Source organism: Yersinia artesiana (genome assembly GCF_902726545.1).
In the GTDB taxonomy this organism is placed as follows: Bacteria; Pseudomonadota; Gammaproteobacteria; order Enterobacterales; family Enterobacteriaceae; genus Yersinia; species Yersinia artesiana.
In genome coordinates this window covers 1-43926 of the sequence record NZ_CACVAD010000039.1, presented here as the reverse complement: position 1 = coordinate 43926, position 43926 = coordinate 1, and the positions used below count along the sequence as shown (strand labels likewise).

Genomic DNA, 43926 nt, shown 5'->3' with positions numbered 1-43926 from the left:
AGTTAACATTATTGCCATTAAAGCATCTAAATTCTTACAGGAAGAAATAGATAAAGGGGATCCGCACTACATAATAGCGGGTTCAATACTAGATCAACATATTGTAAAAGAGTTAAACGGTGTCAATGTATCTGATATCAATCGCTGGGTTTAATGCAGATAAGATCACATCTGAAGATAGAAATAGTTTTAATCGTGAGTTGCATAAAATTGGCGATAAACCAAGCAGTGAGCGCCGTAATGCTATTTATATTCAAAATCACGTACAGTCTATATTTTTGTGACTTAAGTCACAAAAATAATGTAATGAATAAAATTAAACAATTATTTCTGTGACCAGGATTCATAAAAATTTCTTGAATTCAGGTAAACTGCGCAACTTTCATGCAATACATTTTCTCTTTTAGCGTTTTGTGCAGGTAAATACTGATGAACATTATTCTGATGATTGCCATTACCACCGGCATTCTCTCAGGTATCTGGGGTTGGGTTGCGGTCAGCCTGGGGCTTATTAGTTGGGCGGGGTTTTTGGGCTGCACCGCTTACTTTGCCTGCCCGCAAGGTGGTTTGAAAGGGCTGCTTATTACCCTGCTAACCTGCGTGAGCGGGGTGTTTTGGGCGATGATGATTATTCAGGGCAGCGCCTTGCAACCGGAATGGACCATCCTTGGCTATGTTCTGACGGGTCTTGTAGCGTTTCTGATGTGTATTCAGGCCTGTCAGCAGTGGTTATCCTTCGTCCCCGGCACCTTTATCGGTGCCTGTGCTACTTTTGCCGCAGATGGTAATTGGAAGCTGGTAATTGTTTCGCTGTTAGTCGGGGTGGTGTTTGGTTACGCCATGAAAAATAGCGGATTATGGTTAGCGGCGCGGCGTGATCGGCAAGAGAGTAGCCCCTTGGGAGCTTCTGTTGATAGTTGATGTTGATTGGATGAGCCGGTTCGGTTGGTATTCGCTCAGGTTATCGGTTCGGTTGACATGAGCTCGGTGTTCACTTGACCTCCAGCTCGGTTGAGGCCGCTGAGGTAAGGTGATAACTGAACGTCTATCAACCGAAATCAGATCCCGTACTCTATCAACCGAAACCTTTTCACCAAATCAAATCAAACCTGAACTACCCTAAATCACAACAGATGATTCGCCACTTTAACCACTATCTTGCGCAGTGGCGCAACATCGCCTAATGTTCCCATTGGGCGGTGCAACTCACCTGGGAATAGCAGGGCGATATCACCCGGAGCCAGAGTTAATAAAGTTTCGGTGGTAATACCTTCAAATAATCCGTAATCCCGTTCGCTATCAAAATCCATAGTTGGGCGCTGGCCCTGAGCTGATGGTGAAGCACCAATCACCTCACTGCCTTCCAGCAGAATATGAATATCAATGTAATAACGATGCAATTCAGGTGCTTGCTCATACAATGGTTTAGATGAGGCAATAATGTGATTAAGATAAATCTCACGGCCTTCAATATCTAATTCACCGGCGGGTAAATGGGCTAAATCCATCTTGCTGATGGCGGCCAGTGTGCGACGGATAGCGTCTGGGTAAAGTGGGTTATTCACCGCGCTTTTCAATTCATCAAGTATCATAACTATTCCTATATTTCTGCGTATGCATCATGCCGAGGATTTAAGCACAGTGACTGACGTTATTTTCCTGCTCCAGTGCGGCAATACAGTGTTTAACAACACCGGCAATGTCAGGTGATATATCAATTGGAATGATGTCCGGTTCGCGGGCATCAGGGGCTTCCAGTGTCGCGAACTGGCTCTTTAACAGACTCTCCGGCATAAAATGCCCCGCCCGTTGCTGCATTCTGCGTAATACCAAATCGTAATCGCCCGTCAGCCACAAAAAACGAATGCCCTGATTACCCTCGCGCAGACGGTCGCGATACTGTTTTTTCAGCGCCGAACAGACTAAAAAACCGACTTCATTCTTTTGTTGCAGGCTATATGCCACGTCACTTAGCCGTTCAAGCCACGGAGCGCGGTCACTATCATTAAGCGGCTGACCTGATGCCATCTTTTGGATGTTGGCGCGTGGGTGCAGATCATCGCCATCGATAAATTTGGCGTTAAGCGCCTGTGCCAGCGCTTGTCCCACACAGGATTTACCCGTGCCGGATACGCCCATCACAATAATGCATTTCCCAGACATAACTTTCCCCTGCCGTTTATCAGACTGCAACTAACATCCCGCCATCAACAAACAGCAGATGACCATTAACAAAGTCTGATGCTTTGGAAGAGAGGTACACCGCGGCACCAATTAACTCTTCCGGATCTCCCCAACGGGCGGCTGGCGTGCGTTTGCACAGCCAATCGGTGAAAGCCTTATCGTCCACTAGTGCTTTTGTCATATCCGTTTTGAAATAACCTGGGGCAATACCATTGACCTGAATATTGTAACGGGCCAGTTCAACACACATCCCACGCGTCAACATTTTCACTGCACCTTTAGAGGCAGCATATGGCGTGATAGTGTCGCGGCCTAATTCGCTTTGCATTGAGCAAATATTAATAATCTTTCCGTGCTGGCGTTTAACCATATAACGGGAAACTGCTTGTGAAACCAAGAATACAGATTTCTGATTTACCGCAATCACATCATCCCAATCTTTTTCTGGGAATTCGGTAAAGGCATGACGGCGTTGAATACCGGCATTGTTAATTAAAATATCAATGGCACCAATGTTATTTTCTATTTGTGCAATAGCATCATTCACAGCAGCATGGTCAGTGACATTAAATGCTGCGGCATAAGCAACAAAACCACTGTCGCGTAATTCTGCAGCGGCTTTTTCTGCGCGTTCTGCGGTAATATCATTAATTATTATTTCTGCGCCAAATTCGGCAAGGCCTTTTGCTAATAAAAAACCAATGCCTTGAGCGGAACCCGTAATTAATACTTTGCGGTTTTCTAACGAAAATAAATTCTTCATAGTCATTCCTGATGGATATGGCGCTTATTAATCGACATTATAAAATCAATATTATTGAATAATGGCTGTGCGAAAACATGTGCCTATCAAACCGTTTTCTGCTTTACCAAACTGTGATGCAGATCACTTTAATTCATGTTACGGGAAGCTGTTACCACTTACGTGAGCAGTATCGCCTTGGTGACGATAAAAGAGGGCTATTTGTGTGGGCTTTGTTCATTAATAGGGCGCGTGGTGGCTTAACTTATTGATAATAAAATAACTCAATAATAGAAAGCATGATTGTTATTGTATTTTAAATCAGTAACATGCTTTTCATTATCTCCGCTAACAGTGCATAATCACGTCATCCCATCTCACACTCTTGTTCCAGGTATATGCCATGAAAAACCAGCGTGTTACGTTACAGGATATCGCGTTACTAGCAGGCGTGACTAAAATGACGGTCAGCCGCTACTTACGCACGCCGGAAAAAGTGGCTCCAGAAACCGGTGAACGTATTGCCCAAGTGATGGCTGAAATCAATTACAGTGCTGATTCAGAAGGGGAAACTAGCCTCAATCAAAAAAGCCCGAGAATTGGTATCTTGGTTCCTTCCTTTAATAACCAAATTTTCTCTGATTTACTAGCCGGCATTGAGTCGGTCACTGCCGCCAGCGGTTATCAAACACTGGTAGTCAACTATAACTACAATAAAGAACGTGAAGAAGAACAAATAGTTAATCTGCTTTCTTGCCAGATTTCCGGGCTGATACTGACTGATTCTGAACATACCTTACGTGCGGATAAGTATCTGAATGCTTCCGAGCTTCCGGTTGCGCAAGTGATGGACTTAGAGCCCCAGTTCAACCGTATTACGGTCGGTTTTAATAATTATCAGGCCGCTTACGATATGACGGCTACATTGCTGGCCAGTGGGAAGCAAAATATTGTCTATTTCGGTTCCATGTCTGATGTGCGAGATCGTAAACGTTATCAAGGCTATAGCCAGGCAATGACGGACGCGGGGTTTGCACCACTGCATATTACGCCTAATAAAGTTTCATCCGTCTCTATTGGTGCCGGGATGTTGGCATTGGCACGACAAATGTATCCGCAAGTCGATGCTATTTTCTGCACCAATGATGATATGGCGGTGGGCGTGTTACAAGAATGCTTGAAGTTGGGCATGGCGGTGCCAGCAGAAATGGCGATTTCAGGTTTTCACGGGTTGGATATTGGGCAGGCAACCACTCCGGTACTGGCCAGTGTCACCACTCCGCGTTTTGAAATGGGCAAAGTAGCTGCTGAAATCTTGATTAAGAAAATCAAAAAAATCCCGACAATTGAACAGGTTGACCTGCATTATCGTATTTCACTCGGTGGAACTATCTAAGATTTCTGCGGTTGCTGAAATACCTCTAAATTGCCCATAACTGCCATTGTGTTATTGAATGGCAGTCAATGTTCCTCTTGGATCACCCGTCATAATAATATTCCTGGCATAACAAATTATGCCAATCCATAACATTTTGATTAAGGCATTACATAAATCATTAACGCTGGCTGGCTTAGCTGAAACAATTCAGCACCTGCAATGATAGGTTGATCACGTTACCGGTAACACGTTTTCTTAACATGATTTACAGTGACCTGCATCACAAAATAAAACATTGAAAACAGGTCTCATAATGACATTCGCTAAATGGCTTAATCATCTGATGACTATCTACTGCCATTTTTGGTTTTTGATTTATTGACATGATCAGGTACTCGTTATGAAAAACAGCAAACCATCTTCTTTCAAACAGGCCGTATTGATTATTGCCCCGGTAATGGACTATTTGACCGAGAAACTGGAACAGAATTTTACTGTTCATAAGCTCTTCGACGTTACGGATACTGCTGAATTTTTTGCACAACAAGGCGAGAATATTAAGGGTATTGTGACCCGTGGTGATATTGGTGTGACCAACGAGGTGCTGGGGTTATTACCCGAAGTACAGATTATCTCAATATTTGGCGTGGGAACTGACGCGGTTGATTTGGACTATACCCGTGAGCGCAATATCATCGTCACCACCACCCCTGGCGTATTGACTGATGATGTAGCTGATACCGCTCTGGGGCTGATTATCGCCACTTCACGGCGTCTCTGTCAGGCAGATAAATTCCTGCGTGCCGGTCAGTGGCCGCACAGCAGCTTGCCATTGGCCTCTAAAGTGACCGGCAAACGTCTGGGTGTTTTTGGTATGGGCCGTATTGGTCAGGCAATTGCCCGCCGCGCAGCCGGTTTTGATATGCAAATTGCCTACACTGACACAGCTAAAATTGAAAGTCTGCCATATGAACATGTCCCCGATTTGCTCAGCCTTGCCAGACAAAGCGATATTCTGGTTATAGCCATATCAGGCGGCAAAGACAGCATTGGTCTGGTTGATAAAACCATTTTTGCTGCGATGCCAAATCATGCTCTGCTGATTAATATTGCTCGTGGCAGTATGGTCAATCAGGATGATTTAATCCGTGCATTGCAACAGAAAAAAATTGGTGGGGCAGGTTTGGATGTATTTGCAGATGAGCCTAATGTGCCGCAGGCATTAATCGAAATGGACAACGTGGTATTGCTACCCCATATCGCCAGCGCCACCATCGAAACCCGAATTCAAATGAGTGATATTGTATTTTCAAATATTCAAGCTCACTTTGCGGGTGAAAAAGCACCCACTGCTATTACTTACTAATTAAGAAAAAATGAGGATTAATTAAATTGATCCTCAAATTATTATAATAAAAACAAACCATACATCGTGCATTTTAAATAACTGGCAAATTACTCTAATTTGTTGGCGGCATTCTCTACGCTATTTTCTGAATGGTGTGGGAATTATTCAGCTAGAGAAAGAGGCGTGTTTATATGGACAGTAAGATCCCTAATGCCCGTTGGTTCCGTGTTATTGTGCCAATAATGATTGCTTGTATTATTTCTTTTATGGACCGGGTAAATATTAGTTTTGCCCTACCAGGTGGTATGGAAAGCGATCTGGCTATTACCAGCCAAATGGCCGGTTTAGCAGGCGGTATTTTCTTTATTGGTTATTTATTTTTACAAGTACCGGGTGGCCGTATTGCTGTTCATGGCAGCGGCAGAAAATTCATTGCTTATTCCCTCGCCGTCTGGGCTGTCGTTTCCATTCTGACGGGCTTTGTGACTAACCATTATCAATTGTTATTCCTGCGTTTTGTGCTGGGTGTTTCTGAGGGCGGTATGTTGCCTGTGGTGTTGACCATGGTCAGCAACTGGTTCCCGGAACGCGAAATTGGCCGCGCCAATGCTTTCGTGATGATGTTTGCCCCCATCGGTGGCATGTTCACCGCGCCTTTATCTGGTTTTATTATCAATGCGTTAGATTGGCGCTGGCTGTTCTTCCTCGAAGGTTCACTGTCAGCCGTCGTGTTGATTATGTGGTGGTTTGTTATCAGTGACCGACCTGAAGAAGCCAAATGGCTGTCGAAAAAAGAGCGCGATTATCTGGTCACCGAGCTGTCACGTGAGCGGGCAGAGCGGATGCTGGATGCACCGGTCACCAATGCGCCATTAAAAGCGGTTTTCCTGAATAAAGGTTTGATGAAACTGGTGGCTCTGAACTTCTTTTATCAGACTGGGGATTATGGCTACACCTTGTGGTTGCCGACTATTTTGAAAAATCTGACCGGCGGTAATATGGCCTCGGTCGGTATTCTGGCTATTCTGCCGTTTATTGCCACCACTGCCGGTATTTATGTTATTTCGGCGCTATCAGATAAAACCGGTAAACGCCGTTTGCTGATAATGATTTCTCTGTTCTGTTTTGCCGCGGGTCTGGTGACATCGGTTATTTTCCGCCACAACGTATTGGTCTCTTATCTGGCTCTGGTGGTGTGCGGATTCTTCCTCAAAGCGGCAACCAGCCCATTTTGGTCTATTCCAGGCCGTATTGCTGTGCCAGAAGTGGCCGGTGGCGCTCGCGGTGTGATTAATGGGTTAGGTAATTTGGGCGGGTTCTGTGGCCCGTATCTGGTTGGTGTCATGATTTTCTTCTACGGCCAAAGTGCAGCCGTTTGCATGTTAGCTGGCTCATTAATTATTGCCGGGCTGATTACCTTAAGTTTGCCAAAAGAGTGTGATGTTGAAGTCGCAGCGAAGGGAAAGGGTATTGCTGACAAAGGCTTAGCCAAAGTAAAACGCGCTTAAGCCGCCAGGCGGTCTTTATTGCAACGGGCATGACCGCCGCCATTTATCACCGGAGAATCTCATGAATTTACAACAGCAACTTACCCTCAGCCAGCAGCATCAGCAACGACTGCAATTGACGAATTTTAATCATGAAATCGCCTGGCAGTTGGGTGAAAAAATAAAGCAACAGGCAGAGCGGCAAGGGCTGGCGCTGGCTATCAATATCCGGGTCAATGGGCAGACGTTATTTAGTTACGCCATGCCCGGTACCAGTGCGGAAAACGCTGACTGGCTGCGGCGCAAACGTAATGTGGTGGAGTTACTGGGCACCAGCTCCTATGCCGCAGGGTTGATGTTGCAACAGCGCCAAACCTCCCTTGAGGAGCGCTATGGTGTCAGCTTACGTGACTATGCCGCGCTAGGCGGTGGTTTCCCGTTACAGGTTAAGCAAGCAGGTATTATTGGCAGCGTAAATGTCTCCGGCGCGCCACATTTGGATGATCACAATTTGCTGTTGCAGGTGCTGGCGGATTTCATTGGCCTTCCTGCGGGCAGTATTGAACTTTTGGCTCCGCTGACTGAATAAGGAATGGCGATGAACCCGACTCTTACCCGTGTGACGCAGCGTATTATTGCGCGTTCTGCGCCGACCCGTACCGCCTATCTGCAACGCATCAGTGCGGCAAAAGAAAATACCGTTCACCGCTCACAATTGGCCTGCGGCAATCTGGCTCATGGTTTTGCCGCTTGCCAGCCAGAGGATAAAGCCGCACTGAAGAATATGGTGCGCAGCGATATCGCCATTATTACCTCCTACAATGACATGCTGTCAGCTCATCAGCCTTACGAGCATTATCCGCAACAACTTAAAGATGCGCTGCATCAAGTGGGGGCGGTCGGGCAAGTGGCGGGGGGCGTTCCTGCGATGTGTGATGGCGTGACGCAAGGGCAGGATGGCATGGAATTATCGCTGATGAGCCGCGATGTGATTGCTATGTCGGCGGCTATCGGCTTATCGCACAATATGTTTGATGGCGCATTGTATCTCGGTGTGTGTGACAAAATTGTGCCGGGGTTGCTGATGGCGGCGTTGTCATTTGGTCATTTACCGGCGGTTTTTGTGCCGGCAGGGCCAATGGCCAGCGGCCTGTCCAATAAAGAAAAAGTGCGAGTGCGCCAACTGTATGCCGAGGGCAAAGTTGACCGACATGCACTATTGGAAGCCGAGTCTGCCTCTTATCACAGCGCCGGTACCTGTACATTTTATGGCACCGCCAACTCGAATCAGATGGTGATGGAAGTGATGGGGCTGCATTTGCCCGGCTCCTCTTTTGTTCAGCCCAATACGCCACTGCGTGATGCACTGACAGCCGCGGCGGCACGGCAAGTTACGCGCTTGACGCAAACCAGTAGTAATTATTTGCCGGTTGGTCAATTGGTGGATGAAAAAGTGGTGGTGAATGGCATTGTGGCGCTTCTGGCTACCGGCGGTTCGACCAATCACACCATGCATTTGGTGGCGATGGCGCGCTCGGCGGGCATAATCATTGATTGGGATGATTTTTCTGAACTGTCGGAAGTGATCCCGCAGTTGTGTCGCATTTACCCTAACGGCCCGGCGGATATTAACTATTTCCAGGCCGCAGGCGGCGTGGCTTTGTTGATACAAGAGTTATTGCAAGGCGGTTTGTTGCACGAGGATGTTCATACGGTGGCCGGGTTCGGTCTGCAACGTTACACGCAAGAGCCTTATCTGGACGCGGGTCAGTTGCAGTGGCGCAGTGGGTCAGAACGTTCATTGGATGACAGCGTCATTGCCAGTCTGAGCAAACCTTTCTCACCTCATGGCGGCACTAAAGTATTGAGTGGTAATCTGGGTAGAGCGGTGATGAAAACCTCAGCCGTACCGCATGATCATCAAATTATTGAAGGGCCAGCCGTGGTGTTTGACAGCCAGCATGATGTCGGGCCAGCGTTTGAATCCGGTGCGCTCGACCGCGATTGTGTGGTGGTGGTGCGCTATCAGGGGCCGCGTGCCATTGGTATGCCGGAATTGCATAAATTGATGCCGCCACTGGGGGTATTACTGGATCGCGGTTTTAAAGTGGCGTTAGTCACGGATGGCCGTTTGTCCGGTGCATCCGGTAAAGTGCCATCTGCCATTCATGTGACACCAGAGGCTTATTGTGGTGGCTTACTGGCGAAAATTCGCAATGGCGATCGGGTGCGGGTTGATGGTGTCAGCGGTGAACTTTCGCTGCTGGTGGATGAAGCCGAACTGGCCACTCGCCACCCGGCATTACCCGATATCTCGGCTTTCCATGTGGGATGTGGTCGTGAATTGTTTGGCGCGTTGCGCGAACAATTGACTGGCGCAGAGCAGGGGGCGTGCTGTATTCGGTTTTAATGAGAGTTCAGCGGCAAAGGGTAAGCGCCCTTTGCCACTGTTTATCACCGCTATTTCTTGGTGTTACGGCGCTTTCTGCCTAACACAAATATCAACGCTAACAGCACAATCACCGCCGCAATCATCGCCGGAGCCATATAGGGCTGAAGCCTTGCCAGCAGTGGTACAGGCCCGCCAGCACGCAATTCTGCAACATCCGCTTCACTGACGGTGACCGCCGGGTTGCCATAACTGTGCAGAACATAATTGGCAATCAGAGCGATCTGTTTATCATTCAGCGGATTAACATAAGATTGCGGGCCAAAATGTGGCATCAATATATGCTCATCACCCACTTTACGATCCACCCCAAACAATATGGCAGAAATCAGATTGGCCGGGTTGGAAGAGCCGGTGGCGGTGTTATTGAACAGGGAAGGATAAGCCTGATTTTTACTGCCGCTACCGTCGGGCTGATGACAACTGGCGCAGTTGCCACTGAACAACGCCGCACCGCTGTCTAGCGTGTTATTCGCCGTAGACGGATGCTGACCGCGTAGGCCGATCTCCACATTCAACGCCTTGCCAAAACTGTCGGCGGGTTGAGTATCCTGCGGATCACGTACCGGTGTGGTGCTTTTTAGGTAAAGGGCGATCGCCTGTAAATCACTGTCCGGCAGATATTGCAGGCTATTTTGTACCGCTTCCGCCATTCCTCCCGCCGCCTGATTTTTACCGGCCACACGACCGGTTTTCAGGTATTCCACCAGTTGAGCATTACTCCAGCCACCAATACCACTGATGGCATCTGACGTAATATTCGGTGCATACCACGGCCCGACCATACCGCCGGCAAAGGCTTTGCCAGTATCTTCACCCATCAATAAGTTACGTGGTGTATGGCAGGTATCACAGTGACCCGGCCCATTAACCAGATAAGCACCGCGATTCCATTGATCACTCTTACTGCTATCCGGTTCAAAGCGGCCTTTATCCAGAAACATCATGTTCCAGCCCAACATGGCAAAGCGCATATTGAACGGGAAGGGAAGTGCGGTGGGAATATTCTCTTCATCAATTGCTGGCACCGCATGCATAAAGTAAACATACAGCGCATGAATGTCTTCATCACTTAGCTTGGTGTAAGAGGTATAAGGCATCGCCGGATAGAGGTGGCTGCCATCAGCACGAATGCCATCGCGAACTGCACGAGCAAACTCTGCTTCACTGTACTTGCCAATTCCGTCAACCGTGGATGGGGTGATATTGGTGGAATAAATCATCCCCATCGGCGAGCTGATGCCATAACCGCCGGAGAAGGGTTTTCCGCCCTCAGGTTTGGTATGACAGGCCTGGCAGTCAGAGGCGATAGCCACTTGTTCGCCTTTTTCGATCCACTGCTGTTCGCTGAGTGATGCATGCTCTGATGCACACACGCCAGCGGCGAATAAAGACAGTGAAAACAGGCTGGTTGCGATCAATTTTTTCATCATTTTCCCGCCAGTAAACGCGCCATATCATCGGCGGCTTTCAGCCCCAATGCAGCCATGGTCAATGTGCTGTTGACCACACTGGCTGACGGAATAGCACCGCCACCGGGCAGCCATAAGTTGGCATGGTCATAGGTGCGGCAATTGCCATCAACCACCGAATCTTGCGGGTTGCTGCCCATAATGGTGCCACCCATGATGTGGTTATTGGCATTCAGGCTGGTGGTGATTTTGAATTCATCCGCTTCAAACAACTGGCCGATATGCTCCAGTTGCTTATGTGCCGCTTCGGCACCTTTGCGCACATAATCACCGACATCGTAATGGATATCCGGGCAGGGTAAGCCATGAGCATCTTTGCGGGTTTGACTTAATGTCAGGCGGTTGTCTGGATCTGGCAGCGGTTCAAGGCTTATCGACAAATCAGCGCCATAAGCAGCCCGGCGGCGGATCTCTTCATCCAGCGCTTTGCCCACCAACCCCATTTCCAGCGCCTGTTGTGTGGCGGGTAATACGCGGTTGATGTTATTGAGGATCATTTTGTTTGCGGAGTAATCTTTGCGGAATTCGCCGTCACGCGGCCCGACCAGACAACTGCTTTGTGCTGGCCCACGCCCCAACCACAGCGGCTCTTTGGCTAAAAATGTACAGTGGAAACCGGAGTGATCCATCATATTGCGGCCAACCTGATCGGATGAATTGGCAATACCGTTCGGGTTTTTCTCATTCGCCGCCATCAGCAGCAGGCGCGGGGTTTCAATACCATTACAGGCCAGCGCGAACACTTTGCCGGTTGCTTGATGAGACTGCTTTTTGTTATCCAGCCAATGGACCGCAGTGACCTGGTTTTGGTCATCGGTATCAATTTTGTAAACCACGGCTTCGGCTAATACCACTGCACCTTTCATTTCCGCACGTTCTATATGATGGATGCCGTTATACATCGCACCGATAGGGCAAATAGGTTGGCAATTATTGTTACCACAGCAGGTTGGTCGACCCTCCCACGGGCGGGTACTGCGCCCTTGCGGAATAGGTACCGATTGGTAACCGTGTGGATTCACCACTTCGGCAAAACGGATATCACCGTGCGCCCAAGGCACCATATCCATTGGATAAGGCTTGCTGCGCTCGGACGGGGATTGCAGCTTGGGATCGTTCGGCCCGGCGACGCCAATCTCATCTTCAGCGCGGCAATAGTAGGGTTCCAACTCATCATAAGAGATGGGCCAATCGCGACCGACGCCATACAGGGTTTTCATCTGAAAATCGTTGGGAACATGCCGCCAGCAGGAGGCCGCCCAATGCCAGGTGGTGCCGCCGACGGTGCGCAGATAACCCTGTTTAAAGCTACTGGCACTGGGGCCGGTCAGCTCGACATAGTTATTTTCCGGGAAGTAAAGTGGGGCGGTGGCAAATTCAGATTGTGGATATAAACCTTGGTAATCAGAACCGGCACGATTATCGAAAGGCATATTGCGCCAGTTTTCAACCGCCTGACCGCGATCGATACGCAAACCCGCTTCTAATACCAATACCGAGTAGCCCTGAGCAACCAGTTGGTCTGCCATCATGCCGCCGACAATGCCGGAACCGACAATAATGACATCCGCCGAGGCGTTGCCGTCGGCACTAAAAATAGGTTTTTTCATCAGGAATGGCTCTCGTTGACAGGTTTTGGCTGGTTGATATCAGGTGGGGTAGCTGTCCACCACAGCGGGCCATTGCCGCAATAGGTGGGGACAACCAGGGCGTCACTGGCGGGGCGATACATCAGCGCATCTTTATAGGCAATCAAAACCGCTTGCTGCCCATGGCCGACAGTGCCGGTATACCAGGCGGCAACAATCGCACTGACGGTTTTTTGTAGCTGATGCTGTTGCGCCAGTGCCTGCAGTTGTTGCGCGCTCTGTCCGTCTTGCATGAGAGCCGTCAACTGACTGATTTGAGAGGGGAATTGTTGGTCGCTGTTATGCAGTGCGGTGAAGATACGCGCTGACATACCTTGGTCAATATCCTGATGCTCGGTCAAGGTTTGCGACAATTTAAAGAACCGGGCAAAAGCCAGTGGGTTGGCGGCGGCGGTCTGCTGCTCGGCTTGGGTTAAGAACGGGTAGCCCAATAAGGAAGTGGCAACCATCGTGGAGGCGAGGCCCACTAACAGTTCTCTGCGGGTAAAACCGGTTCCATTTTGATCATTGAAAATGGTCGTGGCGGGTGCGTTTTTTTCCATCGAGAGTTTCTCTTGGATCGGGTGATTGCGCGAAGTAGTCGCGGCTAAAAATAAATTATTCTTATATTTTGTAGTGTTTTTTAGAGGTTCGATGGCCGCGAGATGGGCAGAGTCATTAACTATTATTTAGATAAATTAACAATTCCGTAAAGATTTTTCAATGTAATTAATTAGCATGAGAAGTATTTGCTGATATTTTCAACTCAGGCACACCTAAACTGGTTCGTTATCGACCTCTGCTCCGGATTAATCCGGAAAAACCTATCCTTGCAGTGAATCACTCCTGTGCTGACTATTTTCGACTAACCTTAAGGGATGCACTTTTTTCACTCATGGAGAATTCACATGAACCGAGATAAAGAACAGCAAACTTCGCTGGATGACGATCTGACTATGCTCACCGATACTCTGGAAGAGGTACTGCGTGCTTCCGGTGATGCGGCGGATGAAAGTTATCAGGAAATCAAAGCGCGTGCGGAGAAAGCGCTAAAGGAGGTTCAGTACCGTTTGAGTGGCCGCAGTGAATGCTATATCAAACGGGCAAAAGCGCTGGCGTGTTGCACCGATGATTATGTGCGCGACAAGCCCTGGTGCAGTGTGGGAATTGGTGCCACTGTCGGGTTGGTTATTGGATTATTGCTGGCGCGGCGTTGAGAGACAACATCCACCTCAAAAGGGGCTGCTATTGCTGATAAAGTTAAATGAAGGGGAATCGTGCCGTTGGGGTCGTAACGGCATCAGCCGTCGAAGTGCCCCAAGGTGCGGTAAACCCTTCACTCACTGATCTATCAGCACCTTGTCATTACCTTGAGGGGCTATAGCCCCTTTTCACGAACAGAGTTGAACTCGTCCTGCTAAATACCCCTTGTTGAGTATATAAAAACATCAATATCAAATATTAGTGTGATAAGTAACAATAACTTTTCAATCTGACTTTTCTTATTATTCATGCCCCGTATAATCCCACTCTTTCTGTTGATTTGCCGAGGTGGTCGTGAAGCAACTTTCTGGTTTGTTGGGCGAATTACGGCAAAAGTTACATGCCGATTTCCCTGACCAGGCCGGTATTCGGCAAATTATCTTGCCCACACCGGGACAAGTAGGGAATCAATTGCTTGAGTGGCTCGCGGCTCAACGTCATTTTCCTCAATTCTACTGGCATCATCGCGAAGGCCATGAAGAGGCCGCAGTCTGTGGTCAAACCCGGCAATTCAACGATGTACTATCGGCTGACCAATTTATCCAACAGCACAGCGCTGTTGCGGGGTTGCGTGTGTGGGGGCTGAATGCTTTTGAACCGGTCAGCATGGCCGAACCTTCTCCAGATTTGCCCCAACAGACCCAGACCAGTTTCCTGTTTTTACCGCGCATTGAGATTTTACGGTGCGGCAAAAATACTCATTTGACCCTAAATCTGGTCAGTGACGACTCCCTCGCGCAAGACGCCTTACTCGCCATCGCCTTTATTGATCAACTGGTTGCTGCTAAACCCTTACCTGCATTAGACGTGGTGGTTGAAGCTGCCAGTCATATGCCGGAATACCCGCAGTGGAGCCGCCTGATTGAACAGGCTCTGGGCAACATTGAGCAGCAAAAAATGGAGAAAGTGGTTCTGGCTCGGGCGACCCGCTTAATGTTGGATAAGCCTCTCTCTTGTGCGGCCTTTATGGCAGCCAGCCGCCAGGTGAATCATCATTGTTTCCACTTTATGCTGCGCTTTGATGGCTTGCGGGCATTTCTGGGTTCCAGCCCTGAGCGCTTGTATTTGCGCCAGCTTCACCACCTGGAAACAGAAGCGCTGGCAGGAACTGCGTCAAATGATGACGATATCACCCATGCCACTAAATTAGCTGATTGGCTGATGCATGATGAAAAGAATCAACGTGAGAATTTGCTGGTGGTCGATGATATTTGCCAGCGTTTGCAAGGCGGGGTGGTCGCGGTGGATGTCATGCCGCCTGAAGTTATCCGCCTGCGTAAAGTGCAGCATTTACGCCGCTGTATCCATGCGCAACTTAATCATGCTAATGATGCTGACTGCTTGCACCGACTGCAACCAACGGCGGCGGTGGCGGGGCTACCGCGCAATGTTGCCCGGCAGTTTATTACAGAAAACGAGCCTTTTTCTCGTGGCTGGTATGCCGGTTCTGCCGGTTATCTTTCGCTAAAGCAAACTGAATTCAGTGTGACATTACGTTCGGCTTGGGTGGAGGATAAACAGGTTCATCTGTATGCCGGTGCTGGTATTGTCGCCGGTTCTGACGCAGAGCAAGAATGGCAGGAAATTAATAATAAATCAGCGGGATTACGTACTTTGCTGGCAAATTTGAAGCCAGATAATAATCATGAAGTGTGATAATTAACCGCACTCATTATGTGGGCGGATTGTCGCCCCCATGCAGCAGGTGTAAACTGTCAGCCAGAGCCAATGCAAACCGGTTTTGTTGTAGATAACGGTAAAAATTTAACCATTAATCAGTCACTCCGGGCTTTTTCAGCGGATAGTTTGGTTCCTCACGCTGATCATTGGGGTCGCAGTGCCTGTTAACTGACTTTTAGGCGAACCATGTCGACAAGCGTTTTTAACCGTCGTTGGGCGGCATTACTACTGGAGGCGTTGAGTCGCCACGGTGTGCGTCATATCTGTATTGCACCGGGTTCCCGTTCGACACCGCTCACCTTGGCGGCGGCGGCTAATCCGTCGCTGGTTTGCCATACTCATTTTGATGAGCGCGGCTTGGGGCATCTGGCATTGGGGTTGGCGAAAGCTTCAACTGAGCCGGTGGCGGTTATTGTCACTTCCGGCACTGCGGCGGCTAATCTTTATCCAGCCTTAATTGAAGCCGGGCTGACCGGTGAGCGCTTAATCTTATTGACCGCCGATCGCCCACCAGAATTAATTGATTGCGGTGCCAATCAGGCGATTCGCCAGCAAGGCATGTTCGCCAGCCATCCGACCGCCAGCCTTAATCTGCCTCGCCCCACACCGGATATTCCTGCCAGTTGGCTGGTTTCAACCATCGACAGTGCGATGGCGCAATTGCACCACGGCGGCTTGCATGTTAACTGCCCGTTTGCTGAACCGCTCTATGGCGGTGATGAACAATGCTATGCCGACTGGTCTGCCGCCTTGGGTGACTGGTGGCAAGATTGCCATCCCTGGCTGCGCCAATCCCGTGCTTTGCCGCAAACAGAGCAAGCCGACTGGTTTTTCTGGCGGCAAAAGCGTGGCGTGGTGATTGCCGGGCGCATGACTGCCGAAGAGGGCGAACAGTTGGCGCAATGGGCCGAATTACTCGGCTGGCCGCTGATTGGCGATGTGTTGTCGCAAACCGGCCAACCGCTACCTTGTGCCGACCTGTGGCTCGCGCACCCAAGTGCACAACTGGTGCTGGCTCAGGCACAGATTGTCTTACAGTTTGGTAGCAGCCTAACCGGTAAACGTCTGTTGCAGTGGCAGGCACAATGCCAGCCGCAAGAATACTGGCTGGTGGATAACATCGCGGGTCGTCTTGATCCGGCGAATCACCGTGGTCGCCGGATTATCTCTCCGGTGAATGAGTGGTTAGAACAACACCCGGCGCTACGCCGCACACCCTGGGCTTCCGAGCTGATTCTCTGGGCGGAAAACGCTCATGCTTATGTTGCCGAAGCACTGAACGAACAATTCAGTGAAGCGGCGGTTGCCCACCTGTTGGCTGAATTATTACCGGAAAATGGCCAGCTTTTTGTCGGCAACAGTTTGATTGTCCGTTTGATTGATGCGCTGGGGCAGTTGCCTGCGGGGTATCCGGTTTACAGTAATCGCGGAGCCAGCGGGATTGATGGTTTGTTATCGACCGCCGCCGGTGTCCAGCGCGCCACCGCTAAGCCAACACTGGCGATAGTTGGAGATTTATCGGCGCTTTATGACCTTAATGCTCTGGCGCTATTGCGCCAAAGTTCCGCTCCTACGGTGCTACTGGTGGTGAACAATAATGGCGGGCAGATTTTCTCTCTGCTGCCGACACCAGAAGCTGACCGTCAGCGTTTTTATTGCATGCCACAGAATGTGAATTTTGAACATGCTGCGGCGATGTTCGGTTTAGGTTACTCCCGGCCAGAAAGCTGGTTGATGCTCAAACAGCAAGTCGAGCAATGCTGGCTGCGCGGTGGCGTCACATTGATCGAAATAGAGGTACCGCCGAGTCAGGGGGCAGAAACACTGCAACAACTGGTACAACAGGTGGCCCAATTATGACGCTGGCCTGCCGTAAACTCGACCCACATCCCCAATCTCCAGCACGGCAGCATACCGGGCCGTGGCTGGTCTGGCTGCATGGTTTATTGGGTAGTGGTCAGGATTGGCTACCGGTAGCGGAACTATGTGGCGATTACCCCTCACTGCTTATCGATTTGCCGGGACACGGTAACTCGGTGGCCCTGACGACCACTGGCTTTGCAGATATCAGCCGCCAGATAACCGAAACATTGCAGGCTAATGGCATTCGCGAATATTGGCTGGCGGGCTATTCTTTAGGCGGCAGAATTGCGATGTATCACGCCTGCTATGGTCATCAGGTTGGTTTGCAAGGGCTGCTGGTCGAAGGGGGCAATCTCGGGCTAGAAAGCGAAGAGCTGCGAAAAGCGCGCTTTGAGCAAGATTGCCAATGGGCGCAGCGCTTTCGTCACGAACCATTGCCACAGGTGTTGGCTGACTGGTATCAGCAGGAGGTATTTGCTGATTTGGATTCGCAGCAGCGTGAACAATTGGTCGCGCTGCGAGCCAATAATCATGGCCCGGCGGTGGCGGATATGCTCGAAGCCACCTCACTGGGGCATCAGCCTTGGCTATTACCGGCTCTGCAACGCCTGAGAGTCCCGTACACCTATCTGTGTGGTGAGCGTGACCACAAATTCCAGCAATTGGCTCATCAATATAAGTTGCCATTACGAACACTGGCCCGTGCGGGGCACAATGCGCATCGGGCGAACCCTGGGGCTTTTGCCGCGCAGGTGCTTTCATTTTTATCACAGTCTTCATTTTTACCACCCTCCCGTTAAAGGAACGCTGACTATGCTTTATCCGAGCGAAGAACAACTGTACGCCGCCATTGAATGGCAAGATTGCTCCGCTGGGTTTGAAGATATTCGTTATCACAAATCCAGTGATGGGATCGCCAAGATAACCATCAACCGCCCTCATGTGCGTAACGCATTTCGCCCGTTAACGGTTAAAGAGATGATTCAGGCGCTGGCTGATGCCCGCTATGATGACAATATTGGTGTCATCATTTTGACCGGTGAAGGTGAAAAAGCCTTCTGCTCCGGCGGTGATCAGAAAGTCCGCGGTGACTACGGCGGTTATCAGGATGCGAGCGGTACCCATCATCTGAATGTGCTGGATTTCCAACGTCAAATTCGTACTTGCCCGAAACCAGTTGTAGCAATGGTTGCCGGTTATTCTATTGGCGGCGGTCATGTATTACATATGATGTGTGACCTCACTGTTGCTGCTGATAATGCTATTTTCGGCCAGACTGGGCCAAAAGTGGGTTCATTTGATGGTGGTTGGGGTGCGGCCTATATGGCTCGCATTGTCGGTCAGAAAAAAGCGCGCGAAATCTGGTTCTTATGCCGTCAGTATGATGCTAAACAAGCATTAGATATGGGGCTGGTGAACACGGTGGTACCGCTGGCGGATCTGGAAAAAGAGACGGTGCGCTGGTGTCGTGAAATGCTGCAAAACAGCCCAATGGCACTGCGCTGCCTGAAAGCCGCATTAAATGCCGACTGCGATGGTCAGGCGGGCCTGCAAGAGCTGGCCGGTAACGCCACCATGTTGTTCTATATGACAGATGAAGGTCAGGAAGGGCGTAACGCATTCAATGAGAAACGCCAGCCAGACTTCAGCAAATTCAAGCGTAATCCGTAATGCGCGCGGCCACACTTTACCGCTATAGCATCCCGATGGAAGCGGGGGTGATACTGCGGCATCAGCGGCTAAAAAGCCGCGATGGATTGCTGGTGAAATTGCAGCAAGGCGAGCAGACCGGCTGGGGCGAAATTGCTCCCTTGCCGGAGTTCAGCCAGGAAACGTTGCCAGAGGCACAAGCTGCTGCAATCGCCGAGTTACAGCGCTGGGTAAATGGCGCAGAGCTTGATCTCGGGCCCTTGCCCTCGGTGGCTTTTGGCCTCAGTTGCGCGCTGGCGGAGCTTGATAAATTATTGCCACTGTCGGCGGATTACCGCAAAGCCCCGCTGTGTACCGGTGACCCTGATGAGCTGTTCGCCGTGTTACAAGCATTACCGGGCGAGAAAGTTGCCAAGGTGAAAGTTGGGTTATATGAAGCGGTGCGCGATGGTATGATTGTCAATGTGCTGCTGGAGGCGTTGCCTGATTTGACACTGCGGCTGGATGCCAATCGCAGTTGGACGCGGGCTAAAGCAGACGGTTTTGCCAAATATGTTAATCCTGAATTGCGCTCGCGCATCGCGTTTCTGGAAGAACCCTGTAAAACTCGCGCCGAATCCCGTGAGTTTGCACGTGACACCGGCATTGCCATTGCCTGGGATGAGAGTGTGCGCGAGGCGGATTTTCAGGTGGAAGCCGAACCGGGTGTGGCAGCCATTGTCATCAAGCCGACGCTGGTGGGCAGTATCGCGCGTTGCCAGCAATTGGTGCAGCAAGCGCATCAAGCAGGATTGGTGGCGGTGATCAGCTCCAGTATTGAGTCGAGTTTGGGGCTGACTCAGTTGGCTCGCCTGGCGGATTGGCTAACCCCAGCAACAGTGCCGGGGTTGGATACATTGAGTCTGATGCAGGCGCAATTGGTCCGCCAATGGCCGGATAGCACGCTGCCGATGCTGACTGTCGACCAACTGGATGTGCTATGGCACAGCTAACTGATTGGCCTTGGACGGATTTATTTCCATGGCAACATTGGGCCAATTTGCAACCTCAGGCGATAGCGATACGCTCGGGGTCGCAACGGATCAGTTGGCAACAGTTAGCCACCGATATTAATAATCTGGCCGCTGGCTTTCAACAGCAAGGTGTGGCTCCCGGTTGTGGCGTGGTGTTGCGCGGTAAAAACAGTTATTCATTGCTGCTGGCGTATCTGGCGGCATTACAGTGCGCCGCGCGCATTTTACCGCTTAACCCCCAATTGCCAGCATCATTGTTGACGCAACTTTTGCCGCAGCTTGATATTGATTTTATGCTGAATCTGGCCGAACCATTGCCTGCGCAATTGCGCTTTATCCCACTGAATTTCACGCCAGCACATGCAGCGGAAAATACTCCGGCATGGGATAGCCAACGGCTGGCAACCATGACATTGACCTCCGGATCTTCAGGGTTACCCAAAGCGGCAGTACACACATTGGCGGCGCATCTGGTCAGTGCCGATGGCGTATTGCGATTGATGAATTTCACCGCTAATGACTGCTGGTTGCTATCATTACCGCTATTTCATGTCTCCGGGCAGGGTATTGTCTGGCGCTGGTTAAGTGCCGGAGCAACCCTTGCTGTGCAAGCGGGTGCGCCGTTATCTGACGCGCTGGCAGGTTGCAGCCATGCCTCGTTGGTGCCAACCCAGCTTTGGCGCTTGCTTGAAAGTTCAGAGCAGCCACTCAGCTTGAAAGAGGTGTTACTCGGGGGGGCGACCATCCCTACTGCGCTGACTGAGCAAGCTGAAGCGCGCGGAATTCGCTGCTGGTGTGGCTATGGCCTGACAGAATCAGCCTCAACGGTGTGTGCTAAACGCGCTGATGGTTTGCCTGGTGTTGGTGTCGCGCTGGAAGGGCGACAGGTGAAATTAGTCGAGGGTGAAGTTTGGGTGAAAGCCGCGTGTCTGGCAGCCGGTTATTGGCAGCAAGGGCAGTTACGACCTCTAACTGACAGTGATGGTTGGTTCCATACCCGTGATCGTGGTGAATGGCAGCAAGGCGAATTACGTATTCTTGGGCGGCTGGATAATCTATTTTTCAGCGGCGGTGAGGGTATTCAACCTGAGGATATTGAACGAGTTTTACTGCAATATCCGGGGGTACAGCAAGCTTTTGTGGTTCCTGTCGCTGATACTGAATTCGGTCACCGGCCCGTAGCTGTAATTGATGCTGATGATTCGGTGAATGACGCCGTATTAGCGGATTGGTTAGCGCCACAATTGGCGGTATTCCAGCGCCCGGTGGCTTTCTATCGTTTACCGGCAGAGCTTAAAACGGGGGGGATTAAGGTATCGCGGCGCGGGGTGGCGGATTTTGTGGTTAAGTTAAGTTGAGTTAGTGATCGGGTTCGGTTGTTAGAGCAACTGAGTTAACTTAACCTCCGATGTACCAACCGCCAAAGGGGGCAGCGGCCCCCTTGTGGAATCCCGCGCTTGCGCGAAATATTGCCCTACGGGTAAACCTCCTGCGTCTTTCGGGCTGACGAGCCAGCGCGATTATAGCCTCTTCGAGGCACCCCTTCGGGGCCGCTGCTAGCAGCGTTCAAATCTGCTCCCGGCAGATTTGTCCATGTCCGCTCACTCTACCCTCCATCCTTGTCGGCAACATTCCTGATTGCGCTCAACATCAAAAGCCAATTCAAAACCCTGTTTTTAGGTTTTGAAGTTTAAAAGCACATTTGAGCTGCCGAGTGAAGAGTGTAGCAAGGGCAACCCGCCATGGACGGCGGGTTGAGGTGTGCTTGAGCATGGATGCGAATCACACCGTCCCGTCAGCGAAATGATGAATCGAGGGTACCAGCGAAGCAGGCAAGCGATACGTGCGTAAGCGCAGGGGTTCCAAGGGGGTTACGCGCTTGTAACCCCTTTGGCGGTTGAGGCACCTGTAGTTAAGTGAACACCGATCTCATATCAACCGAACCGATCACCTAATCGACTATCAACCGAAATCAGCTCCGGTGCTCTAACAACCGAACGGATCACTTGGCAACCATCAACCGATCCAGATCACCAAGCAACCAATCCTGATCACCTAATCGATCACAACAATGCTACTTTAACCCCAGCGCCTGCTTCACCCCAGCACCATAATCTGGGTGAACCTTCTCAAACAGTGCTACCTGACAGCGCTGAATTTCTTCCGGAACTTGGGACAACTCACCGGCGATACGGGTAAACATCCGCTGATGCTCTTCTGCACTGAGCAAATTAAATAATGCCCGTGGTTGGGAGTAGTAATCATCATCTTCCCGGTGATTCCAGTGATCTGCCGCGCCTTCCAGGGTTAATGGTGGCTCACTGAAATCAGGTTGTTCCTGGAACAGACCAAAACTGTTTGGCTCATAAGTCGCACCATTACCACTGTTACCATCAACGCGCATTGCGCCGTCGCGATGATAATTATGGAATGGGCATTTAGCACTGTTCACCGGGATCTGATGATGATTCACCCCTAAACGATAACGAGCTGCGTCGCCGTAAGAGAAGAGGCGGCCTTGCAACATACGGTCTGGGGAGAAGCTGATACCGGGCACCACGTTGGCCGGGTTGAATGAAGCTTGCTCGACTTCAGCAAAGTAGTTTTCTGGGTTGCGGTTCAGTTCGAAGAAACCGACATCAAGCAGTGGATAGTCGCCGTGCGGCCATACTTTGGTCAGATCAAATGGGTTATACGGGGTTTGTGAGGCTTCATGCTCCGGCATCACCTGAATTTGTAGCTTCCAGCGCGGGAAATCACCGCGTTCAATGGCTTCATACAGATCACGTTGGGAACTTTCACGATCCTGACCAACCAGTTTTTCAGCCTCATCATCCATAAGGTTCTCAATACCTTGCTGGCAGCGGAAATGGAATTTAACCCAGAAGCGCTCATTTTTGGCATTGATAAAGCTGAAAGTATGGCTGCCGAATCCGTGCATATGGCGATATGATTTTGGCAGACCACGGTCACTGAAATCGATAGTGAGCTGGTGTAGTGATTCAGGAAGCTGGGAGAAGAAATCCCATTTATAAGTTGGATTGCGCAGGTTGGTGCGTGGGTCACGTTTAACCACGTGATTTAGATCCGGGAATTTCAGTGGATCACGTAAATAGAATACCGGCGTATCGTTACCGACCAAATCCCAGTTACCCTCCTCGGTGTAATATTTCATGGCAAAACCACGGATATCACGTTCGGCATCGGCCGCACCACGCTCGCCTGCTACCGTTGAGAAACGCACAAACATTTCGGTTTGTTTACCAACCTCAGAGAAAATTTTGGCGCGAGTATATTGAGTGATGTCATGGGTGACAGTGAAGGTACCGTAAGCACCAGAGCCTTTAGCATGCATACGGCGTTCTGGGATTACTTCACGATCAAAATGGGCCAGTTTTTCCAGGAACCAGACATCTTGCAACAACATCGGGCCACGTCGGCCAGCAGTCACCACATTATTATTATCAACGACGGGAGCACCTGCTGCGGTGGTTAATCCTTTCTTTTTGCTCATCATTTTCTCCAGTATAGCTGTTGAATTGATTGCGTATTGGGTGTTTTACAGTATGAGATTTCACCAAAAGTCAGATTGGCAAAATAATAACTTAAACAACATCAGCGGTTTATTCTTTGATCTCCACACTAGTTGTAGCCTTATTACCTGTATTCAGCAAATAGGTAAACCTTATCGTTACTATTGCTAACATAAGACATGTCAATTGCATGAGTATTTACAATCATTTGAAATACTGTGGTATTTAATCGGTTTTTACGTGTGTTTCTGCGGTTTTTTTCGGTTAAACTCGGGGCGGAAAAACCTGTCAGTGAGAATTGGCTCACAGGTGACATCATGGATAATGAGAGAATAATATGAATAAATCTTTAGCCGCGTGCGCAGCCGGTCTGCTGCTTGTGGCAGGTTCAGCCAGTGCAATAAGTCTTAATGGTGAAGTGGGTAGTGATTATACCAACCTGGGTTTTGGTATGGGCACTAACACCGGCGGGTTGGCTATCAGTGGCAACTGGGCGCGTAGTGATCACGATGGTGATGTCTATGGGTTAGGTCTCGGTTTTAACTTACCACTTGGCCCATTGATGGCAACTGTCGGCGGCAAAGGCATTTATATGTCACCGGAAGATGGTAGCAGTGGTGGTGCAGTAGCCATTGGCGGCGGGCTAACTTACCCAATCAACAAATCATTTACTCTGTACGGCGAAGGCTATTTCGCGCCTGAAGAACTGACCAGTGGGATGAAGTCCTACAGTGAAGCCAATGGCGGCCTGCGCTGGAATGTATTCCGCCCATTAACTGTTGATGTCGGCTATCGCTATATCAATATGGAAGGTAAAGACGGGCGTCGTGATAATCGCGTAGCGGATGGTGTGTATATCGGCGCTGGTCTGAACTTCTGATTATCCTGCGTCCTTGACGCTACAGCGTTGTTAGCTGCATTCACTCACCCGAATCACTGACATGAGTCAGCTCATCGGGATTTGTTCATTTGCTGCCTAGCTGTAACGCCAATGACTTTGGCTAATATATTGGTGGTGTTGATTAAAGCAGGGCGCATTCCTGACAGGAGATGCGCCTTTTTATATTTATGGACTGAATTACCCGACTGCGGGTAATGCGCCAGTCACTATCCCTACCTGAATGCCAATCACCAACACACCACAAGCAAATACGGCGGCCAAAGCCGGTTTCCCGCCCCAGACACGATAATTCCCCTGATGGATTTTACGTGCTTTCCACGCCAGCATCGCGGGTAGGATTAATGCTAATACTGATAATGCGACCGCGGCAAAACCCAGCGCCATAATAAAGCCACGTGGGTAAAACAGCGCGAATAATAGCGGTGGCACAAAGGTAATCGCGCCGGTTTGCAGGCGACCCCGTACTGAATTGCGGCGTTTAAATAAATCGGCCAGATAATCAAACAGACCCAAGGCGACCCCTAAGAATGAGGTTGCCAGCGCCAGGTCGGCAAACAGATGAACGGCCAGCTCAACATGCGGGGAGGCCACCACATCACGCACGGCTTGTAATAGACCATTCAAACCGGCTTGCTGCGCTAATATCCCGACAAAAGTATGGGAGGAAATGGCCCCTAATGTTGCTAACTGCCAGAAAATATACGCAATTAGTGGGATGGCACTGCCGATAATAAATACCCAGCGCAGTTTGCGAATATTGCCACCCATATAATTGACAATACTGGGCACGCTGCCGTGGAAGCCAAATGAGGTGAAAATCACCGGAATAGCAGAAAGCGCTAACCCTTGCTCCAGCGGCATCGTCAATAAGTTGGTTTTTTCTATATGCGGCATCATCAGTGACAGCATGACTATCAGGAAGATAATTTTGGCGCTGAATAAGATGCGGTTAAATAAATCAACAGAATGGGTGCCAATACAAACCACACCGCCGGCCACGAGTGTAAACAACAATACGCCGAGGTAGGTTGGAAATGATTGTTGAGTCCATTGGCTGATACTGGTTGCCAGTAACTCACCGGCACCGCTGATGTAGGCGGCAGTCAGCGCATACATCAAAAACATCATGCTAAAACCGGTGAGCCATTGCCCCCGATTGCCGAGATAGCGCTTAGCTAAAGTACCAAGCCCGGTATCTGCCGCTTCATGTTGATACACTTCTACCAACAATAATGCGGTGTAACACATTAATACCCAAAGAAAAACTAATAATGCGAGGGTGACGCCGAAACCGACTCCCGCTGCCGCCAGTGGCATTGCCAACATGCCAGCACCAATAGTGGTGCCAGCAACGATAAATATACTGCCCAGAGTGCGATTCTTCACGCTTTCCTCTACTACATGACAACTTATTGAAATTATTGAGTGCAGCAGGGTAGTAGATCGCTCCATTTGTGTCAAATCGACGTTACGCAAGGTGTAAACTTATAATTACGGTGTTCAGGGTGCTGAAATAGAGGCTTTTGCCATTCTTATTCATTCTGATAATGGATAACGATTGTGTTTAGGCAGGGAGCTTCATAAAGTGAATGTATAAGCACCAACGGAGAAGAAAATGATCAGAGTTGAGATGTTGAGTACCGGGGATGAAGTGCTGCATGGGCAGATTATTGATACCAACGCGGCATGGTTGGCAGATTATTTATTTAATCAGGGATTGCCAATCAGTAGTCGGGAGACTGTCGGTGATTCACTTTCCGCTCTTATTGAGGTGCTGACGGAGCGGAGCCAGGTGGCTGATGTGCTGATTGTTAATGGCGGCCTTGGGCCGACCAGTGATGACTTGAGCGCGTTGGCAGCAGCACGCGCTGCCGGGACGGAGCTGATTGAGCATCCGGAATGGATTGCGCGGATGGAGGCTTTCTTTCAAGAGCGCGGCCGCGTGATGTCATCGACTAACCGCAAACAAGCTCATATTCCGGCGAATGCGGAAATGCTGGATAACCCGGTTGGAACTGCCTGCGGTTTCGCTTTACGGCTTAATAAGTGCCTGATGTTTTTCACCCCAGGGGTGCCGTCAGAATTTAAAGTGATGGTTGAACAGCAGATTATGCCGCGCTTACGTCAACATTTTGATGTGGCAGAGCCACCATTGTGTCTGCGCATGACCACTTTTGGCCGCTCAGAAAGTGATTTGGCACTCGAATTGGACTCATTACCGCTTCCGGACGGCGCGGTGCTTGGTTATCGTTCATCTGCACCTATTATTGAGCTGAAACTCACCGGGCCAGCTTCGCAACAAGCGGCGATGGAAGATGTTTGGCAGCAGGTCAGGGCCGTGGCGGGTGATAGCACGATATTCGAAGGCACGCGCGGCTTACCGGCATTGTTGAGTGAGCAATTGAACCAACGTGGATTATTGCTGGCCGTCAGCGAACAATTTACCGCTGGCTTGCTGCACTGGCAATTGCAAAGCGCCGCGGCACCCTTGGCTGGGGGCGAGTTGCTACCGGCCCATTGTCAGGAGTCATTAGCCGAGGTAGCGGGCCGCGCTCAGTCATTATCGATGCTGTGTGGTGCGCAAACGGTGCTGGCGGTAGGGGCCATGCAACATGATTGTCTGAGTGTTGCGCTGCATACCCCTGATGGAACTTTTGCCCAGACGGTGCGTTATCAGGCCAGCCGACATGGTTTACGCATTCGTCAGGAAAGTAGTGCCATGCTGGCATTAGATATGTTGCGCCGCTGGTTAAAAGGCAGCCCGATTTGTGGTCAGCACGGTTGGCTGGAAGTGGTTGAGATTTTGTAGCTATCATTGCGTGTAGCGTGACAACGAAAAAGGCAGAAGTTGTGTTCTGCCTTTTGTCTGATGCCGTTGTTAGCGCGGTTTACTTCACCTGCGCACTTCTAACGTCTTTTCCTGCTTCCCAAATCCGGTATTTCACATCAACGCCCTGCGGTACATAAACCACAATTGGCAAGCGGCTGTTATAGCGCTGCATGGCGGCATCACCCAGATTGGCGGCGATAAATTGTGGGCGGCGGGTGTTATCCGGGCAAGCCATCATGGTTGAGGCCGGTTCGGAAATTTTATCCATCACCAAATAGTCAAAGCCCCAGCCGGATAAGGTTCTGGTTTCCAGATTGCCACCGAGCATATGGCGGTTGCAGTCAACTTCAATGGTTTTGCCGATCAGCAATTCAACTTTGAAGCGACTTTCGTCTTCTTGTGGCTCGAGGAAAATGACCTGGCGGCTCATGCCTTTTTCAGCTTGTGGATAAGGCGCAATCTTCTCTAACGGCTGTTGTTGATTAAGTGGTGGCTCGGTTGCAGCAATAGTGCTGGCAGAGGCGGCCATTAACAGGCTGGTTATGGCAATTGACAGTCTTTTCATCTTTTGTCCCTATGATTTTAATTCCAGATGTAAAAATATCATCTATTCAACAGGCTGATTATAGGTGAAATCCGATTGGCTGATTTATCTATTTGATACTCTAAATAATTCGAGTTGCAGGAAAGCAGGTCATGCACAAGCAGCTTGAAGTATGACGGGTATATTAAAGCTCGATTTCAATATCGCCCTTTGGCTGACAACAACAGGGCAGGATCTCGCCATCTTGAATAAATGCCAGCGGCTGCTGTTGATAGCAGACCTCGCCTTTCAGCAAGCGCAGGCGGCAGGAGCCGCAATAGCCAGAGCGACATTGGTATTCGATGGGTACCTGATGATATTCAAGCGTTTCTAGCAAGTTACGGCTATTATCGGGGCGGTTAAGTTGAGCACCGGTGGTGCTCAACGTCACAATGGATTTCATGGATTACAGCTCGAAATCACTCAGGTCATCGGCATTGACTTCTGAATCAATCTGACCGACCAGATAAGAACTGACTTCAACTTCCTGCGGTGCAACTTGCACGTTATCAGACACTAACCAAGAGTTAATCCACGGAATGGGGTTAGTGCGGGCATCGAATGGTACTTTGAGTCCTACTGCTTGCATGCGGATATTAGTGATGTATTCCACGTACTGGCACAAGATGTCTTTGTTCAGACCAATCATTGAGCCGTCACGGAACAGGTATTCCGCCCACTCTTTTTCTTGCTGCGCAGCAAGGAAAAACAAGTCATAGCATTGTTGCTGACATTCTTCAGCAATTTCAGCCATTTCCGGGTCATCTTTGCCTGAACTCATCAAATTAAGAATATGTTGAGTACCGGTCAGATGCAGGGCTTCATCACGAGCAATCATTTTGATGATTTTAGCGTTACCCTCCATCAGCTTGCGCTCGGCAAAGGCAAAGGAGCAGGCGAAGCTGACATAGAAACGGATCGCTTCCAGCGCATTCACACTCATCAAACACAGATAAAGCTGTTTTTTCAGCTCGCGCAGATTCACCACGACAGTCTTACCGTTCACCTGATGGGTGCCTTCCCCCAGCAGATGGTAGTAGCTGGTCATCTCAATCAGATCGTCGTAATAGGCTGAGATATCTTTTGCGCGTTTGAGGATCTCTTCGTTGGTCACGATATCATCAAACACAACCGAAGGATCGTTAACGATATTACGGATGATATGAGTGTAAGAACGTGAGTGAATGGTTTCTGAAAATGACCAGGTTTCAACCCAGGTTTCCAGCTCAGGAATAGAGATAAGCGGCAACAGGGCGACGTTAGGGCTACGGCCCTGGATGGAGTCTAACAACGTTTGGTATTTCAGATTACTGATAAAAATGTGTTTTTCGTGATCTGGCAGGGCGTTGTAATCAATACGATCGCGGGAAACATCAATCTCTTCCGGACGCCAGAAAAACGAGAGTTGTTTTTCGATCAGTTTCTCGAAGATCTCATATTTCTGTTGGTCGAAACGCGCCACGTTGACGGATTGGCCAAAGAACATCGGTTCGAGTAACTGGTTGTTTTTATTTTGCGAAAAAGTGGTATAGGCCATGATTTCCTCAGGGACAGCAAAGGGCAAATGAAGATAGGCCCGTGATGACCCCTTAAAGGAATCATCAGGAGGGCCTGAACTCAAAATCAGATCTTACATGCACCGCCTTCACAGTCGTCATCACCCGGCTGACTTTGGATATCTTCCTGCACATCATCAGCACCATCGCGGGTGTTTTGATAGTAAAGGGTTTTTACGCCAAATTTGTAGGTGGTGAGCAAATCTTTCAGCAACTGCTTCATCGGCACTTTGCCTGATGGGAAGCGGGTTGGGTCATAATTGGTGTTAGCTGAAATCGCCTGGTCGACGAATTTCTGCATCAAACCAACCAGTTGCAGATAACCATCGTTATTTGGCATATCCCACAGCAGTTCATAAGCATCTTTTAAACGCTCATACTCAGGAACAACCTGACGCAGGATACCATCTTTCGAGGCTTTGATACTGACATAGCCGCGTGGTGGTTCAATGCCATTGGTGGCATTGGAGATCTGCGAGGATGTCTCGGAAGGCATCAGTGCTGACAGCGTGGAGTTACGCAGGCCGTGGGTTTGGATATCCTTACGCAGCGTTTCCCAATCGTAATGCAAAGGTTCGTCACTGATGGTATCCAAATCTTTCTTATAGGTATCAATTGGCAAAATACCCTGTGAATAGGTGGTTTCGTTGAACCACTGACAAGCACCTTGCTCACGGGCCAGCTCATTTGAGGCTTTCAGCAAATAGTACTGAATAGCTTCAAAGGTGCGGTGAGTCAGGTTGTTGGCACTGCCATCAGAGTAACGAACGCCATTTTTCGCCAGATAATAGGCAAAGTTAATCACACCGATGCCCAAGGTACGGCGACCCATCGCCCCACGTCTTGCAGCGGCAATCGGGTAATCTTGGTAATCCAGCAAGGCATCCAGCGCGCGTACTGCCAGTACCGCCAAGTCTTCTAAATCATCAAGGCTGTCAATCGCACCCAGGTTAAACGCAGACAAGGTACAGAGCGCGATTTCACCATTTTCGTCGTTAATGTCATTTAACGGCTTGGTTGGCAAAGCAATTTCCAGACACAGGTTTGACTGGCGCACCGGCGCAATTTTCGGGTCAAACGGGCTGTGGGTGTTGCAGTGATCCACGTTCTGAATATAGATACGGCCAGTAGAAGCACGTTCTTGCATCATCAAAGAGAATAACTCGACCGCTTTGACACGTTGTTTACGGATGCTGTCATCTTGTTCGTATTGGGTATATAGGCGCTCAAATTCGTCTTGATCGGCGAAGAACGCGTCATACAACCCTGGAACATCAGATGGGCTGAACAGGGTGATATCTTCACCTTTCAGCAAGCGCTGATACATCAGCTTGTTGATTTGTACGCCGTAATCCATATGACGCACGCGGTTACCTTCCACCCCACGGTTGTTTTTCAGCACCAGCAGGCTTTCCACTTCCAAATGCCACATCGGGTAGAACAGGGTGGCTGCACCACCACGTACACCACCCTGTGAACAGGATTTCACCGCCGTTTGGAAGTGTTTATAGAACGGAATACAACCGGTATGGAAAGCTTCACCGCCGCGAATTGGGCTACCCAGCGCACGGATACGGCCCGCATTGATGCCGATACCGGCGCGTTGTGACACATATTTCACAATGGCGCTGGAAGTGGCATTGATGGAATCCAGGCTGTCACCACACTCGATCAATACGCAAGAGCTGAATTGGCGGGTCGGGGTGCGGACACCGGACATAATGGGCGTTGGTAATGAGATCTTAAAGGTAGAGATCGCATCATAGAAACGCTTGATGTAATCCATGCGGGTTTCGCGCGGGTAGTTAGAGAACAGGCAGGCGGAAACCAGGATGTACAGGAATTGGGCACTTTCATAGATCTCGCCGCTGACGCGGTTTTGCACCAAATATTTACCTTCCAACTGCTTAACAGCAGCATAGGAGAAGTTCATATCGCGCCAATGGTCGATGAAAGTGTCCATCTGTTCGAACTCTTCTGCGGTGTAATCTTCCAGCAGATGTTTGTCATATTTGCCCATCTCCACCATTTTCGTCACATGGGCGAATAATTTTGGTGGCTCAAACTGACCATAGGCTTTTTTGCGCAGATGGAAAATAGCCAGACGCGCGGCCAGATATTGGTAATCCGGTGCATCACGCGAGATCAAATCTGCGGCGGCTTTGATGATGGTTTCGTGGATATCAGCGGTTTTGATGCCATCATAAAACTGAATGTGTGAACGCAATTCTACTTGAGATACTGAGACGTTATGTAAACCTTCCGCGGCCCAGTCGATGACCCGGTGGATTTTATCCAGATTGATGCGTTCTTTACTGCCATCGCGTTTAGTAACAAGTAGGCTTTGGTTCATGTGTTCGTGACCTTTGTTCCCCTTACTCAGTGTCTATACAGCACAAATTTACGCACTCCATGATTAAGATAATCACTGAGGTCGTAGTGTATTGTTCAGTATGTAAACACAATATATAGGGGGTGGGTAGTGGATAGATAACAAGATAGTGAGTATTGAGACTTTTGGCAAGTGAACAAGATCGCTAAATTGTGTGGATAACTTGGGGGTGAATTGTTACGAAAGGCTCACAGGCTGCGTCATTACTGGGGCTTACCGCCCGACACTCTGGGGGATAAGATTTTACCGAAAATTTTAAAAATTTGACTGTTTGCCGGTTTATTAAACATAAGCCAAAAACGGCATAACTTATCGCTTTTATTGTTCAAAAAGACGCTTTCTGCCGAATTTTCTGATTGACGCGCTATAAAGCGACAAAATGGTGCGCGAAGACACAAAAAAATGAATACAGTAAGGGCAATTTGCACCATCAGAGAGCAATCAAGTGACTGGCTCTCTGACAGTAATAACCCGCGCTTTATGCTTCATCCCGTTGAGTATGCACCATATAATTCACATCAACATTGCGGCCCAGCTTGAAATGGTCTGTTATCGGATTGTAATGCAATCCAATAATATGGCGTTCGCGCAGTGGGGTTTGGTCTACCCAACCAATCAGTTCTGACGGGCGGATAAACTTTTTCGCATCATGGGTGCCTTTCGGTACCATTTTTAAAACGTATTCAGCGCCAACTACGGCCATCAGCCATGATTTGGTATTGCGATTAATGGTTGAAAAGAAAACGTGACCGCCGGGTTTGACCAGTTGTGCGCAGGCGCGAATAACCGAAGCCGGGTCTGGGACGTGCTCAAGCATCTCCATACAGGTTACAACATCGTAATACTGCGGGTGTTTTTGCGCGTGGCTTTCGACTGTTTCCTGAACATAATCAAGCTTGGTACCGGTTTCCAGTGCATGCAATCGAGCCACTTGCAGCGGTTCGTAACCCATATCCAGTCCGGTAACCTGCGCACCTTCACGCGCCATGCTTTCAGCTAAAATGCCACCACCGCAACCGACATCCAGCACTTTCTTATCGAAAATACCGCCAGCGCGCTGCAAAATGTAATCAAGGCGCAGCGGGTTGATGCGATGGAGTGGCTTGAATTCGCCTTCTAAATCCCACCAGCGGGAGGCAACTGCCTCAAATTTGGCGATTTCTTGTTCATCGACGTTGTGATTAAGGGCGGTGATATCTGCGCACATGATAGAATTCTCACTGTTTTGTTTCTTTGCGCGGATTATACATAACTCGTTTCGACAAACATCATGCAGTTTCGCCAAAATCTGCGATTTGTGATATAGTTTCGTACCTTTAAATCCGGTAATTAGTAGAGGGATAGCGGCTCAATGAGCGACCTTGCCAGAGAAATAACACCGGTCAACATCGAGGAAGAGCTGAAAAGCTCCTATCTGGATTATGCGATGTCCGTTATTGTCGGACGTGCGTTGCCAGATGTCCGGGATGGACTGAAACCGGTGCACCGTCGCGTACTGTATGCGATGAATGTACTGGGTAATGACTGGAATAAGCCATACAAAAAATCGGCCCGTGTAGTCGGGGACGTTATCGGTAAATATCACCCGCATGGTGACAGCGCGGTCTACGACACCATTGTGCGTATGGCCCAGCCGTTCTCACTGCGCTATATGCTGGTGGATGGGCAGGGTAACTTCGGTTCCGTTGATGGCGACTCCGCCGCGGCGATGCGTTATACCGAAATCCGTATGTCTAAAATTGCTCACGAATTGTTGGCGGACTTAGAAAAAGATACCGTCGATTTCGTGCCGAACTATGACGGTACGGAGCAAATTCCTGCCGTAATGCCGACCCGAATCCCTAACTTGCTGGTTAACGGCTCGTCAGGTATTGCCGTCGGGATGGCAACCAATATTCCGCCGCATAACCTTTCTGAGGTTATTGATGGCTGTCTGGCTTATATCGAAGATGAAAACATCACCATTGAAGGGTTGATGGAGCACATCCCGGGGCCAGATTTCCCAACTGCTGCGATTATCAATGGTCGTCGTGGTATTGAAGAAGCCTATCGTACTGGCCGCGGTAAGGTGTATATCCGTGCCCGCGCAGAAGTGGAGGCTGACGCTAAAACTGGTCGCGAAACTATTATTGTTCACGAGATCCCGTATCAGGTGAACAAAGCGCGGTTGATTGAAAAAATCGCCGAACTGGTTAAAGAAAAACGCGTAGAAGGCATCAGTGCGTTGCGTGATGAGTCTGATAAAGACGGCATGCGTATCGTGATTGAAATCAAACGTGATGCTGTCGGGGAAGTGGTTCTGAACAACCTCTACTCTCTGACGCAATTGCAGGTGACTTTCGGTATCAATATGGTGGCTCTGTCTCAAGGGCAGCCTAAATTGCTTAACCTGAAAGACATTTTGGTTGCTTTCGTGCGCCACCGCCGTGAAGTGGTGACTCGCCGTACCATTTTCGAACTGCGTAAAGCACGTGACCGCGCACATATCCTTGAAGCGTTGGCTATTGCACTGGCTAACATCGATCCGATTATCGAATTGATCCGCCGTGCAGCAACACCTGCGGAAGCGAAAGCTGGCTTGATTGCCAACCCGTGGGAGTTAGGTAACGTTGCGGCCATGTTGGAACGTGCCGGTGATGATGCTGCCCGCCCTGAATGGCTGGAAGCTGAATTCGGTATCCGTGACGGCAAATATTACCTCACCGAGCAGCAAGCTCAGGCGATTTTGGATCTGCGTTTGCAGAAACTGACTGGCCTGGAGCATGAAAAACTGCTGGATGAGTATAAAGAGCTGCTGACCTTAATCGGTGAGTTGATCTTTATTTTGGAAAATCCAGAGCGCTTGATGGAAGTTATCCGCGAAGAGTTAGTTGCTATTAAAGAGCAATATAACGATGCGCGTCGGACTGAAATCACCGCGAATACCTCTGACATTAATATTGAAGACCTGATTAGTCAGGAAGATGTGGTCGTGACACTATCCCATCAGGGCTATGTCAAATACCAACCTCTGTCTGATTACGAAGCTCAGCGTCGTGGTGGTAAAGGTAAATCGGCTGCGCGTATCAAAGAAGAAGACTTCATTGATCGCCTGCTGGTCGCCAACACCCACGATACGATTTTGTGCTTCTCCAGCCGTGGCCGTCTCTATTGGATGAAGGTCTATCAGTTGCCGGAAGCCAGTCGTGGGGCGCGTGGTCGTCCGATCGTCAACTTGTTGCCGCTGGAGCCAAATGAGCGTATCACCGCCATTCTGCCGGTACGGGAATACGAAGAAGGTCGTCACATCTTTATGGCCACCGCTAGCGGTACCGTGAAGAAAACCGCACTGACTGAGTTCAGCCGCCCACGTAGTGCCGGTATTATTGCCGTCAATCTGAATGAAGGCGATGAACTGATTGGTGTCGATCTGACCGATGGCACTAACGAAGTCATGCTGTTCTCTGCATTAGGTAAAGTGGTTCGCTTCCCTGAGTCGCAGGTCCGTTCGATGGGCCGTACCGCGACCGGTGTGCGCGGTATCAACCTTAATGGTGACGATCGGGTTATTTCTCTTATCATCCCTCGTGGTGATGGCGAGATCCTGACGGTGACTGAAAACGGTTACGGTAAACGTACCGCAGTGGAAGAATATCCAACCAAGTCCCGTGCGACTCAGGGGGTTATCTCCATTAAAGTCAGTGAGCGTAATGGTAAGGTTGTTGGGGCGGTACAAGTCGCGCCGACTGACCAAATCATGATGATCACCGATGCCGGTACTCTGGTGCGAACCCGCGTATCAGAGGTGAGTGTTGTGGGTCGTAATACCCAGGGTGTGACACTTATCCGTACCGCTGAGGACGAGCACGTCGTTGGTCTGCAACGTGTAGCTGAGCCGGAAGAGGATGATGACATCCTTGAGGGCGAATCATTAGAAGGTGAAGAGGGCAGTGAGAACGATGCTGTGCTGAACGCACCAACAGATGAAGATGCTGCTGACGAAGCAGAAGACGATGACAACGCATAATGCGTAAATGAAATAGGAGCCAGCTTACGAGCTGGCTTTTTTATGCTGACTTTTTAATGAGTCATGGGTAGTGTATTCTGTTATTACGCAGCCTGCCCGGCGATGCTTTCATCATGGTATCAGATTGAAATATCTTTCTTCATTTCGCACGACGCTGAAAATCTCCCGTTACCTATTTCGGGTATTGGCGGTCATGTTATGGTCACTCGGCGCACTGCTGACCACTTTTTATATCCTGAACATCCTTAACGAGAAAAAATCCGATATTCGTCAGGAATATAATACCAACTTCGAGCAGGCGCAGAACTATATTAGGCACTCTTCCGACATTATTCGTGATATCAAATATATGGCGGAAAACAGGCTCAATAACAATACCGCGAGCAGTGATATTGCAGCCGGTACTTTTATTAAAAACAAAACTGCGCCCAAATATTATCCACTCAATTCAGCAGCCGATTGCGCCACACTTAATTCGTCTCGCCATTCGTCGTTAGATTCTCTCAGCAATCTTATTTTGTACTGGAAAGAGAACTTCGCTGCCGCCTATGATCTTAATCGGATATTTTTTATTGGCAGCGACACCATGTGCATGGTGGATTTTGATATTCGCAATGTTCCGATAGAGCAAGAAAGCTTACTTAAGTCGGTGAGTGAACATATGGCACGGTATCGTGAGGCCAATAATCAAGATAAAGACAGCCCACTGTATTGGATAGTTCCCGGTGTGCGCCCTGAAATAGGCACCTTATATGTGCTTAGCCCGCTTTATGTGGGGAATAAGTTAGAAGCATTAGTGGGAACGGAACAGACTATTCGTCTGGAAGATTTTATCTCTTCCGGCCCGTTGCCCATTGGCGTGACGTTGTTGGATCAAAATAATGAGCCAGTATTACGGCTGGCGACGGGTGAACGCTATGCCTCGATGCTAGATGACTACCCAGATACGCCCTCATATTTTGGTTATGTAGACGATTATAATTATCTTATTCTGAAAAAGAATTTACTGCCTTCCAGTCTGAGTATTGCCTATTCTTTGCCGGTTAAAACCATAATTGAGATATTCAAATTATTAATTTTTAATGCGTTGCTACTGAATACCCTTTCAGCGGTGGTGATATTTACCCTGGCCTGGTTGTTTGAGCGAAAAATGTTCCATCCGGCTGAAGATAATGCCTTGCGCTTGGAAGAACATGAGCAATTTAACCGCAAAATTGTGGCCTCTGCTCCGGTGGGTATTTCCATTCTGCGGATCAGTGATGGCACCAATATCCTCAGTAATGAGCTGGCACATAACTATATTAACTTGCTGACCAATGAGGATCGTGAACGCATTACGCGCATTATTTGTGAGCAACAGGCGAATTTTGTCGATGTGATGACCAGTAATAACAACAATCTGCAAATCAGCTTCGTTCACTCTCGCTACCGTAATGAAGATGTAGCGATTTGTGTGCTGGTCGATGTCAGCTCACGCGTAAAAATGGAAGAATCATTGCAGGAAATGGCGGCGGCGGCGGAGCAGGCTAGCCAATCGAAATCAATGTTTTTGGCAACGGTCAGTCACGAACTGCGAACGCCCCTGTATGGCATTATTGGTAACCTCGATTTATTGCAAACCAAAGAGTTACCTCAGGGTGTTGAGCGCCTGGTGACGGCGATGAACAACTCGTCCGGGTTATTGCTCAAAATCATCAGTGATATTCTCGATTTCTCCAAAATAGAATCTGAGCAACTGAAAATTGAGCCAAGTGAGTTTTCTACCGTTGAGGTGATAACACATATCACGGCGAACTATTTACCGCTGGTGGTGAAAAAACGCTTGGGTCTTTACTGCTTTATCGAGCCAGACGTGCCACGTTTGATGATGGGGGATGCTGTTCGTTTACAGCAAGTTATCTCTAACTTACTGAATAACGCTATCAAATTTACCGATACGGGTTGTATCATTTTGCAGGTGAGGGTTCGTGGCTATTATCTGGAGTTCCGCGTGCGCGATACCGGTGTGGGTATAAATTCACGTGAGATAAATCAGCTATTTGATCCGTTCTTTCAGGTGGGAACGGGGGTGCAGCGCCATTTTCAGGGAACCGGATTAGGGTTGGCAATTTGTGAGAAATTGGTCAACTTGATGGACGGGGATGTTGAAGTGGTTTCAGAATTGGGGATGGGCAGTATTTTTGCTATCCGTATTCCTTTGTCTTTGGCTGAGAATAAAAGTCAGGCGCAAAATGCGGTCTTACCGGAGAGTGATCGCTGGCAAGGGAAAGTTTTGTGGCTGGATATTCGCAATGCTCGTCTGGAGAGTTACTTACTCGAACTGCTAAGCCATTTTGGCGCGACTATTCAACGCTATAGCAGTGAGCAAACATTGCAGGATCAAGTGCTTATCTGTGATTATTTACCACAAATAAACGCGCCATTATCGACATGGATTCAGCTATCCATTGAACATATTGGTTTGCCACAAGAGACTCGACCAGGTTATTGGTTGCTGAGTACATCTACACTTTTGGAAATCGTTCCGTTGCTGGATCGCATCTTGCTGGATCAACAAGTGACCGACGAGGTACCACTCGCCTTACCCGCGCCGAAAACCAATCTGGATGAAAATGCTGATCTGCACATTTTGGTGGTGGATGACCATCCTATCAACCGGCGGTTGTTGGCTGATCAACTGACAACTTTAGGTTATCGGGTCATTACGGCGAATGATGGGCTGGATGCTCTGGCGGTGTTGAATGCAAATAGCATCGATATTGTGCTAACTGATGTGAATATGCCGAATATGGATGGTTATCGTCTGACTCATCGCCTGCGAGAATTGAATCACCACTTCCCGGTGATTGGTGTTACGGCTAATGCCTTGGCAGAAGGCAAGCAGCGCTGTATTGAAGCGGGTATGGATAACTGTTTATCTAAGCCGGTAACATTGGATACTTTGCGCCAGATGTTGCGATATTATGGCGATAAGGTGCGAAAAACCCGCTAAAGCCTTCGTTCTTGAAGCTACAGGGGTGTTAGCTGCACTCGCTCACCCGAATCACTTACTTGAGTAAGCTCATCGGGATTTTCTCGTTTGCTGCCTACCTGTAACTTCAATTACTTGGCTTTACGGGGAGTTATCACGATAGTTGATGGACTTATATAAATGAATAAACCCGGCACTGCTGAGCAATGCCGGGCTGGGGAACAGAAATTATTCTTTGTCTTGACCAATAGTGACAGATGAAAGGTAGTTTAGCAGGGCTATATCATTATCCACGCCCAGTTTCAGCATCGCCGATTTCTTCTGGCTACTGATAGTTTTAATGCTGCGATTCAGTTTTCTGGCAATTTCAGTTACCAGGAAACCTTCAGCAAATAACCGTAAAACTTCACTTTCTTTCGGTGATAAACGTTTGTCACCGTAGCCATTAGCGCTGATTTTCTCCAGCAGTTTAGCCACACTTTCAGGGGTAAATTTTTTCCCTTTCTGTAATGCTGCCAAGGCCTTAGGCAAATCAGCTGGCGCGCCTTGTTTTAGTACAATCCCATCAATATCCAAGTCCAAAACTGAACTGAGAATAGCAGGGTTATTATTCATCGTTAGTACTATTATGGCTAAATCCGGGTAATGCCGTTTTATATATTTTATCAATGTGATGCCATCACCGTACTTATCACCAGGCATGGAGAGGTCGGTAATTAACACGTTGGCATCAAGTTTAGACAAGTTGTTAATCAACGCTGTGGAGTCTTCAAACTCCCCAACGACGTTGACCCACTCAATTTGCTCAAGTGACTTTCGGATGCCAAACAACACAATTGGGTGGTCATCAGCAATAATTACATTAAGGTTGTTCATGGTTATGGGTTACCTTGCTGCAACAGTCTGGTGACGAAAGAATCAATTTGACTGATGCTATTTTCGATCTTCAACCGATCGCCATCTGCGATATGCTGTTCTAATGTTTCACACAGTTGTTTGCCGATAAGCAAATTCAACATAGCAAATACGCCTTTCAATCGATGTGCGGTCTGCGAAAGCGATATGAAATCACGTTGCTGAAGTTCAGTATACAGTTTCTTCAGATCTACCGGTACTGTCTCAACAAATAAGGAATAATAGTCACTGGATTTTAGTTGTTGCTCGTAAACACTTATATCATCAGCGGCAATGGATTCAGACTTTTCTGTGTGTTCATCAGATGAAATCTGCTGTTCGATTAATAATAATATTGCATCAATGACCGCACTGCCTAAATTATAATTTACCCGAATATAATTATCCTGCAACTGCTGCATTCCTACTTCGTCAGGTGCAAGTAATAAAGTAAATTTATCATAGTGTTGTGGGTTGTCAGTCACGGTCACATCATAGTCCCTACTCGGCAAACGGTCATCGACGATAATGCAGTTAGCGCCAAATGAATTCAATAATGTTGTGATGATAGAACGCACTTCTTCCGACGTTATATCTAATAATACCGTAACGCCATCCAATAATTTCTCTTGTTCCTCCTCCTGCTCATTTTGGATAGCAATCGTAACTCGGATTGTATAACGAGTACCTATATCAACTTTGCTACGAATCTCTAATTGACCGTTTAATTTTTTACATAATTGGTTACATAAAAAGAATGTTAACCCCGAACTGTGATTGTATCTGTCAGCCAATGTTTGGCTGAGGAAAGGGTAATTAAGATTACTGATCTCTTCATCAGAAATACCCACTCCCGTATCGGTAATTTGAATAATCAGTTGTTCCGGGTGCCCAGGTTCATGACCCACATTCAACGTTATCTTACCGTAAGCCGTCGTAATAACAGAATAATGCAGTAGCAACGAAAGTATTTTACGCAATACTTTTTCATCACCAATGTAATTTTGCTCAAGATCAACAAGATAATGGTTAAACAGAGTTAATCCTTTCTGATTAATCGCTGGCAGCATCTCCAGTAGTAGCCCATCAATGAGTGCTGACAGGGAGAAACTATGCTGTTCTGGTTGCCAATCCTGGGTTTCCAAACGTGTTAGTAAGGTAATATTATCAATCAGTTCAATGATATTTTCAGATTGTTCTGCCAGTTTACTCGTTAATTCATGTTGCAACGCCGGGTCAGTGGTATTTTGTAATTCTTTGGCCGTTTGATTGAGATTATTAATAGGCTGATTCAGTTCAATTCCCAGGTTATGGAGCATTAGTTTACGGGCTTGCAGGCTCTTGTCGTACTCGCGTCTAGCCTGTTGTAGGCGTTTATTGACCAACACTTCTTTATCCTGATCATGAAGCAGGAAAAGATAGGTTTCAGGCGATATCTTACTGCGGAACATCCTGATTTCGTAAACTTCATTATTCACCGTGCCTTGAATCACCCCGTGGTGTTGTTCTGCCATATGGACAATTTTTTGCAGGTTAAGGTGAGGCATCAAGTTATCGGCTATCTGATTACTGGCGACAACGGCATTACTGCTGAAATTATAAACCAATAGCCCTTGCGGCAAGCTGGTAATAATTTCCTGACTGAGTGATTTCTGCGCCTCTAATTGGTCAAGCATATCTGTACTTGGTCGCACGAATTGGCGACGAATAAAATAGATCCCCAAAACAGCCAGAGCCAGCAGCAATATATTCGACAAGATCAGCCAGAAGTTATTTCTCAGCAAGTCAATAGCCAGCACGGTCACCGGAACACGATAAACAATTTTCAACGAGGCGTTAGCCAGTGGCGCTGAAATTTCAACCCAATAGCCATTGAGCGTCACGCTGGCAGCGGCAGTATCTTCCGGGGCCATACCCTCATTAATCGGTGTTTTATCCGGTTGTAGCAGGAAGTTCGAACGTGCCATATTCGGTGGAATTAAGTCATTAATCGGCAGATCAAAGGCAATGACCGTCGCCAGATGGCCGGGATGATTAAAGGTGGTTCGAATGGTGAAATAGTAGGCGTTCTGGAAACGTAATTTCCGCAGTGGCGAGAAACTCTCGCGCTCATCCAGTGTATTGGCCTGTTGCAGCATTTCTGCTCGCCGAGACTCGGCGGCGGCGGTCAGGTAGCTTTCTTTAAAACGTGACGTGACTTCCTTTAAGGCTTGAGTGGTGATGAGGGTCAGGCTATTGTCCTGGCCGTTCAGATAATACATCGAGTAGGTATCATTCTGTGCGCCCCAATGGTTGTCGAGATAGTCCGACAACTGCAACGTCATAGCGAGTGTGGCGGGCTCGTGATTACCAAAAATAACGGCGTCAGTTTTTCTGCGCGGTTTTTCAATATAGTAAATATCGGGGCGCAGACGCACTTCTTGCGCGGAAAGAATATTTTTATCAGAGATATTAGGATTATTGGCAAAATCATATATCTGGTAGGTATGGTAACGATAATCATCGATACGTTGCTGTAAACCAGCGGCAATATAGCTCAATGCGTGTTTTTTTTCTGTCAGGTAAGCATTGGTATAGTTGTAGCCATACAGCCCAACGGTGATGAGCAGTAATACGATAAACAGCCAGAAGCAGCGCGTAATGTTAGCTGAACTGGTAGATAACGAGTTATTTTGCATAACGATAATGCATATTCCTTGGTTAGCGCGTGACGGCCTTGGCGCTGGCTGTCACGGTGAGCAACAAGACGGCCACGCAGCCAAAAGCGACCGATAAGTTACTGAGCTGGGCAACAAAACCAATGGCCGCGGGGCCTGCCAGAATACCGGCGTAACCGATAGTGGTGATGGAGGCCACCGCTAAATTGGCTGGCATGACAGTTTGGTTGCCTGCGGCAGTGAACAGGATTGGCACCACATTTGATGCACCCAACCCTACCAGCATAAAGCCAATCAGGGCGGCGATTGAGCTATTAACGCTTATCGCGATGATAATCCCCACAGCAGCACATAAGCTGCCTCCTAATAATACCTTGTATCGGCCCAATCCGTTGACAATCCGATCGCCATTTAACCGGCCCAGCGTCATCGCAATCGCAAATACCGCATAACCCATTCCTGCTTGTGAGGGTTCCATACCGCGCAGTGTAGTCAGGAAAACGGCGCTCCAGTCCAGCATTGAACCTTCTGCCAGGAACATCACAAAGCACAAAAAACCGATAAACATCACCCATCCGCGCGGCAGCACAAACAGTGGGCCATCATGAGGCTCTCCGCTGCCCTGTAACAGGTTTTTATTGGCGGTTAGTAGTAGGATAATCATTAACGCGACGGTAGCAATGATGGCTGTCAGCGGGCTTAACCCCAGCCACAATAATGCGCTGACACCGCCGGCACCGGCAATCCCACCAACACTGAATAACCCATGGAAACCGGACATCATTGCGCGCCCGCTGGCCTTCTCAACAATGACCGCCTGAATATTCATTGCTACATCTATTATGCCCATCGCCGCACCGAAGATTAGCAAGGCCAGCGCCATGGTGACGGGGGTATTCATCAATACCAGCAAGGGGAGGTCGAGGCAGAGCACAGCTCCCGCTAACAAAATCACCGCCCGGCATCCCCATTTTGCTGTGAGCACTCCCGTTAGGGGCATAGCGAGCATCGATCCGACACCAATGCACAATAGCAGTAAGCCGAGTGAGGCATCGTTAAGGCCTATCCGCTCTTTGGCAAATGGCACCAACGGTGCCCAGGCGGCCATTCCCAATCCGGAAATAAAAAATGCGAGCCGAGTCGAGATTTGCTGTGCAACACCTGGCTGCAATGAAGATTGGCGTGTTTTGGCGGTCATGAGGTATAGGATCTGCAATTGATATGAATAATAAATATAGACAGACGTTTCTATCACAAAGAGAAATGCGGGTCGAAGGGATTTGTCTGGATTAGCCGAAACTGCGCGGCCTTGTTTACCCATTTGCCTACTTTATTGCCATAAAGGTTAATATTCGAGCAGCCCACCGCTTTGGCAGGATAATCCAGTAAATCTAAACTATTGAAAAATAGCCGCGCCATTATGTTGCACAAATGTAACTTTTATAT

The 43926-nt window shown here is 48.8% G+C and carries 33 protein-coding genes; 17 read left to right on the top strand and 16 right to left on the bottom strand.

All coding sequences use genetic code 11. The features are described 5' to 3' along the window. The first annotated feature begins 429 nt into the window (after window positions 1–429). The gene (locus tag HU019_RS14000) at window positions 430–921 is read left to right on the top strand and encodes a DUF1097 domain-containing protein (protein ID WP_174846951.1); all 492 of its coding nucleotides are present in this window, start codon (window positions 430–432) and stop codon (window positions 919–921) included. A 203-nt stretch (window positions 922–1124) separates the two neighbouring features. Here HU019_RS14000 and HU019_RS13995 read toward each other — a convergent pair whose 3' ends face one another. Genes HU019_RS13995 through idnO form a run of 3 tightly spaced genes read right to left on the bottom strand, consistent with a single transcriptional unit; the run spans window position 1125 to window position 2947 of the window. After that, window positions 1125–1592 (bottom strand): NanQ anomerase/TabA/YiaL family protein, encoded by a 468-nt coding sequence (locus HU019_RS13995; RefSeq protein WP_174846952.1) that lies wholly within the window; start codon window positions 1590–1592, stop codon window positions 1125–1127. Window positions 1593–1632: 40 nt separating this feature from the next. Beyond that, entirely contained in the window at window positions 1633–2163 is a 531-nt protein-coding gene (locus HU019_RS13990) for a gluconokinase (RefSeq protein WP_174846953.1), read from the bottom strand. Window positions 2164–2182: 19 nt separating this feature from the next. Then, window positions 2183–2947, bottom strand: coding sequence for a gluconate 5-dehydrogenase (gene idnO, locus HU019_RS13985; RefSeq protein WP_174846954.1), 765 nt, complete (start codon window positions 2945–2947; stop codon window positions 2183–2185). Window positions 2948–3329: 382 nt separating this feature from the next. Between idnO and HU019_RS13980 the strand changes: the two genes are divergently transcribed. From HU019_RS13980 to edd, 5 genes are all read left to right on the top strand, one after another. Beyond that, window positions 3330–4322, top strand: a complete 993-nt coding sequence (locus HU019_RS13980) for a substrate-binding domain-containing protein (protein ID WP_174846955.1) — start codon at window positions 3330–3332, stop codon at window positions 4320–4322. A 382-nt stretch (window positions 4323–4704) separates the two neighbouring features. Beyond that, complete coding sequence (locus HU019_RS13975; protein ID WP_174846956.1) at window positions 4705–5670, top strand: 2-hydroxyacid dehydrogenase; 966 nt, start codon at window positions 4705–4707, stop codon at window positions 5668–5670. 173 nt (window positions 5671–5843) lie between these two features. Beyond that, on the top strand, window positions 5844–7160 hold the full coding sequence (locus HU019_RS13970; protein ID WP_174846957.1) for an MFS transporter: 1317 nt from the start codon (window positions 5844–5846) through the stop codon (window positions 7158–7160). A gap of 61 nt (window positions 7161–7221) precedes the next feature. Further along, window positions 7222–7728, top strand: coding sequence for a heme-degrading domain-containing protein (locus HU019_RS13965; RefSeq protein WP_174846958.1), 507 nt, complete (start codon window positions 7222–7224; stop codon window positions 7726–7728). A 9-nt stretch (window positions 7729–7737) separates the two neighbouring features. Next, window positions 7738–9549: a phosphogluconate dehydratase gene (edd, locus tag HU019_RS13960; protein WP_174846959.1), complete on the top strand. Its 1812-nt coding sequence runs from the start codon at window positions 7738–7740 to the stop codon at window positions 9547–9549. A gap of 50 nt (window positions 9550–9599) precedes the next feature. Here the strand turns inward: edd and HU019_RS13955 are convergent, their stop codons facing one another. From HU019_RS13955 to HU019_RS13945, 3 genes are read right to left on the bottom strand one after another with little or no spacing between them, the layout of a single operon-like run. Then, a complete protein-coding gene (locus HU019_RS13955) occupies window positions 9600–11018 on the bottom strand; it encodes a cytochrome c (protein WP_174847132.1) in 1419 nt (472 codons plus the stop codon). Further along, window positions 11018–12670: a GMC family oxidoreductase gene (locus HU019_RS13950; RefSeq protein ID WP_174846960.1), complete on the bottom strand. Its 1653-nt coding sequence runs from the start codon at window positions 12668–12670 to the stop codon at window positions 11018–11020. Before HU019_RS13950 ends, HU019_RS13955 begins: the two co-directional genes overlap by 1 nt. Beyond that, a complete protein-coding gene (locus HU019_RS13945; RefSeq protein ID WP_174846961.1) occupies window positions 12670–13251 on the bottom strand; it encodes a sorbitol dehydrogenase family protein in 582 nt (193 codons plus the stop codon). The genes HU019_RS13950 and HU019_RS13945 overlap by 1 nt, the downstream gene beginning before the upstream one ends. A 345-nt stretch (window positions 13252–13596) precedes the next feature. Between HU019_RS13945 and HU019_RS13940 the strand changes: the two genes are divergently transcribed. The 7 genes from HU019_RS13940 to menE all read left to right on the top strand — a co-directional run bounded on the left by HU019_RS13940 (window position 13597) and on the right by menE (window position 21515). Next, the gene (locus HU019_RS13940) at window positions 13597–13905 is read left to right on the top strand and encodes an ElaB/YgaM/YqjD family protein (protein WP_174846962.1); all 309 of its coding nucleotides are present in this window, start codon (window positions 13597–13599) and stop codon (window positions 13903–13905) included. Window positions 13906–14245: 340 nt separating this feature from the next. Next, entirely contained in the window at window positions 14246–15607 is a 1362-nt protein-coding gene (menF, locus tag HU019_RS13935; protein ID WP_174846963.1) for an isochorismate synthase MenF, read from the top strand. A gap of 210 nt (window positions 15608–15817) precedes the next feature. Beyond that, on the top strand, window positions 15818–17491 hold the full coding sequence (menD, locus tag HU019_RS13930) for a 2-succinyl-5-enolpyruvyl-6-hydroxy-3-cyclohexene-1-carboxylic-acid synthase (protein ID WP_174846964.1): 1674 nt from the start codon (window positions 15818–15820) through the stop codon (window positions 17489–17491). Then, window positions 17485–18294 carry a 2-succinyl-6-hydroxy-2,4-cyclohexadiene-1-carboxylate synthase gene (gene menH, locus HU019_RS13925; RefSeq protein WP_174847133.1) on the top strand — a complete coding sequence of 270 codons (810 nt, stop codon included), beginning with the start codon at window positions 17485–17487 and terminating at the stop codon, window positions 18292–18294. The genes menD and menH overlap by 7 nt, the downstream gene beginning before the upstream one ends. A gap of 13 nt (window positions 18295–18307) precedes the next feature. Continuing rightward, window positions 18308–19165: a 1,4-dihydroxy-2-naphthoyl-CoA synthase gene (menB, locus tag HU019_RS13920; RefSeq protein ID WP_019082037.1), complete on the top strand. Its 858-nt coding sequence runs from the start codon at window positions 18308–18310 to the stop codon at window positions 19163–19165. After that, the gene (menC, locus tag HU019_RS13915; RefSeq protein ID WP_174846965.1) at window positions 19165–20136 is read left to right on the top strand and encodes an o-succinylbenzoate synthase; all 972 of its coding nucleotides are present in this window, start codon (window positions 19165–19167) and stop codon (window positions 20134–20136) included. The genes menB and menC overlap by 1 nt, the downstream gene beginning before the upstream one ends. Next, complete coding sequence (gene menE, locus HU019_RS13910) at window positions 20124–21515, top strand: o-succinylbenzoate--CoA ligase (RefSeq protein ID WP_174846966.1); 1392 nt, start codon at window positions 20124–20126, stop codon at window positions 21513–21515. Before menC ends, menE begins: the two co-directional genes overlap by 13 nt. 716 nt (window positions 21516–22231) lie before the next feature. On the opposite strand, the gene katA is transcribed toward menE, so the two are convergent. Further along, complete coding sequence (katA, locus tag HU019_RS13905) at window positions 22232–23671, bottom strand: catalase KatA (RefSeq protein ID WP_174846967.1); 1440 nt, start codon at window positions 23669–23671, stop codon at window positions 22232–22234. Window positions 23672–24027: 356 nt separating this feature from the next. Between katA and HU019_RS13900 the strand changes: the two genes are divergently transcribed. Further along, window positions 24028–24570 carry a YfaZ family outer membrane protein gene (locus HU019_RS13900; RefSeq protein ID WP_019083529.1) on the top strand — a complete coding sequence of 181 codons (543 nt, stop codon included), beginning with the start codon at window positions 24028–24030 and terminating at the stop codon, window positions 24568–24570. Between the two features lie 198 nt (window positions 24571–24768). Here the strand turns inward: HU019_RS13900 and tyrP are convergent, their stop codons facing one another. Beyond that, a complete protein-coding gene (tyrP, locus tag HU019_RS13895) occupies window positions 24769–25977 on the bottom strand; it encodes a tyrosine transporter TyrP (protein WP_174846968.1) in 1209 nt (402 codons plus the stop codon). A 229-nt stretch (window positions 25978–26206) separates the two neighbouring features. On the opposite strand from tyrP, the gene HU019_RS13890 reads away from it, so the two are divergent. Next, window positions 26207–27400, top strand: a complete 1194-nt coding sequence (locus HU019_RS13890; RefSeq protein ID WP_174846969.1) for a nicotinamide mononucleotide deamidase-related protein YfaY — start codon at window positions 26207–26209, stop codon at window positions 27398–27400. Between the two features lie 79 nt (window positions 27401–27479). Here the strand turns inward: HU019_RS13890 and eco are convergent, their stop codons facing one another. The 5 genes from eco to ubiG form a co-directional block, all read right to left on the bottom strand. Beyond that, a complete protein-coding gene (gene eco, locus HU019_RS13885) occupies window positions 27480–27986 on the bottom strand; it encodes a serine protease inhibitor ecotin (protein WP_005171589.1) in 507 nt (168 codons plus the stop codon). Between the two features lie 163 nt (window positions 27987–28149). Beyond that, a complete protein-coding gene (gene yfaE, locus HU019_RS13880) occupies window positions 28150–28407 on the bottom strand; it encodes a class I ribonucleotide reductase maintenance protein YfaE (RefSeq protein WP_174846970.1) in 258 nt (85 codons plus the stop codon). 3 nt (window positions 28408–28410) lie between these two features. Then, complete coding sequence (gene nrdB, locus HU019_RS13875; RefSeq protein WP_174846971.1) at window positions 28411–29541, bottom strand: class Ia ribonucleoside-diphosphate reductase subunit beta; 1131 nt, start codon at window positions 29539–29541, stop codon at window positions 28411–28413. A gap of 86 nt (window positions 29542–29627) precedes the next feature. Next, entirely contained in the window at window positions 29628–31913 is a 2286-nt protein-coding gene (gene nrdA, locus HU019_RS13870; RefSeq protein WP_174846972.1) for a class 1a ribonucleoside-diphosphate reductase subunit alpha, read from the bottom strand. Window positions 31914–32430: 517 nt separating this feature from the next. Beyond that, window positions 32431–33159 (bottom strand): bifunctional 2-polyprenyl-6-hydroxyphenol methylase/3-demethylubiquinol 3-O-methyltransferase UbiG, encoded by a 729-nt coding sequence (ubiG, locus tag HU019_RS13865; RefSeq protein WP_050078279.1) that lies wholly within the window; start codon window positions 33157–33159, stop codon window positions 32431–32433. Between the two features lie 144 nt (window positions 33160–33303). Here ubiG and gyrA point away from each other — a divergent pair, with 144 nt between their 5' ends. Both gyrA and rcsC read left to right on the top strand, forming a co-directional pair. Next, window positions 33304–35958, top strand: a complete 2655-nt coding sequence (gene gyrA / locus HU019_RS13860) for a DNA topoisomerase (ATP-hydrolyzing) subunit A (protein WP_174846973.1) — start codon at window positions 33304–33306, stop codon at window positions 35956–35958. 124 nt (window positions 35959–36082) lie between these two features. Continuing rightward, complete coding sequence (gene rcsC, locus HU019_RS13855; protein ID WP_174846974.1) at window positions 36083–38950, top strand: two-component system sensor histidine kinase RcsC; 2868 nt, start codon at window positions 36083–36085, stop codon at window positions 38948–38950. 207 nt (window positions 38951–39157) lie between these two features. Here rcsC and rcsB read toward each other — a convergent pair whose 3' ends face one another. Genes rcsB through HU019_RS13840 form a run of 3 tightly spaced genes read right to left on the bottom strand, consistent with a single transcriptional unit; the run spans window position 39158 to window position 43678 of the window. Next, window positions 39158–39805, bottom strand: coding sequence for a response regulator transcription factor RcsB (rcsB, locus tag HU019_RS13850; protein ID WP_004389433.1), 648 nt, complete (start codon window positions 39803–39805; stop codon window positions 39158–39160). 2 nt (window positions 39806–39807) lie between these two features. Then, window positions 39808–42501 carry a phosphotransferase RcsD gene (gene rcsD, locus HU019_RS13845; RefSeq protein ID WP_174846975.1) on the bottom strand — a complete coding sequence of 898 codons (2694 nt, stop codon included), beginning with the start codon at window positions 42499–42501 and terminating at the stop codon, window positions 39808–39810. A 22-nt stretch (window positions 42502–42523) separates the two neighbouring features. Then, complete coding sequence (locus tag HU019_RS13840) at window positions 42524–43678, bottom strand: MFS transporter (protein WP_174846976.1); 1155 nt, start codon at window positions 43676–43678, stop codon at window positions 42524–42526. Window positions 43679–43926: the final 248 nt, after the last annotated feature.

Excerpts from the sequence above, each read along its gene's own strand:
- HU019_RS14000 (WP_174846951.1), top strand. The coding sequence starts at position 430 with ATGAACATTATTCTGATGATTGCCATTACCACCGGCATTCTCTCAGGT.
- HU019_RS13995 (WP_174846952.1), bottom strand. The coding sequence starts at position 1,592 with ATGATACTTGATGAATTGAAAAGCGCGGTGAATAACCCACTTTACCCA.
- HU019_RS13990 (WP_174846953.1), bottom strand. The coding sequence starts at position 2,163 with ATGTCTGGGAAATGCATTATTGTGATGGGCGTATCCGGCACGGGTAAA.
- idnO (WP_174846954.1), bottom strand. The coding sequence starts at position 2,947 with ATGAAGAATTTATTTTCGTTAGAAAACCGCAAAGTATTAATTACGGGT.
- HU019_RS13980 (WP_174846955.1), top strand. The coding sequence starts at position 3,330 with ATGAAAAACCAGCGTGTTACGTTACAGGATATCGCGTTACTAGCAGGC.
- HU019_RS13975 (WP_174846956.1), top strand. The coding sequence starts at position 4,705 with ATGAAAAACAGCAAACCATCTTCTTTCAAACAGGCCGTATTGATTATT.
- HU019_RS13970 (WP_174846957.1), top strand. The coding sequence starts at position 5,844 with ATGGACAGTAAGATCCCTAATGCCCGTTGGTTCCGTGTTATTGTGCCA.
- HU019_RS13965 (WP_174846958.1), top strand. The coding sequence starts at position 7,222 with ATGAATTTACAACAGCAACTTACCCTCAGCCAGCAGCATCAGCAACGA.
- edd (WP_174846959.1), top strand. The coding sequence starts at position 7,738 with ATGAACCCGACTCTTACCCGTGTGACGCAGCGTATTATTGCGCGTTCT.
- HU019_RS13955 (WP_174847132.1), bottom strand. The coding sequence starts at position 11,018 with ATGAAAAAATTGATCGCAACCAGCCTGTTTTCACTGTCTTTATTCGCC.
- HU019_RS13950 (WP_174846960.1), bottom strand. The coding sequence starts at position 12,670 with ATGAAAAAACCTATTTTTAGTGCCGACGGCAACGCCTCGGCGGATGTC.
- HU019_RS13945 (WP_174846961.1), bottom strand. The coding sequence starts at position 13,251 with ATGGAAAAAAACGCACCCGCCACGACCATTTTCAATGATCAAAATGGA.
- HU019_RS13940 (WP_174846962.1), top strand. The coding sequence starts at position 13,597 with ATGAACCGAGATAAAGAACAGCAAACTTCGCTGGATGACGATCTGACT.
- menD (WP_174846964.1), top strand. The coding sequence starts at position 15,818 with ATGTCGACAAGCGTTTTTAACCGTCGTTGGGCGGCATTACTACTGGAG.
- menB (WP_019082037.1), top strand. The coding sequence starts at position 18,308 with ATGCTTTATCCGAGCGAAGAACAACTGTACGCCGCCATTGAATGGCAA.
- menC (WP_174846965.1), top strand. The coding sequence starts at position 19,165 with ATGCGCGCGGCCACACTTTACCGCTATAGCATCCCGATGGAAGCGGGG.
- menE (WP_174846966.1), top strand. The coding sequence starts at position 20,124 with ATGGCACAGCTAACTGATTGGCCTTGGACGGATTTATTTCCATGGCAA.
- katA (WP_174846967.1), bottom strand. The coding sequence starts at position 23,671 with ATGAGCAAAAAGAAAGGATTAACCACCGCAGCAGGTGCTCCCGTCGTT.
- HU019_RS13900 (WP_019083529.1), top strand. The coding sequence starts at position 24,028 with ATGAATAAATCTTTAGCCGCGTGCGCAGCCGGTCTGCTGCTTGTGGCA.
- HU019_RS13890 (WP_174846969.1), top strand. The coding sequence starts at position 26,207 with ATGATCAGAGTTGAGATGTTGAGTACCGGGGATGAAGTGCTGCATGGG.
- eco (WP_005171589.1), bottom strand. The coding sequence starts at position 27,986 with ATGAAAAGACTGTCAATTGCCATAACCAGCCTGTTAATGGCCGCCTCT.
- yfaE (WP_174846970.1), bottom strand. The coding sequence starts at position 28,407 with ATGAAATCCATTGTGACGTTGAGCACCACCGGTGCTCAACTTAACCGC.
- nrdB (WP_174846971.1), bottom strand. The coding sequence starts at position 29,541 with ATGGCCTATACCACTTTTTCGCAAAATAAAAACAACCAGTTACTCGAA.
- nrdA (WP_174846972.1), bottom strand. The coding sequence starts at position 31,913 with ATGAACCAAAGCCTACTTGTTACTAAACGCGATGGCAGTAAAGAACGC.
- ubiG (WP_050078279.1), bottom strand. The coding sequence starts at position 33,159 with ATGTGCGCAGATATCACCGCCCTTAATCACAACGTCGATGAACAAGAA.
- gyrA (WP_174846973.1), top strand. The coding sequence starts at position 33,304 with ATGAGCGACCTTGCCAGAGAAATAACACCGGTCAACATCGAGGAAGAG.
- rcsB (WP_004389433.1), bottom strand. The coding sequence starts at position 39,805 with ATGAACAACCTTAATGTAATTATTGCTGATGACCACCCAATTGTGTTG.
- rcsD (WP_174846975.1), bottom strand. The coding sequence starts at position 42,501 with ATGCAAAATAACTCGTTATCTACCAGTTCAGCTAACATTACGCGCTGC.
- HU019_RS13840 (WP_174846976.1), bottom strand. The coding sequence starts at position 43,678 with ATGACCGCCAAAACACGCCAATCTTCATTGCAGCCAGGTGTTGCACAG.